Here is a 57,671-nt window from a genome sequence, read left to right as displayed (position 1 = left end):
GCATAAAATAGTCGGTATAAAATAGCCTGAAGCCCAGATCAGGGCCAGATCACGGGCGGTATTTTTCCAGTTCAGCCGTGGCGATGGCGCAGCCTTTGAGCACCTCATCGCCGATGGTCGCTTCGGCGGTCAGCGGGTATTTGCGGTCGCTCATGCCGTCCGAGCAGGGCTCGTCTGACAGAATAAGGGTCAGTTCATTGGTCAGAAGTTCGGCGCGTTCGCTGCCGTCCTCATAATTCTCGCTGATCAGGAAAATATGCCGGGGCCAGGTCGTTGGCTCCTTATCGGGGCCTTCGAGCGTCACCTGACCGTCCGTGAGGGTTAGAGCCCAGAACGGCTCCGTGCCAATCACGCTCAGGTTGGCGTTAAGATCGACGCCCGCCAATGTATCGATACGCGGGGCTGGCGGCGTCGGGGTTTTCTTCGGGGTCTGATTACAGGCCGCAAGGGCGGTCGCGGCAAGGCCTACGCAGACAAAGCCAAGAGAGGTACGCATGGGCCTTAGTCCTCCGATTTGTCTTTTTTGGATTTCTTTTTCTTTTTGTCGTCATCGTCATCATCGCCGTCAGGGATGGCGGCGCCTACGACCTTACCGGTTGTGCCAACAACGGCACCTGTGACGCCGACAGCGGTGCCGACCACTACGCCGGTGGCGGCTGCGGCGAGACAGCCTTGCAGCAATAAGGGCAGGCCCAGTAGGGAAATTACAAGGCATGAACGGCGCAGGTGTGGGGAGTGGATCATGTGCAGGGCCTGACAAAATGAAGTCTCAGGCTGAAACCGGATAACGGCTTTTTTCAGACTGTTGGCTCATGTGTAGCGGAGATTCCCTCCGGCATAAATACCGGAGGGAAATAATCCACTTTGCTGGAGGGCGTCGTTTTAGTGCGCGTCCAGAAGCAGAATTTCCGAGTCCTCAAGCGCTTCGAGGCTTATCAGGTCTTCGTCGGTAATGGCGGCCCCGTCACGGGCCTTAAGTTCAATACCATTGAGCCTGACACGACCGGCAGCCAGTACCAGATAGACATACCGGCCTTTTTCGGGCGCATAGGTTTCCGTTTGCCCTTTAAGGAGCGTGGCCCCCAGAAGACGGGCAGGGGTATGGATCAGAAGCGCACCGTTTTCGATGTCATCTTCAAAACCGGAAGCCAGAGCAACGAACTTGCCCGCCCGATCGGTCTTGGGGAAGGGCTTGGCCCCCCAACGCGGGGTGTGGCCACGGGCGTCCGGATAGACCCATATCTGGAACAGGGTCGTCTTGACGTCTTCGGCATTATATTCGGCGTGTCGGATGCCTGTGCCAGCCGACATGACCTGAACGTCACCGGCTTCGGTGCGGCCCTGATTGCCAAGGCTGTCCTGATGGGTGATCGCGCCTTCGCGGACATAGGTGATGATTTCCATGTCGGAATGGGGGTGCGGCGGGAAACCGGCACCGGCGGCGATTTCATCATCGTTCCAGACGCGGATCGACCCCCAGCCCATGCGCTTATCGTCATGGTAATCGGCAAAGGAAAAATGGTGGCGGGCATTCAGCCAGCCATGATTGGCATTATAAAGGCTTTCAAACGGGCGCGGATCAATCATGTTGATCTCCTTTCACGTATCTGTGTGGTGTTGACCGTGAATATAAGGATAAACGTCGTTGCGAATAGATGTAACCGCGCGCACTCGGTGTTGCGAAATTCGGAACGCTATTCCGGCTTGAAAACCCCGCCGCCGGTCTGGCCGCGATGGCGCAGGAAGGCATCAAGCAAGGTACAGGCCATCATGGCTTCGGCCACGGGTACGGCGCGGATGCCGACGCAGGGGTCGTGACGGCCCTTGGTGCGGATATCGACTTCGTGACCCGTTATATCAATTGATTGACGCTCGGTCAGGATAGAGGAGGTTGGCTTGAGGGCCAGACGGGCGATTACGGTCTGGCCGGTCGAAATGCCGCCCAGAATGCCACCGGCGTGATTGGACAGGAATTCCGGTTCGCCGTTTTGACCGGCGCGGATTTCGTCGGCGTTTTCTTCGCCCGACAGGGTGGCGGCGTTGAAGCCTTCGCCGATTTCCACGCCCTTGACGGCATTGATCGACATCAGGTTCATGGCCAGATCGGAGTCAAGCTTGCCATAGATCGGTGCGCCCCAACCAGCAGGGACGCCTTCGGCCTGTACCTCAACGACGGCACCAATGGAGGAACCGGCCTTGCGGATGCTGTCGAGATATTCTTCGAACAGCTTAAGGCTTGAGGGATCGGGGGAAAAGAAAGGATTCTGGTCGACCTGCGCCCAGTCCCACTGATCTCGGTTGATGGGGTGAATCCCAAGCTGCACAAGCGCCGCACGTACCTTAAGGGCAGGGAACAGGGTTTGCAGCACCTTGAGGGCCACGCCACCGGCGGCAACGCGGGCAGCGGTTTCACGCGCGCTGGAGCGGCCACCGCCGCGATAGTCACGTATGCCGTATTTGGCAAAATAGGTGTAATCGGCATGGCCCGGACGGAATTGGCGGGCGATTTCGCCATAGTCTTTTGAGCGCTGATCGGTGTTTTCGATCATGATGGAAATCGGCGTGCCGGTGGTCTTGCCTTCAAACACGCCGGACAGGATTTTGGCTTCGTCGGCTTCGCGGCGCTGGGTGACAAAGCGTGAGCCGCCCGGCTTGCGGCGATCAAGCGCCCCTTGCAGATCGGCCTCGGTCAGGTCGATATTCGGCGGACAGCCATCAATGACGCAGCCAAGCGCCGGGCCGTGGCTTTCGCCCCAGGTGGTGACGCGGAAAAGGTGACCAAAGCTGTTATGCGACATGATATCCGAACGGGCAGGCTTAAAAGAAATAAGGCTCTGGATTAGACCAGTTTAAAACAGGGCGCAAATTTTAACTTAGGCGCTGATCCGATAGGTTGGATCAACGCTGTCCGTTTTTGTCTTGTCGCGCATTTTGATCCAAAAACCGCTGCACACTTTTTGGAATGCGCTTGGCTACGCCCAGCGCTTCTGAAAATCGCTCAACAGGTCGGACGCAGGGCGCATCGGGGCCGCAACGGCCTCAAGGCGGATATAGAGATGACCCTGTGGGCGGATATCGGTGGCAGGCAGGCCTTTGTGTTTCAGGCACAGGCAGGCACCGGAAGGGGTGCCACGCAGTATAGGCACGGATTGCGGGCCATGCGGGGTATCTATGTCGATGAGCCCCCCGAAACGCAATGCTGAGGGATCAAGCCTGTGGTGCATCCAAAGATCATCGCCGTTGACGCTAAGTACGTCATGAGGGGTGATTTCTATGGTGAAGCTGTGGCGCGCCAGACCGGTCTGGGCGGCGAGAAGCTGTGCCGTTTCGCCATGCCGTAAACCGGCGGGGAGGCTCAAGGTCAGATTTTGCTGGTGCATCAGGCTCTGGCCTGATTGGCGATCATCAATCAGTTCGAGCGGCATCGGGACGGTCAGAGTCAGTTCCCCCCCCTGCAGGGCCTGAAGGGGGGTAAGGGCAAGGATTTTTGTTTCGTAAGAAATAACAATGTCTTTGGGGTGGCTGTTTACACTGTTTGTGAGGATTTCACGGGCGGCAATAAGCTGACGCAGCCTGTCCTGACTAACGCCCTGCTTATGGGCGGCCATAGCGTGCTGGCGGAAAGCCGTGCGAATGTCTGCCGCAGTGGCTTCGTCTGTCAGGCCCAGCAGGGCAAAGGCGTCAGATACATGCATTCAGGAAAATTAGTGCAGCAATGAGAAAGCGGCACTATGACGCGGACATGGTCAATAACTGGTTAAGGCGACAGATGGTGATTCTCTGTTACAATAGGGTTCGTTTGACGCGTTATGTTCCTGAGGTGCCATGTCCCGTTCCGATCTGATCCCGCCTAGTCCTGACTATGCCGACGCCCATGCCGCGCATGAAGCTGAGATTGACGCGTCCGAGCCCTTTGCCCTGTTCGGTCAATGGTTGAATGATGCGCGGGCAAAGGAGCCCAATGATCCTAACGCCATGGCCGTGGCGACGGTCGATGAAAATGGACTGCCGGACGTGCGCATGGTTCTGCTTAAGGATTTCGATGCGCAGGGGTTTGTATTCTATACCAACACGCAAAGCGCCAAGGGCCAGCAGATACTGGCCAATCCGCAAGTGGCCTTATTGTTTCACTGGAAGTCCCTGCACCGTCAGGTGCGCATCCGGGGAGCGGCTGAGCCGGTCAGTGCGGCTGAGGCGGATGAATATTTCGCATCACGTGCGCGCAATTCGCAGATCGGGGCCTGGGCGTCGGAACAGTCACGTCCGCTTGAGAGCCGGTTTGCACTGGAAAAGCGTATTGCCGAATATGGCCTGAAGTTCGGACTGGGCAAGGTGGAACGTCCGCCGCATTGGACGGGGTTTCGCATTGTGCCGCAATTTATCGAATTCTGGCGCGACAAGCCGTTCAGACTGCATGATCGGGTGAAATTCGAGCGTGCTGGTGAGGGATGGCGACAGTCAAAGCTTTATCCATAAGCTACCAAAGCGACGGGTCGGGACTATAGAAGGGACGGATGTCGGTCACGCTGAGGCCTGCGGCATGGGCGGCCTCAAGCCCTTCGTCTGTGTCTTCGTAGGCATGGGCGTCAGCGGGGGCGATCTTAAGGTTTTCACAGGCCCTGAGATAAAGGTCCGGGGCGGGTTTGCCGATGCCGGTGTCTTCGAAAGTCACCACGGTGTCGAACATAGGGTAAAGGTCTATGGCTTTCAGGGTGGCGGTGACAATGGCGGCTTGACCGCCAGAGGCGACCCCGAGTTTCAGGTGACCCTGATAGTGACGGACAAGGGCTTCGATGGGGGCAATGGCCTTGACGGCCCCGATATGCTCAACAAACAGGGCCGTATTGTTTTCGCTTATGGCTGAAACGTCAAATGGGGTGGTGGAGTGCAGACGGAAGGCCTCAAGCAGTTTGCTGCGCGACAGACCCAGTCGGGCGGCATAAAAGGCCGCGGGAAAATCTATGCCATAGGGGGCGAAGGCGGATTTAAAAGCGCGGTAATGCGCCGGAAACGTATCGGCCAATGTGCCGTCACAGTCGAAAATCAGCGCTTTTTTATGTGCAGGCGGTAGAAGATCAGCAATTAAGGTCATAGAGAAGCTATCGGGTTTTGCAGGGTAAAGGTCAAGGATGACAGATAGGGCTTTGGATCGGGTGCTGACCCTTCTGACCGAGGGGGCCGATGAGGTGATTGAAACCTCTTGCGCGACCGTAGTCCTTAAAGGGGACGAGGCCTTTAAGGTCAAGAAGCCGGTTGATTTCGGTTTTCTCGATTTCACTACGGCTGATAAGCGTCGTGAGGCTTTGGGGAAGGAGTTGCACCTTAACCGGCGGACGGCAGCGGATATCTATCGCCGTCTGGAAGAGGTGAACGGGGAGCCGGTGCTGGTTATGCGGCGCTTTGATCATTCCATGGTTCTGGCCGAGCAGGGGCAGGCCGAAGGATGGGAGCCTGAGCCTGAACTGATGGAGGCTCTGGGGCGCGAGGTGGCTTCATTTCATGCGCAGGCCGAGCGTAGCAAGGATAGACTCCATGCGAAGAATTCCGAATATGTTATTGGTTCCAATCAGAAACATATAGAATCGTTTTCGGAGTATCTGGGGCCTGGGGCGGTGAAAGCCTATCGCCGGCGATTGCATGCGGTCTATCAAAAGCATGAGGCGCAGGTGCTGGCGCGCTTTGACAGCGGGCATATTCGTCGCTGTCATGGCGACCTGCATTTGGGTAACATTCTGATCGAAAATAATGCGCCGGTTTTGTTTGACTGTATCGAGTTCAACGAACGGCTGATGCAGATCGATGTGCTGTATGACATCGGCTTTCTGCTGATGGATCTGGAGGTGAGGGGCCATCACGCCGCCGCCAGCCGCGTATTCAATGCCTATCTGGAGACGGTTGCGCGGCATGAAGGTGAGGTGGGGCTGTATGAAGCCTTAAGCCTTTTGCCGCTTTATATGTCGATCCGGGCTGGCGTCCGCTGTCATGTGTCGGCCCATGCCGGGGATATGGATCAGGCGAAACGCTATCTTGGGGCGGCGCACCGGTTTCTTGAGAGGGCAAGGCCTGAGCTGATCTGCGTCGGTGGCTTATCAGGATCGGGCAAGAGCTGGTATGCGCGGGCTTTGGCGGCATCACAGGGCCATGCCGCCGGAACAGTCATCCTGCGCAGTGACGAGATACGCAAACGTTTGTGGCAAACGCCGTCGCTTGAGCGGTTGCCGCCTGAGGCCTATGGGGCAGATCAGACGGAACGCGTGTACCGGCATATGCTTGATCAGGCGGAGGTTCTCCTGAAAAGCGGGGTGTCGGTGATTCTCGATGCCACGTTCCGCGATGACCGCTATGTGCGTAAGGCAAAGGCTCTGGCCGGTGAGTTTGCGTTTCGCGCCATCTTGATGGATGTGCCGACCGAGGTGCGCCTGAAGCGGGTGGCGGCACGCGAAAACGATGTGTCTGATGCGGATATGCGCGTAGCGGAGCGGCAGTCAGAACCAGAGATTGATCCGACACTGTGGGTGCGGCACTCAAACCTTTAATCCGGTTTTTGGTGGCCGTGCCGGTTGAAATTTGTCGGGGAATGTTCTCTAAATTTCGCCTTTAGTAAGTATGACCGTGACGCAGCCCCCTGTATGCCTGAGTATTGGGGGGAAGTCACGACAGGGAGCAGGTCGGGTGACGGAGACTATACCGGAAACAGAACAGCCGCGTCGTAAGGCAAAGCGGGGGCTGGCCCCTTGGGTGCTGGGCTTGAGTTTTGTAGCACCTGTGGCCCTGGTTGCGACCATGATGGCCACCAATGTCGGCGTGTTCAGCTATGAACTGGGATTTCGGACGATCACGCTTGGGGTCATTCCGAAATTTGCCACGGTGGTGGCGATTGTCTCGGTCTTATCGCTTCTGATTTCGCTTTTTCTTAATCCGAAAAAATACGGGCCGTGGGCACTGGGGGCCGTGTTTGTTTCGGGGCTGGTGCTGGCGGGCTATTATGCCTATGAGCAGCGGCTGAGAGCCTATCCGCCCATATATGACGTTTCGACCAACTGGGAGCGTCCGGTAACGTTTTCGGCGAAACTGATTGAGGCGCGCGGGGCGGATGCCCACCCGGTTATGGATAATCCGGTGGTGCCGAAGGGGATGTCCTATGAATGGGCAGGTCGGCGTGTGGCCGATATCAATGCGCAGACCTGTGCCGGTGCGGTAACCGTTGCCGGACGGGCACCGGTCGAAAGGGTCGTCGAAATTCTCAAAGGCGAAGGCTATGTCGTGTTCGGCCGTTCCGACTGGCGGGTAGAGGCGTTTTACGAAGACCCTTATTTTGGCTTTAAGTCCGATGTCGTGGTGCGTATGGAACCTAACGGGACCGATGTGCGTTCGGTCAGCCGTCATGAGCCGGTTGATCTGGGGGGCAATTGTCGTCGGGTCACGAAGCTGGTGAAGCTTATTTCAGCGATATAGGCTCATACGCCCCATCAGAGGGGGCTTTGTGGGAAGCGAAACAAGAAACCCCCTCCGACATGTTCGCTTCGCTCCATGCCACCTCCCCCTGCAAGCTAGGGGAGTATTCAGGAGGTGCCAGCTACAGGAGAGGATGGAAAGGGTTATCTGCCTCGGGACTAACGGGTGAAGGGCCTGAGGCCCTTCACAGGCTTAATAATTGCTTAACCCTTGTCGCAATCCGGCGATGGGGACGATTATGTGGCTTGGGCTGATCCATTTTGTGTCAAGACGTGCGCTTTATGTGGCGACGGCGTGGTTGTGTCTGTTTATGGCACATCTGATTGCGGCCGGATGCACGCCAGAGCCGGTGATGGGCTATGCCGTAAGGGTTCCGGTGACGTCGCAGGCCGTGGCGCAGGATATGCCCGCAGGCCCTAGTACGGCTGTGGGGCCAGTACGTTAGCGCCTTCTTCCTGCATACGGGCGCGTTTGACGTCACGCATCACCGCTTCGGCCTGAGGGTCACTCATGGCCCAGCCGAAGAAGGACAGGGCCTTAAGGCCATTGGTGGCCGAATCTGCGGCAGCCCCAAACGCGGCGAAGGGCGAGTTGTGGTTCGGGTAATTGACCAGCTTGACCTTGGTATTGTCACTGATCTTGGCCAGTTTTTTCGCCTCATCCACAGCGGTGTAAAAACCGCCCAGCTTATCAACGAGACCGATTTTTTGCGCCTGAGCGCCGGTCCAGACGCGACCCTTGGCAATGTCGCGCACTTTTTCGGGGGCGAGATTGCGGCCTTTGGCGACCTTCTGGATAAAGGCTTCGTAGACCTGATCGATCCAGCCGGAAATAGAGGCCTTCTGGGCCGGGGTAAATTCTTTGCCTGCCGCATAGGCTCCTGCATAGTCGCCCCCGACACCGATCTGGCGCATATCAAGACCAAAACGGCTTAAGGCGTCGCCGATAGCCAGCTTGCCGCCATAGACGCCAATCGAGCCCGTCAGGGTTGACGGGTTGGCGACGATGGCGGAGGCATCCGCAGAAATCCAGTAACCGCCGGACGCGGCATAATCGCCCATAGAGACAATGACCGGCTTGCCGGCGTCTTTGGCTGCCTTGACGGCCTGGGCAATCTGTTCGGAGGCGGTGTCGGTGCCGCCCGGTGACGACACGCGGAAGATGATGGCTTTTACGGCGTCATTATCAATGGCGTCATAAAAGGCTTTGGAGGTGTCGTCAGACAGGATCTGCGCGTCGCCACCAAAGGCTTGTGGCACGCCTTTGCCGGTCATGATCGGGCCTTCGGCGTTGATGACGGCGATGGTCACCGAGCCGCTGGAGGTCGACATGCGATTATAGTCGCGTACATCCAGAAGGGCGGTGTTGGCGTCGCCCTTGGAGAGGGCTTCGCGTTCGGCCTCATGTACCTGACCGAGCTTGGTAATCAGACCCAGTTCGAGTGCTTTTTCGGCACTATAGGGGCCAGCCTCAAGCACGGCCCTGAGGGCGGCCGCATCGCGCTTTTTTTCCGGGCGATCCTGAGCCACAGCAGAGGTAAGGGACTCGTAGATGCCCCCTAGCATGGAGAGGGTGGCTTCGCGGTGTTCAGGCGTAAAATCGCTATAGAGGTAGGGGTTGACCGCGTTCTTGTATTCGTAGCGCTGCTCCATTTCGGGCGAGATGCCGTACTTGTCGAAGGCGCGCTTATAGAACAGGCTTTCGGTGGCAATACCTGTGACATGGAAAGCCGAGCGCGGCTGCATCCAAAGCTCTGAGGCCGAGGCCCCGACCGCATAGCTGGCCATGACCAGTGTATCGGGATAGAGGCCCTGAGAGTGCGCAATGACGGTTTTGTTGGCTTTGCGGACGTGCAGGACAGCGGCGCGGATTTCTTCGGCAGCGGCAGGCATCATGCCGCCTTCGGGCAGACGAATCAGGACGGATTTAACCTTGGGATCGCTGGCGGCATTGTGCAGGGCCTGCACGACGTCCATGGTCGACAGTGACTTGCCGGTAATGAAATCAAACGGCGTGGGGCGGCTCTGGTCCGTCAGACCTTCGCGCAGATCGACCAGCAAGGTGACCGACGAGGGCGCCACCGGCTTTGATGCGGCAGCGATTGAAACAATCAGTATAAACGGGAGAGCGATGAAGAAGAGAAAAAACGCCGTCAGAACCGCGCCAACCGTAATCAGAAACTGTTTCATATATCTTCCTGTCGCCCCCAAATCAGGGGCCACAATAAAGGTTTGTCGGATGGCGTCAAATGAAGACGGTGTAATAATTACCCACAGGCCTGAGGGGGCGGGTCAGAACCTTATGCGGCCTCTGGCCGGTTTATCGGTTGGCGGCCGGTCGTGCTGATATCTGGGGTCGCCGTGGCAATGAGGGCAGGAGACGCCCTTGACGTAGAGCGGGCTTGCCTGATCTTCTGCGGTCAGGGCGTGGTCACAATAGAGGCACAGCGCGGCATTATCCGAAGGTTTCAGGTTGTGATCCACGGCAATGCGTTCATCAAAGACGAAACATTCGCCTTCCCAGAGAGACTCTTCGGCGGGCACTTCTTCGAAATATTGCAGGATGCCGCCTTTGAGGTGGTAAACGTCCTCAAAGCCGTTATCGAGCATCCAGGCGGTATATTTCTCACAGCGGATGCCGCCGGTGCAGAAGGTGGCAATCTTCTTGCCCTTAAGTTGGTCAGCGTTCTGGCGCGTCCATTCAGGCAGGAATTTGAAAGTCGGAATTTGCGGGTCAAGGGCGTTTTTGAAGGTGCCGAGATTGACCTCATAATCATTGCGCGTATCGACAATCACCACGTCATTGCGGCGGATCAGATCGTTCCAGTCCTTTGGATCGACATACTGACCGCGTTTTTCGAGGCTTACCGGTTCGCCCAGCGAAATGGTTTCTTTTTTGAGTCGCACACGGGCCTTACCGAAGGGCTGGTAATCCGCGTAGGATTCCTTCCACTCGATCTTCTCACCGATCAGTTCGTCCTGAAGGTAGGTCAGGAAGCTGTTGATGGCTTCGCGCGTACCGGCTATGGTCGAATTGACCCCTTCGCGCGTGATCAGCAGCGATCCCTTGATGGACAGGGATTGCAGACGCTCAAGCAGCGGGGCCTGCATCGCTTCGAAGTTTTTGAAATCGAAGAAATGGTAGTAGGCGGCGATGACGAAGGGTTTGTCGGATTCTGTGTGTGACATAGGGCGTGCGCGTATCACAAAGCGGCGCTATGGAAAAGCCCTAGAGGGGGTCCCAGCGACCTATTAACGCAGCCTGCCCGTGCAGGGTGCCATCAGGTGCGCTCACGTTCCACAGCACAGTGTCCCTGATGCGGAAGCGTTTGCCGGTCGCCGATATGCGGATGCCACTGTAATCGTTGATAGCGCCTTTTTCGAGCGCAGAGGCCAGCAGCGCTTTACGGTCAGACTGAATTGATGGGTCTGTTTCCGCAGACAGGCGCGAGGGCAGGCGGGTGAAACTATCCCAGTCCATGCCCCACAGTTCAAGGGCTCTTGCATTGGCGTAACGAAATACGGGGTCTGGTTCTGTGCCGTGAGACACAATGGCCTCAGGGGCATAGAATAGCGCTTCGGCCAGTTGCGCGTCCGTTAATGTGTCGGTGGTGGCATCGGCTAATATGGCGCGCGCATTCAGTCGGTGAAAGCTATCTGACATCAGACGGTTATAGGTTTGAACCGGTTTTAAATGATAGGGATGCGCTGTCACTGGCGATAAAGTCTCAAAAGGTTGGGGAAAATTTTTTCAGGGGGATTGCATGTCACAAAAGCTTGGGGTAGTGAAGCGCCTCCTTCGCTGATATGCACTACGAGATCGGTAAGGACATTCCTGCTGGGGAATGGTGTAATGGTAACACTCCGGTTTTTGGTACCGTCATTCTAGGTTCGAGTCCTAGTTCCCCAGCCACTTTCTTTTTCCTGCATCATCAGTGAATTCAAAGAATCCCGCATGTTAGTCGCGCGGTTAAAGGTCTCTTGACGCACGGTCCCCATAATGTCCGAGATGTGCTGGCAACTCACATCTTGAAACAGGCGGGTTAGTACGAGCAAGCGAGCTACGCGATCCAAGATACGCCAGTGATGGTGGCCCAGCATTCCGGTCGGTTCTTACCCCAGGACAAGGCAGCGCTCGCCGTGCAGATCCTTAATCGGGTTTGGGAAGCCGTCTGATTGGGGTGACCGGAGGAGGCGCTCGCTGGAAGCGCGCCTCACTTGTCCAAGGTAACGCCCTCGTTTTTAGTTTAGCTTAAGTAAGCTGTCGTGCTGTTGCCGGTTGCTTTCAAACCAGCATCGACTGTTGAGCAAAGATACCCGCCATTGCGCCTTGCCACATGGTTGTGGTGACGGAGGGTATACCCGGATTGGCGAGGTCACCGGCGGCGTAGATGCCGGACATGTTGTCGGCGCGAGCATTGATAATCTTCGACGGTGGAAAGACTTGGGACTAGCGGATAATTTTCCCAATCTGTCAGATTACATTGTTCGCGGCCAGATGCGTCCTGCATTCCAGCGGGCTTTCGTTAGGCAGGTATCGCAATCCTCTGATTTGAAGCCCGTTTGAACAGGCAAGAAAGCGTCCACGGTTTGCTAATCCGTCAGACATGAATTCATAGGCCGGTGGCGCTTGAACTCAGACTCTATGTCTTGATTAATTAAATTTGATGTATTTAATGCCTTGAGGCTGTACGCGGCGATCAGGCCCCAGACCATGGATAGGTTTTATGGGGTGATCATTCATAAAAATCGCAGCCATAAAAATGAGGACAGGGAAACTATGAACAGACGTCAGCTTTTACTCGCTGGCGGCGCCAGTTTAGCGCTGTCGGCCAGCATCGCGGGGGCCGGGTGGGCCGCGCAATCTCACGCACCACTTCTGGCAACGGGATTTGACGACGGTATAGATCCGGCGATACGTTCACGCCAGCGTCTGGATAAGGACTGGTATTTTGCTCTTGGGCATGCAACCGATGCCGACAAGGATTTCGGGCATGGTCTGCGCCCGTTCTTTTTTGCCAAGGCCGGATATGGTGACGGCCCCGCCAGTAGCGAATTCAGCCATGCCGCCTGGCGTCAGGTTAATGTACCGCATGACTGGGCGGTCGAACTGCCCTTCGATGCGCGAGCGAATACGAACCATGGTTCCAAGGCAATCGGGCGAAACTTCCCCGAAAACAGTGTGGGCTGGTATCGCAAGACTTTTGCGTTGACCGCCAGTGACAAGGGGCGGCGAATTTCCCTCGAATTCGATGGTGTGTACCGTAACAGCGTTGTCTGGGTAAACGGTCATTATATGGGCACCGAACCCAGCGGTTATTCGGGTTTTCGCTATGACATCACCGATTATGTCAATTTCGATGGCCAAAACCTGATCGCGGTGCGGGTTGATGCCACGGTTGAAGAAGGGTGGTTCTACGAGGGGGCCGGTATATATCGCCATGTCTGGCTGACCAAAACCGCACCGTTGCATGTGGCTCAGTGGGGGACCTTCGTCAAATCAACCGTGACGGCGACGCAAGCCGATCTGGATATTGACGTGACGGTTGATAATTCTGCTGAGACAAGTGAAACTTTTATTCTGCGTCATGAAGCCTATGGTCCTGACGGACGAAAGGTGGCTGAGGGTGAAGCGCATGGTCTGACGGTTGAGGCCCATAGCTCTGGTCAGTTTACCGCAAAACTTGCCATTGCCGATGCGGCCTTATGGTCGCTTGAGGCGCCCAATCTCTATCACCTGCGCACGACCCTGATCAAAGGCGGTGCCGTCGTTGATGCCTATAATACGCGCTTCGGTATTCGGACGATTGTTTTTGATCCGGAAAAGGGCTTTTTCCTGAATGGCAAGAACCTCAAGCTACAGGGAACCAATAACCATCAGGATCACGCGGGCGTTGGCGTGGCCTTGCCCGATGGTCTGCAGACCTGGCGCCTCAACCAACTCAAATCCTTTGGTGTCAACGCCTACCGAACCGCGCATCATCCGCCGACGCCTGAACTTCTGGCGGCGGCGGATCAACTGGGCATGCTTGTGGTCAACGAGCATCGCATGATGGGAACAAGTCCGGAAATAAAGGGGCAGCTTGAACGCCTTGTTCGCCGGGATCGCAATCACCCCAGCGTTATTATCTGGTCAGTGGGTAACGAAGAATGGGCGCTTGAGAACAATCCATTGGGCACACATCTGGCAGTCGAAATGCAGGCCTATGTTAAACGGCTTGATCCGACGCGACGCACAACTGTGGCGACCAGTTCTTCGGGCAGGGGCGTGTCACTGGGGGCGGACGTCATCGGCTTCAACTATGGCGCGCAACACGATGTGGACGCCTTCCACCGCGCTCACCCTGACAAACCGGCCATGATGTCGGAGGAGGGGTCGACCCTGACCACGCGCGGCATCTATTTTGATGATCGATCCAATTCGCACCTTAACGCCTATGACCGTCAGGGGCGTCCGGGCAATTCCCTGAGCATCGAAGAAGGCTGGCGGCGGGTTATTGAACGTCCCTGGATGTCGGGCATGTTCATCTGGACGGGCTTTGACTACCGCGGTGAAACCACGCCCTTTGGCTGGCCCGCCATTTCGTCCCAGTTCGGTATGATCGATACGACCGGCGTGCTTAAGGACACGGCCTACTACCTGAAATCTGTGTGGCGGCCTGAGCCTATGGTTCACATCCTGCCGCACTGGAACTGGGCGGGGCGAGAAGGCGAGGCGATGGATGTACGTGTCTATTCCAATGCCGAGGCAGTGGAACTGTTTCTCAATGGCCGCTCATTGGGTCGCAAGACGATAGTTGCCGCCTCGCATCTCAAGTGGGAGGTACCTTATGTGCCCGGAAAGCTGAAGGCGCGCGCCTATACGGGCGGCAAGGCGGTTGCACGCGCCGAGGTCGCCACGACCGGCAGTGCGGCTCAGATCAGGCTGACCCCCGATAAGACTGCTCTGAAAGCCGATGGCGATGATATTGCTGTCATCTGGGTCAATGTGACGGATAAGGCTGGTCAGATTGTCCCGACGGCCTCGGATATGATCCAGTTTGACGCCACGGGGCCTATCCGCATTCTGGGGATGGGCAATGGTAATCCCGGATCACACGAAGCCGATTGTCCGGCAGAGCGTCATACCTATCATAATGTAGGTTCATGGCGGTCACTGGCTGTGGATACGATTGAAGGGCGACCGGAATGGGTTGGCGGGTCAGTCGATACTTCAGACTGGCGCGACCCCATGAAATGGTTGCCCCCCGAACAACAACCCGCATTAACAAAAGGCGTGGTTCTGCAAGGGCGCTTTGATCGTCCGGTGACAGGGCCGGAAGATAAGATCGCCCTGTATATTGATCTGCTTCAGCCCGATCAAAAAGTCTACGTTAATGGCGAACGGGTAACCGCCAAATCGGCGGATGGCGCGCTGTGGATTGAACTGGAGAGGGGGCACCTAAAAGCGGTCAACACTCTGACCTATGTCCTGTCAACCCCCGAAGGGGGCATACCGGGCATGATGGATCGCTCAGTCGGCGGCACCAGATGGGGTGTAATGCGTGTGACGCAACCCGCTGCCCCATGGCAGAGACAGGCGTTTAATGGCTGGGCGCAGATCATTGTCCAATCGACCGGCACGTCCGGCACGGCCACGGTCAAAGCGTCAGGACAGACTCTAAAGGCCAGCGTTGCGACCTTCCGGGTGGGATAGGCAGGCCTTACAGGTGGGCGGCTTGCGCGTAGCTGATGCAGGCCCAGGCCGCTTTCATACCCATGCCTAGTACGGTTTCTGGCCATACACATTGCCTGGGCGTCGATAGCGACAAACGAGAATGTCCTGCGTTTTGCCGGTGGCTTTGGCGCAGCCGAGTTCGGTCGTGGTTGACCAGATCATCTGGGTATAGTGGCCGACATTGGCCCAGTTGCCATCTGTGCTTATGTCCGGAAAGGCGGCGTACCTGAATTTGGCTTTTTCGTCGGCCCAGAGTTGGGCCATCTGTCTATAGCTATAAGCCCCTGCAGTCCCCATCCAGAGGTTTTCGCCATCAGCGCTGGTTGAATGCTGGAACAGGCCGTGGCTTGCCAGATGATTGGCCCAGACCTGAGCATCCTGAGCGAGTTGCGCATTCCATTTGAGAGGGGGCGCACCGACCAGCTGTCGTTCAGTATTGTGCACTGAAAGCATCTGATCGGTAAGGTCTGTGGCGCTGGCGGGGAAGGCGCAAGCCAGCAGGGCAATGATGAGGGTGAATTTCACTATGATCTCCGATGATGTAACCGGATGACCTTATCGGAGATCATAGACTGGGCCATCCCCCGAACAGGGGGGGCGCCTCAGCCCCACCCATTACCTTCGGGGGCCGTGTCGTGAGGGCGTAAGGCTTTGGTGAGAAAGACAATATCCAGCCAGCGATCCTGTTTATAGCCAGCGGCGGGCAGGCTGCCGGTCTCAGTGAAGCCCTGAGACTTATGCAGGTTCAAAGAGGCGACATTATCGCGGTCGCCAATAACCGCATAGAGATTGTAAAAGCCCTGATCCGTGCAGGCGGTAATCAGAGCCTCAAGCAGGGCGCGGCCTGCGCCCTTACCCTTATGATCGGGGTGGACATAGAGGGCGTTTTCGACCCCGTAGCGAAAGGCCGGACGCAGGCGGAACGGGCCGGCATAGGTGAAGCCAATCACCCGTTTATCTTCGACGGCCACCAGATAGGGCAGGTTTTTTGCCCGCAATTCATACCATTGCGACATCATCATCTGAGGCGTCGGTGGCACGGTTTCGTAGGTGGCGGTGGTGTTTAGCACCGCATCACCATAGATATCTGAAACGGACTGAAAGTCTGTGACCTGAACTTTGCGAATAGTTAGGGTCATGATGGGTTTTCCCAGCCCTTTTCGAGCGCCCATATGGCGAAGGCGTAATCAAACGCTACTTCTTTGAGGTAATCGAAGCGCCCTGAGGCCCCGCCGTGACCGGCTTCCATATTGATCTTCAGCAATTGCGGTGCGCCTGAGGTCGAGTAGTCGCGCAGTTTGGCAATCCACTTCATCGGTTCCCAATAGGTGACGCGTGGGTCACTTAAGCCGCCTGTGGCCAGAATTGGCGGATAGGCCTGAGCGGTAATATTGTCATAGGGGCTATAGGACGCGATATAGTCATAGGCGGCCTTGTCCTCGAGCGGATTGCCCCATTCCGGCCATTCCGGCGGTGTCAGGGGTAAGGTGGTGTCGCTCATGGTGTTTAGGACATCGACAAACGGCACCGCCCCGATCAGGCCGCCCCACAGGTCAGGGCGCATATTGGCCACGGCCCCGATCAGCATGCCGCCCGCCGAACCGCCATAGCCGACAATGCGGCCTTTTGAGCCGTAGCCATTGGCAGTCAGATGCTCTGCACAGGCAATAAAGTCGGTAAAGGTATTGGTTTTATTGAATTTTCGACCATCAAGGAACCAGCCATAGCCTTTTTCGGCCCCGCCGCGAATATGGGCAATGGCGTAGATCCAGCCGCGATTGACAAGGCTTAAGGAGCGCACCGAGAAGGTTGGGTCTATGGTGATGCCATAAGAGCCATAGCCATAAAGCAGCAGCGGCGCGGAACCATCAAGCGGCGTGTCACGCTTCATCAGTACCGTGATCGGCACGTCTTCGCCGTCTGAGGCTTTGGCATAGAGACGTTTGGCGACATAGGCTGAGGCATCATGACCTGATGGGATAACCTGTGTTTTGCGCAACACTTTTTCGCGGGTTTCTACATCGTAATCGAAGGTCTGGGACGGGGTGGTTGGTGAGGTATAGACATAGCGGATGACGGTGGTGTCAAACTCAAGCGAGCCGCCTTCGCCGAGGGCATAGGCTTCTTCGCTGACCTCTATGTTGTGTTCGCTGAGGTCGGATTTGCGCACGACCACGAGGCGCGAATTGGCGTTTTCACGCTCAGAACGCACCAGATGGTTCTTATACAGGCTGACGCCGGTAATATAGATGCCCGGACGGTGGGGCGTCAGGGTTTGCCAGGTGTCGCGCGACGGAATGGCCGCATCTGAGGTCATCAGCTTGAAATCAATCGCCTCATCGGCATTGGTCAGGATGACAAAGCGGTGGCCCCAGTGATCGAGGCTGTATTGCAGGCCTTCTTGGCGCGGTTGTACGACAAAGGGAGCGGATGTCAGGGCGTCAGAGGGGGTAAGGCGCACTTCGGAGGTTTCATGGTTGCCGCTGGAGACCACAATATAGGCGTCAGACGAAGTGAGGCCGACCGATGCGAAGAAGCCGGGATCTTTTTCCTCAAAGACGAGCGTGTCTTCGGAGCCGGTGACGGCGCGGCGGAAAATTTTGGACGGACGGCCATTGTCATCGCGATAGACCCAGAAAATCCATTGCGAGTCAGGTGAAAAGACAAATGAGCCTGCCGTGCTTTCGACCGGTGTGCCGATCAGTTGTCCGGTAGAGATATCCTTGATGAAGATGCGATAGACCTCAGAGCCTTGTGTGTCTTCAGCCCAGGCATAGAGTTTGTGGTCGGGGCTGTGGCTTGAGGCGCCGGTCTGGTAATAGTCATGCGCCTTGGCGGCGGCGTCTTCGTCGAGCAGTATCTGTTCATCGGCAGGCACGGAGGCGAACGGCACGGTTTCACGGCTGATATGCGTCTTGGTGCGGGGCTTGCGGGCGTGAATCGGGTGCTGGGCCCCTATGGCGTAACGACTGTAATATTCCCACGGCCCGTCAGGGGCAGGAACGGAGGAATCGTCTTCCTTTACGCGGGCCTTTATTTCCTCGAAGATGGTTTTTTGCAGCGCTTCGGTCGGTTCAAGCAGGGCCTTGGTATAGCTGTTTTCCAGCGTCAGGTGCGATTTGACATCCGCCTTGATGAGTGCGGGGTCGCGCAGCACCGCCTGCCAGTTGTCGTCCTTCATCCATTGATAGTCGTCGGTGCGGCTAACGCCCAGTTGCTCGGTGGTGACGGGGATCTTGGCGGGCTTTGGGGCAGGGGTTTTCGACATTAAACTTTCCGGAGATAAGATGGGCTGGGCGCGCAGGGCTGAGGTGCCTGAGGTGAGCCATACGGCGGCAGAAAGACCGCTGAGGACAAGACGCCGACGATCGGGTTGGGCAGGCATAGGCAGGTCACCTTTGGCCGAGACTTAGACAGAGCTTTGACAGGACTGTGATACGATTTGCTTTGGGGCGTCAATCGGATGTGAACCCTGTCTGTGTTTTAGATATGGCTATTATTTGCGGTATCAAGCTAAGCTTTTGCCGTATTTAGGCAGTAGGGTGCGTTTATGGATGCCGATTTGACACTGACCCTGATCGAAGCCACTGTGCAGATCGATCAGCCCATTGCCGAAGGCCGCCGCATGGTCGGCACCGGCTTTCTGGTTTCAATCCCCAAACGCGATGGCACGCCGGAAATTGTACTGGTTACGGCTGCCCACGTGTTCGAGAAAATGCCCGGTGCCGAGGTGCGTATCGGCTGGCGCATTCAGGGTGACAATGGCGGCTGGCAATATGCGCCGACCCGTATCCCTATAAGGAACACCAAGGGGCCGTTGTGGTATCAGAACCCTGAGCAGGATGTGGCCGTTATTCCCATTGAAGTGCCGCCTGAATATGAAGATGCAGCCATTCCCATGGACTGGCTGGCGGACGAAAACACATTCGGACAGTATAATATCAAGCCGGGCGATGAAATGATGACGCTTGGCTATCCGCATGGCTTATCGGCCAATAAGGTTGGTTTTCCGATATTGCGGGCGGGGCGGGTGTCGTCCTATCCACTGGGGCCGCTGGATGTCTATCCGACCTTTCTTATCGACTTGACGGCTATTCCCGGTAATTCCGGCGGGCCGGTATTTATGACCGATAAACTTAGTCGCGCACCGGACACGGAAGTGCCCTCCATGACCTTTATTTCGGGCATACTGACCAAACAGGTTGAACTGGATAATCAGCGGCTTGAGCTTGGGCTTGTGACCCACGCCGTCTTTGTGCGTCATACCATTACTTTGATGCAGAACACGCGCGCCAGAGCGCCGCTGGTCGTCAGGGCCAGTCCGGCCGCACCGGCACCTATTCGCACACCTGAAAGCACCGGGGCGATAAAAGATGTCGAGCCGGTTGGCCCGCCGCCGGCGCTGATTACCGATCCGGCACCGGTGGAGGTAGAATAGATCAGGCAAAGCCCGTAAGGGGGGGCGCACCCATTTGAATGGCCATGAGGCGAGACGGTGCGGCAGACAGGATGTGTGCTGTATAGACCTTCAGCAGGGCAATTTTGCTGTTCAGCCAGTCCGTGTCGCTGTCACCGTCACTCAGGCGCTGATGTGCGGCCAAAGATCCCTTGAGAAGGAAATAGCCCCCTAACATATCTCCGGTGAGCGTCAGATAGGCGCTGGCACCGGCGGCGACATCGGCGGGAGCCTCGGTTTTTCGCTCGATTAGCCACAGGCTGGCGGCTTCGAAACTGGCCATGGCCGCTTTCAAAGTCGTAATAGCAGGGGCCAGATCATCAGGTATGGCTGTGTCACGCAAAAAAGCCTCAATGTCTGCGGCCAGTTCAAGCGCAGCGGTGGCGTCATTACCCAGCTTGCGACCGGTCAGATCAGCGGCCTGAATGCCGTTGGTGCCTTCATATATCGGGGCAATGCGCGCATCACGGTAATACTGAGCCGCGCCGGTTTCCTCAATAAAGCCCATACCGCCATGCACCTGAAGGCCAAGTGAGGCGACTTCGACACCGATATCGGTCGACCAGGCCTTGGCTATGGGCACAAGGAAGTCCTCACGCCGTTTCAGGCGGGCTTTTTTATCCGGGTCGTCTTCAATCTGCTGGGCGTCGATGTGGAAAGCGGTCTCAAGGCACAGGGCGCGGGCGGCTTCGATCTTCGCTTTTGACAGGGCCAGCATCAGGCGCACATCGGGATGGTCGATGATCGGGGCCTTACGTTCGCCTGTGAGGGGCGAGGTGCCCTGACGGCGTTCCTGAGCATAGGTCAGGGCCTGCTGAAACGCACGTTCGGCAATGCCTACGCCCTGTACGCCGACCATCAGACGGGCGGCGTTCATCATGGTGAACATGGCGGCCAGTCCCTGGTGCGGCTGACCGATCAATTCGGCCTGAGCGCCTTCAAAAGCCATAACGCAGGTGGGCGAAGCGTGGATGCCCAGCTTGTGCTCAAGGCCAACGCACGTGACGGTGTTTCGGGCACCGAGACTACCGTCCGCATTGACCAGATATTTCGGGCAGAGAAACAGCGATATGCCCCGTGTGCCTTCGGGGGCATCGGGCAGGCGCGCCAGTACCAGATGGATGATGTTGTCCCGCGCTTCATGGTCGCCCCAGGTGATAAATATCTTTTGTCCGCTCAGGCTATAGGTGCCGTCAGTATTGGGCGTCGCCTGAGTGGTCAGAAGCCCCAGATCAGAACCGGCCTGCGGCTCGGTCAGGTTCATGGTCGCGCTCCAGTCCCCTGAACTGAGGAAGGGGAGGTAGAGCGCCTTTTGCAGGTCGTCGCCGTGGATGTGAAGGGCTTCGGCGGCCCCCTGTGAAAGGGTTGGGCACAGGCTGAAGGCCATGTTGGCAGCATTGAACAGCTCGTAACAGGCAATCTCAAGGGTCTTGGGCAGGCCCTGACCGCCTTGAGCTGTGTCAGATGACAGGCTGTTCCAGCCGCCTTCGGCGAAGGCGGCTATGGCTTCAGCAAATCCATCAGCGATGATCACCTTATTGTCTTCGAGGCGCGAACCCTGAAGATCGCCTGACCGGTTGAGGGGGGACAATATGTCCTGAGACAAATCGGCGGCGGCATCGAGCACCGCTTCTGACAGATCGGCATCAAATTCAGCAAAAGGGCCTTGTCCATAAAGGCGTCCGATATCCGTGACCGCCTCAAGGGTGAAGCTGATGTCTTTGAGCGGGGCGCGAAAGGTCATACTGATTCCTGAATTATAACGGCTCTGGCTATAGTGATGGCGCAATATGGCGGCTTTGGGGACTCAAGTCTGCGTGAAGTTCCCTTACGTCACAAGGGCTTATATAAAAAGAATATATATGTAACCAATTAAATTACATATCAGGATTGCAATCCTGACTAAGCGTGAGCATACTCAGGTTTAATGAGAAATCACCGAGCGAGTCCCGTTCCATGCAACCTGTGACCTATCACCGTTTCAGCCGTTATCTGCATTGGATTATGGCGGCCTTGCTGTTTTACATGGTCTTTCTCGGCTGGTCGTTTGACAGCGACGACAGCGGGCGTTTTGCGCGTTTTCAGTTGCATAAGTCCGTAGGGATTCTGATCCTGTTTTTAACGGTTTTGCGCATCGGATTGCGGGAGGCCTATAAGGCCCCGCCGGAGTTGCCCGGCCCAAAATGGCAGACGGGAGCGGCTAAAGCCGTTCATATCGGGTTTTATGTGCTGATGATCGGTCTGCCCATAAGCGGGTGGGCGGTGGTGTCAGCCAGCACGCTTAAGATTCCTACGGAGTTGTTTGGGGTTATTCCCTGGCCGCATTTGCCGGTCGATGTCTCCGAAGTCAGCCATGACCGGTTTGCCAATCTGCATGGTTTGCTGGCAAAGCTGTTGATATATCTGTTGATACCCCTGCATGTCGGGGCGGCGCTTATGCACCATTTCATCCACAAGGATGAGGCGATCACCCGCATGTTGCCAGGGTTGGAACCTAAGCCTTCGATTGTGGCGTCGTTACTGAACTGGCGCTGGATCGTGCCTCTGGTTATTGTGGTCGGGGCGTTTGCGGCGGCCTTTGGCCTGTTGCACGGCGCGCCATCGTCACCAGTTGAACCGGCTGTTTCAGAGATCACTGACGCCCCGGGGCAGGCGTCGTCCGAAGGTGAAGCGGAGGCGGTTTCGGCGGTGTCGTCGGTTAGTGTGTCCACTGAGGAGGAGGTGGCGTCATCCACAGCTTCAGAGGCGCGGGTTGAAGTGCCTGTGTGGTCTGTGGATAAGGCCGCGTCGCACATCCGCTTTAAAACCAGTTTTCAGGGGGCTTCCGTCAATGGCGGCTTTAGCGCCTATCAGGCGCGCATCGTTTTTGATCCGCAGCAACTGGATAGGTCATCGGTGAAGGTGACTATTGATCTGACGTCCGTCAGCACCAGCGATGCGGATCGTGACAGCACGCTGAAATCATCGTCATTCTTTGATGTGACGAACCATCCTCAGGCGGTGTTTGAAGCCAGACGCTTCACCGCATCCGGTGGCAATAAATATATCGCCAGAGGCAAGTTGACTCTGCACGGCCAGACGCGTGATTTCGATCTGCCGTTTACACTGGATATCAGCGATAAGACGGCGAATGTCGCGGCAACGGCTACGCTGGATCGTCTGGCCTTTGGGGTCGGCAGTGGGGAGTGGGCTTCAACAAGTGCCATTCCGGCGGATGTGACGCTGGATATCAAGCTGAAAGCTGACACTAAGTAATTTGTGAGGTTGCGCAGCCTGTGCTAAGGCCGCGCCCATGAATGCGACTGTTGCCCAAGCTGTGCTGGCCCTTGAACGGGGCGAACTTATCCACCTGCCGACCGAGACGGTATATGGGCTGGGGGCGCGCGCCGATGATCCGCAGGCGGTCGCCAAAGTCTTTGAGGCCAAGGGCAGACCGCGTTTCAACCCCCTGATCGTGCATGTCGCGGATGTGGCTCAGGCCGAAACGATCGCGGTGTTTGATGCGCGTGCTCAGAAACTGGCCGAAGCCTTCTGGCCGGGGCCTTTGACGCTGGTAATGCCGGTAAAGGACACCGGTCAGGTTTGTGATCTGGCACGGGCGGGCCTTGATAGCGTGGCGGTGCGTGTTCCGGCGCATCCGGTGGCGCAAGAGATATTAAGGGCGTTCGGTGGGGGCGTGGTTGCGCCTTCGGCCAACCGTTCCGGTCGGCCCAGCCCGACGCGGTTTAAGGATGCGGTTGAGGAGACGGGGGCCTTTGTGGCGGCTTCTGTTGATGGCGGTGACTGTCAGATGGGGTTGGAATCAACGGTAGTCAGCCTTATGGGCGAGGCGCGTTATCTAAGAGCAGGGCTTATCACGCGGTCAGATATCGAATCCGTCATTGATGGGCTGGCGGATGATGCGTCTGAGGGGCATCGGTCGCCGGGGCGTCTGACGCGCCATTATGCACCCGATGCGCCGGTGGTAATCAATGTGACTGAGCCGCCTGTGGATTGCGTTTATATGGCTTTCGGGCCGACGGATTTTGACGGGGTGGTAGTTCAGCTTAGTGAGGCCCGTGACCTGCGCGAAGCGGCCGCACGTTTGTTCAGCGCTCTGCGCGAAGCCGATGCGAAGAAGCCGGCGCGGATCTGTGTTGCGCCGGTGCCCGAAGACGGGTTAGGCGAGGCGATCAATGACCGGCTTAAGCGGGCGGCGGGCTTTGTTGGCTGAGATTCAGGTCAATAAGCTTTTCAGTTGGGGCCACCAGATAGTTCAGACTGAAGTCTACGGTTGGCATGAATATGTTGGGTTGGCGGTCATAAAGGCACAGGGGCACGCCCTCGTTCCAGCTCATCCGTCGCGTCAGGCAACTGATAAACAGCCGACGATCAAGGTGAAAGGTCTGATGGTGGTCTTTGGGGCCATGCTGGCTTAGCTCATAGCGGGCGCGACGCGGGCTGGTGATCTTGTTATGCGCATCAAAGCACAAGCGGTCATAGACATCAAACCCCACCCTTTGGCCGATTGTAACGCCATCATGCGCCATCTTGTGGCCATAGGCCTCATAGGCTGACTGGAATAAATCCAAAAGCATGGTGTCATCAATGGCGCTGTCGTCCAGATTATCGAACGGGTAGGGATCAGATCGGTGGGCTGCCACGGATTCCGGTTTGCTCTGTCGCAGGGGACTTAAGGCCGCAAAACGGCTCAGGTCTGTCAGATCGGATCGCCATAACGTCCGGGCACAATGTAGCTGCCGCCCGCCGGAAAGAAATGTTCGGGTTTCAATATATTAATGATGCGCGAGAACCGCGTCAGGCTGAGGTCAATAATGCGTCGGGCCTCGGCATCGCGGTCTATGCCTACAAAGTTTGCGGATAGGCGCTGGCGGCCCCATCCGCCAGGCAGGCAATGTCAAGTGCGCCGAAATGCGTGCTGATAAAGTCTTTGATGTGGGCATAATTATCTAACGAAAGCGGATTATCGACCTGATTAAATAGCGTCTTTCCACCTGCGTGAACCATTATGGACGTATCAAGGTCATAATCAATCTGGTCTTCCAGACCGGCAGAATTGCTGGTCATCTGCGGGACGATCGCCAGTCGCATATCCTGATAGGTGATGATCTCGAATGGCTGACATTCGATAATCTGCGAAACCCCCAGTCTTTCCAAACGACGACGTAAGGTCTGGTTCGCAAAATATTTAATTATAAAAACTTTTTCCGTCAGGTTTGTGGATTGAAGCAGGGCCGGATCAAAATGGTCACTATGCAGGTGAGAAATGTAAACGGCATCACAATCAGCGACATAGGTTTTAAGGTCCTGAGGAGCGTATTCCGGGAAGCTGTGCCAGCCACCGCCACTGGTCGGGCCCGCCCACGGGTGCAGATCAAGCGCGTTTCGGGGCTTTCGATTTTCAGGAATGAGTTGGAAATATGGAAAATGCGCATGGAAAGCCCTCAGGCCGGTTTTCGGGCAATGGCAAAAAGAGATGTCGCGCGGCCTTTCAGCCAGGATGGCGCGTAAGGATTATCGCCGCGAAACGGCAACAGCCAGCGCGCTTTCCAGAAGCGGCTTTTGCCGGTGTAGTACCAGTCGGGCTTGCAGCGTAATCCCGGAAAGATGGAAACCTGTTCAAAGCCGGTCAGGGCAAGAACTTTTTCAAGGGATTGCGGGGTGTAGGGTCTGACGTGTGTAGGGTCGTTATAGAAGTTACGGAAATCCATCTGGAAATTAGGCGTGGACAGAATGATCACGCCGCCCGGTCTGAGCACCCTTAAGGCTTCCTGCAAATAGAGTGTGGCATCAGAAAGGTGTTCAATAACCGCAAGCGAAACATAGATGTCTGCCTGAGCCGTCTCCAGCGGCAGGGATTGGCGTTCAAAATCAACCTCATCTATGTCCAGCCCCAGATAGTCAAAGCCCTGAGCGCGAACCGCCGCTTCTATATATTTATCGCCACATCCGGCATCGAGCAAAAGCGGTGTTGCCTCTGACGGTGACAGAGCCTCCACGTAACCGGCCAGACGCGCCAGACGTAGGAAGGTGTCGACTTCACGCATGCCGAGCCGTTGCCGCGCCGAAAGATGCGCAGCGCCGCGATCAAGGCGGCGATCCTGATAATAGCGGTGCTTTATGTCTGTCGAGGCGGCGCACATGGCAAAAGCAGTGTGATGATTCCGTTCCCGTGGGCAAGTTGGCAGGCATAAAGCGGGAAATTGCCAATGACTGAATAGGTTTGAAATCCCGCCTGTGCCGTTTTTGCCGTTGACCTTGGCCCCGATCATGCCATAAGTGCGCTTCTTTTCGGAACCCGCCCTGTACACAGGCGCGGCTTTTCTTGTCATTAACAGCGGACGGATGATCGGGTCTACGGCCTGAAGGCAGGGTTCGCAAAGGTAATATGGTCTATGCAGGTCGTTGAAAAATCAAGTGAAGGCTTAAGCCGCGTTTTCGAGGTAACCGTCGCGAAAGACGTGCTGGCTTCCAAACTGGACGCCAAGATTAAAGACATGGCGCCCAAGATGAATATCAAGGGCTTCCGTCCGGGCAAGGTGCCTGCAGGTCACGTTCGTAAGCTCTACGGCAAGGAACTGATGAGCGAAGTGTTGCAGGAGCAACTGAACGAGACGTCGCAGGCGACGCTTGATCAGCACAGCATCCGCCCCGCCGGTCAGCCTGAAATCAAGCCTGTCGGTGACATCGAAGCGGTTATCAAGGGTGATGCCGATCTGGCCTATGAACTGGCCGTCGAGCAAATGCCTTCGTTCGAGCCTGTCGATGTGGCGACCCTTGAGCTGAAGCGTCCGGTCTATGAGCCGACCGAAGAAGAAGTGAACGAGCAGCTTGAGAACATCCTCAAGCAAACCAAGCAATATGACGTCAAGGGTGGCAAGGCCCCCAAGGCGGCTGACGGCGACAAGCTGAAGATCGACTTCCTCGGCAAGATCGATGGCGTAGCCTTTGACGGCGGCGCGGCAGAAGGTGCGGAACTGGTTATCGGTTCCAAGCAGTTCATTCCGGGCTTTGAAGAGCAACTGATCGGCGCCAAAAAGGGCGAAGAGCGCACTATCGAAGTGAACTTCCCCGAAGATTACGGTGCCGCCAATCTGGCTGGTAAGGCCGCGACCTTTGACATCACCGTGCATGAAATCTCGGCACCCAAGGACGCAGTGGCCGACGACGAGTGGGCCAAGGGCCTCGGTCTTGAAGGCCTTGACGCCCTCAAGGGTCTGCTGAAAGGCCAGCTTGAGCAGCAGTATACGACGGCTGCGCGTTTCAAACTGAAGCGCAAACTGCTTGATATTCTTGATGAAAAGCACTCTTTCGAGCTGCCTGCGCGTATGCTTGAGGCCGAGTTTAACGGCATCTGGCAGCAGGTTGAGCAGGACAAGGCCCAAGGCCAGCTGTCCGAAGAAGATGCCGCTAAGTCGGAAGACGAACTGAAGGCTGAGTACCGCAAGATCGCCGAGCGTCGCGTGCGCCTCGGTCTGGTTCTGGCTGAAATCGGTACCCGCGCCAATGTACAGGTCTCCGAGCAGGAAGTGGCTCAGGCCATTGCTCAGGAAGCCCGCAACTTTCCCGGTCAGGAACGTCAGGTATTTGACTTCTATCGTTCGAACCCTGCGGCAGCCGCCCAGATTCGTGCGCCGATCTATGAAGAGAAGGTCGTTGACCACATCTTCACTCTGGCGAAGATCGAAGACGAGCCGATCTCCAAGGAAGAACTTCTGGCTGACGACGAAGACTAGCAGGGACGCGGTCCCTGCACCCATTATAGGGCGCTATTTGTCGGGCCGGTGTTAATCTGAAAAACGTAAAGCGCAGGGAGCCACGTTCCCTGCGCTTTTTCGTGTATGGCTTATAGGGGCTGTTAAAGCTGGGGGAACGACAGAAAGTCTCTTGAAAAGACGCAGCCGAATTGCCAAGTTGAACAAGACGGGATGCCCTTACACCTTGGCTTAAAGATTCTGTGTCAGGACTGTCTCATAACGAATATTTTTTTAGGAACTTTCATGCGCGATCCAGTCGAAAATCTGACCAGCTACCTTATCCCGACGGTCATCGAGCAATCGAGCCGCGGTGAGCGGGCCTACGACATCTATTCGCGGATGCTCAAGGAACGTATCATCTTCCTGACCGGCCCGTTTGAGGATGGCATGGCCACGTCAATCTGCGCCCAGCTTCTGTTTCTTGAATCGGAAAACCCGAAAAAGGAAATCTCGATGTATATCAATAGCCCCGGCGGTCAGGTGACCTCGGCGCTGGCAATCTATGACACCATGCAATATATCAAGTCGCCGGTGACAACGGTTTGTATGGGCATGGCGGCATCGGCAGGTTCGCTGATCCTTCAGGCCGGTGAGGCCGGTCAGCGTATCTCTCTGCCCAATTCAAAGATCATGGTGCACCAGCCTTCGGGTGGCGCGCGCGGCATGGCGTCTGATATCGAAATTCAGGCCGAAGACATCCGTAAGACCAAGAAACTACTTAACGAAATCTACGTCAAGCACACCGGTCAGTCCTATGAGACTATTGAAAAGACCCTTGATCGTGACCGCTATATGACGGCGGCCGAAGCCAAGGAATTCGGCCTGATTGACCACGTTTACGAAAAGCGTGCCGATCTGGTCGGCGCTTAAGGCTTCGCCTTAAATACACGATAGTGACCTTCACGGGCGGCTTTGAGCATCTCAAAGTCGCCCGATGTGTCTCCGAAGGCGCTTTGAATCACGACCTCATCGCCAAAGGTGGCTTTCAGGCGGGTGACCTTTTCTGCGCCGCGGCAATTGGGTGAGGCTAGGTCGAGGGTCAGGCGATCGTCCGCGTCAAAGCCAAGCTCAGTGCCGATAGTCAGGTCAGCGCCGATCAAGTGCCCGAATTTGCCGACCAGCAGGGCGGGAGAGGCGGTGACAATAACGCGCTTGCTGTCTGCAAGTGATTGCCATTTGTCCATCGCGTCGGGACGAAACAGGTCATGGCCGGTGGCGGTGACAAAGGCGTCGAAACGGGCCTCAAGTTCTTTGCGCTCAATCGGCCCCATCAGATGAAACAGCAGGTGCGATTTCAGTGCGCCGCGATCTTTTGTTTTCAGGTAATCCGTCAGCATATAGGGGTGACGCAGGAATGCTAACGCCAGCGCTGCATAGCCTTTCTCCCAGACCAGATAGGCCGTAAAGCTGTCCTTATAGGTCAGGGTGCCATCGAAATCGAAGGCATGAAGGGAAACGGGCGCGGAGGACAAATCGGAACGCATGGGCTTTTGGGGCTTCGGTCGGTTAAACGGGTGGCTTTAATTTTGCCGGAAATGACCCATATAGACTTAAGGGCGGTTTCCAAAGCGCTTTTGCACCGATCGGTCAGCCTTAATGGCACAGACGGTTGAGGCGTGGTGTAATCTGTGCATAGATGCCCGTATGCAGGAATAATAGTCCCGATTTGGTTCCAAAATAGCCTTTTCTTAAGGCGCAAAGGTGCCTAGTATCGGTTTGAAGCGTTCGGTTTTCGTCCGTAAGGGGATTAAAGCGACGCGATTAGGTGAGAAGCGAGAATGACCAAAGCCGCCAGTGGCGATAGCAAAAGCACCCTTTACTGCTCGTTCTGCGGAAAGAGCCAGCATGAGGTGCGTAAACTGATTGCGGGGCCGACCGTATTCATCTGTGATGAATGCGTGGAACTGTGCATGGACATCATCCGCGAAGAGCACAAGATCGCCTTCGTTAAATCCAAGGACGGTGTGCCGACGCCTAAGGAAATCCGCGAAGTGCTGGATGATTATGTCATCGGGCAAAATCAGGCCAAAAAGGTTCTGTCGGTCGCGGTGCATAACCACTATAAGCGCCTGAACCATGCCGCAAAGGGCAATGATGTTGAACTGGCGAAGTCCAACATCATGCTGATCGGGCCGACGGGTTCGGGTAAGACGCTTCTGGCGCAGACTCTGGCGCGCATCATTGATGTGCCGTTCACCATGGCTGATGCCACGACATTAACCGAAGCCGGTTATGTCGGTGAGGACGTTGAAAACATCATTCTGAAACTGCTTCAGGCCGCCGACTACAATGTCGAACGCGCTCAGCGCGGCATTGTCTATATCGACGAAGTGGACAAGATTTCGCGCAAGTCCGATAACCCGTCGATCACCCGCGACGTGTCGGGCGAAGGCGTGCAGCAGGCGCTTCTGAAGATCATGGAAGGCACGGTTGCTTCTGTACCGCCGCAAGGTGGCCGCAAGCATCCGCAGCAGGAGTTCCTGCAAGTGGACACGACCAATATCCTGTTCATCTGTGGCGGGGCCTTTGCGGGCCTTGAGAAAATCATTTCAGGCCGCGGTAAGGGCACATCCATCGGCTTTGGCGCGACGGTGAAAGATCCCGAAGAGCGTCGTCTGGGCGAAGTGCTGCATCAGGTCGAGCCTGATGACCTGATGAAGTTTGGTCTGATTCCAGAATTTATTGGTCGTCTGCCGGTTCTGGCGACGCTTGAAGACCTTGATGAACATACGCTCGTCAAGATCCTGTCCGAGCCTAAGAATGCTCTGGTAAAGCAGTATCAACGGCTGTTCGAGATGGAAAATGTGACGCTGACCTTCACCGAAGAAGCGCTCTATGCCATCGCCAAGAAAGCTATTGTCCGTAAAACCGGTGCGCGGGGTCTGCGATCTATCCTTGAGGCGATTTTGCTCGATACCATGTACGAACTGCCGACTATGCAGGGCGTGGAAGAAGTCGTCATCAATGGTGAAGTCGTCGAAGAGCGGGCGCAACCGCTTCTGATCTACGCCGAAAAGCGTAGCGGTGGCGGCGCGGCCTAGGCAGGGCCTCAGGCCCGGTTTGGCGATACGATATTAAAGACGGCTGTGGCTGCCACAGCCGTCTTTTTTATGTCTGGTGTGTTTGTTGCAGACACGATGTCTGATACGCCTGATTGGCGAAAAACGGGACAGTGCGGATATGGATCAGTCTAAGGCGCGTGTGCATTTCATGGATTCCGGCAGGGCCTTGTTCATGCTGCTGGGGATTCCCTATCACGCGGCCATGATCTGTCTGGTCAATGCCGGACGCGGGCCTTATGCGCCGGTGTCGTTTGAAGTCATCAGTCTGATGGCGGCGGTGATTAATGCGTTTCGTATGCCGGCCTTCTTTATTATTGCGGGTTTCTTCTCGGCCCTGATCCTGATGCGCAAGGCACCGGCGGCGTGGCTGAAGTCGCGGTTTTTCCGGCTGGGTGTGCCGTTCATTTGCGCGACCATAGTGATCAACCCGTTCCAGATGTATCTGAGCCTGATCTCGGGGCATTATGCGGGAATGTCGGGCAACTGGGGCGACTGGTGGACGTTAATGACTACCTCCGGCCAGCACTGGGTGCGGCATCTTTGGTTCCTGCCCAGCCTGTTGATTATGTCGGCTCTGATTGCCCTGATCTGGAAGCCTGTGTTTGTCCGTCATGCGGATCGGGTGACGGCGCTTTTGAAGTTGTGCCATCGCTGGTATGCTGTGGCGGCCTTGACCGGGATCGCGGTTGTCTGGGCGATAGGGGTTAAGGCCGTGCCTGCGGTTATCGGGCATGACCTGACGTTCTTTTCAACCATCATCAATCTCCCGATGACGGCAACCTATCTGCCCTATTTCCTGCTGGGGGTGGCGCTGTGCTATGAACGCAGGCTGTTTACCGCCTTCCTGAACTTCAGTCTGCCGTCGCTGATCATTGCCAGTATATCGCTGGCGGTGTTTATCATGTTCTGGGGCGGTACGGATGATCTGACGACCTTCCAGAAGCTGACCAAGACCTTGTCGGGGGCCTTGACGGGGCTTTATGTCAGTCAGTGCCTGTTCGTATTGTTATCGCGACACATGAACGGTCATAGTCGCCTGACGGAGTGGATGGTCTATTTCTCATTTTCCATCTACCTGTTCCACCAGCCGGTACTTGAGGCCATGGGATACGGCTTTATCTTCGTGCCGTGGAATCCGCTGGTTGAATTTGTGATTATGAATGTCGTGGGCTTAGTAGTGTCATTGGGCATTGCTTGGGTAATCCACAAAAGCGTGGCCTTGAGCCTGATGTTCAATGGCGCAAGGCCAAAGCAAATCTGATAAATTGTTCTTGATTTGTTCTGGTGTTGGCGTATCGTCGGGATATGGTTATTCCGACGCTCAGAACCGAACCGATTACGGATGAGAACGCCCTGCCAGATCAGAAGCGCAAGGGCAGGGGATCGGTGTCTAATCGCCTGAGCGGGCGATTTGATGCGCCGGATCGCTATGACACCGACGACGGCTGGGAAACGGAAGAGCGACCGAAACTGAAGACCGTTCTCGGTGTGGATACGGCGCGGAAGATCATCACATTTAACGACTCACCGGATATCGGGTTTGACCGTTCAATCAATCCCTACAAAGGGTGCGAGCATGGCTGCATCTATTGTTTCGCGCGACCGAGCCATGCTTACCTTGATCTGTCGCCGGGTATTGATTTCGAGACGCGGATATTTTGCAAGCCGGATGCGCCGGCGTTATTGCGTAAGGAATTAGCCCATCCTCGTTACAAACCGGCGCCGCTTATGCTGGGGATTAACACAGACGCCTATCAGCCGACGGAACGCACTGAAGGTCTGACGCGCCGGTTGTTGGAGGTGCTGTATGAATTTCGCCATCCTGTGCATCTGATTACCAAATCGGCGCTCATTCAGCGCGATATTGATATTCTGGGGCCGATGGCCGCTGAAAAGTTAGTCACGGCAACCCTGTCGATTACGACGCTCGATCGGCATCTGGCGCGCATTATGGAACCTCGTGCGGCCACCCCTCAAAGGCGGTTTGATACGATTGCCGCCTTGAGCCGTGCCGGTATTCCGACAGGTATGATGATCGGGCCGGTCATTCCGGGGCTGACCTGCCATGAGATCGAGGCGCTGGTCAGGTCAGCGGCTGAGGCCGGAGCGGTGCGGGCGGGCTATAATCTCATTCGTCTGCCGTATGAGGTGAAAATCCTGTTCGACGAATGGCTGACGCATAATTTTCCAGACCGGCGTAATAAGGTGCTGAACCTGATCCGGCAGTGCCGTGATGGTAAGTTGAATGACGCGAATTTTGGCAGCCGCATGTCGGGCGAGGGTGTTTATGCGGAACTGATTCACCAGAGGTTTCACCTTGCGGTCAAAAAGCATGGTCTGGGGCGATTAAGCCGTGATCTGAATATCATGGCATTCCGCGGAGGTGACCGGCAGATGCGCCTGTTCTGATTATGGACATTGCCACACACCTCGGGGCAATTGGGTGCAGGGACTTTTGAGTTGCGCTACCGCTACGCTGCTTGAGCGCGACCCTGCCTGCCTTGAAACTGTAATAATTTATCCCACATTCATTACAGGTTCAGCCGAGGAATCGTCTAAGGTAGGTAGGAACCTGAAAAAAATGGGCGTAAGGTGATCGTTTGATACCCGCCCTTTGGAGCGTATGAATGTTTGATGTCCTGACCATACCCGTATTGCCTTTAAGGGATATTGTGGTGTTTCCGCACATGGTCGTGCCTTTGTTTGTTGGGCGTGAGAAGTCGGTTCAGGCCCTTGATGAGGTCATGAAGGGCGATAAGCAAATTCTTCTGGTGACGCAGAAAAACTCGGATGATGACGATCCGGCGGGCGATGCCATCTATGATATCGGCGTGCTGGCCAATGTCTTGCAGCTTCTGAAACTGCCGGATGGCACTGTAAAGGTGCTCGTTGAGGGCAAGACGCGCGCCAAGGTTCAACGCTTCACTGAGCGTAAGGAATATTACGAAGCTGAGGCTGTTCAGCTTGAGGCCGCGCATACGGCGGGGCCTGACGAAGAAGCGTTGGTGCGTGCCGTCACTGAGCAGTTCGACAACTATATCAAGCTGAACAAGAAAATCCCGCCTGAAGCGCTTCAGGCCCTGGCAGAGGTGTCTGAGGCCGAAATTCTCGCCGACTCCATTGCCGCGCATCTGGTGGTCAAGATTGCTGAAAAGCAGGCCTTGCTTGAGGAACTGTCGGTTTCCAAGCGGCTTGAGAAAATCTATGCCCTGATGGAAGGCGAGATTTCCGTCCTTCAGGTCGAGAAGAAAATCCGCTCACGCGTCAAGCGTCAGATGGAAAAGACCCAACGCGAATATTACCTGAATGAGCAGATGAAAGCCATTCAGCGCGAATTGGGTGAGCAGGACGACACCAAGGATGAAATCCTTGAGCTTGAAAAGAAGATCAAGGCGACCAAGCTGTCGAAAGAGGCCCGCGCCAAGGCCATGTCAGAGCTAAACAAGCTCCGGAACATGTCGCCGATGTCGGCGGAATCGACTGTGGTGCGCAACTATCTCGACTGGTTGCTGGCTATTCCCTGGGGGGTAACCAAGCCGAAGCCGATCCAGCTGGATAAGGCCGAGGATATTCTTGATGCCGATCACTATGGCCTTGAGAAGGTCAAGGCGCGTATCCTTGAGCATCTGGCGGTACAGGCGCGCATGGGTACGCTCAAGGGGCCGATCCTGTGTCTGGTGGGGCCTCCGGGGGTCGGTAAGACCTCGCTGGGTAAGTCGATTGCCAAGGCGACGGCGCGTGAATTCGTGCGCATTTCCTTAGGCGGGGTGCGTGACGAATCGGAAATCCGTGGTCACCGTCGTACCTATATCGGCTCGATGCCCGGCAAGATCATTCAGAATATGAAGAAGGTCAAATCGACCAATGCCTTCTTCCTGCTGGATGAAATTGACAAGATGGGGGCCGACTGGCGCGGTGATCCGGCCTCGGCCCTGCTTGAGGTGCTTGATCCGGCGCAGAATTCGACCTTCAACGACCATTATCTTGAGGTCGATTATGACCTGTCGAAGATCATGTTTGTCACAACGGCTAACAGCCTGAATATGCCGCAGCCGCTGCTTGACCGTATGGAGATCATCCGTATCTCGGGCTATACCGAAGACGAGAAGGTCGAGATTGCCAAGCGCCACATTCTGCCGGTGCTGGCCAAGGATCACGGCCTGAGCGAACAGGAATGGATCGTGCCGGAAGCGGCTATTCGCGATCTGATACGTTACTATACGCGTGAAGCCGGTGTGCGTTCGCTTGAGCGGGAATTGGGCAATCTGGCGCGGAAGACCATTCGTGATCTGGCTAAGGAAAAGGTGAGGTCGATCACCATCGATGACGCGCGTCTGGCGAAATATGCCGGCGTGAAGAAGTATCACTATGGTGAAACCGATGAGGTCGATCAGGTCGGTATTGTCACCGGTCTGGCCTGGACAGAGTTCGGTGGCGATATTCTGACCATCGAAGCCATCAAGATGCCCGGCAAGGGCAATATGAAGGTCACGGGTAATCTTAAAGAGGTCATGAAAGAGTCCGTTTCGGCAGCCAATTCCTATGTGCGGGCGCTGGCACCGAAATTCGGCATCCTGCCGCCGGTCTTTGAACGCACGGACGTTCACGTCCACGTGCCGGAAGGGGCAACGCCTAAGGATGGCCCGTCTGCCGGTGTAGCTATGGTGACGGCCATGGTATCGGTGCTGACCGGTATTCCGGTGCGCAAGGATATCGCCATGACCGGTGAGATCACCCTGCGCGGTCGTGTGCTGGCCATTGGTGGTTTAAAGGAAAAGCTGCTGGCGGCGCTGCGCTCCGGCATCAAAACGGTTCTGATCCCACATGAGAATGAAAAGGATCTGACCGATCTGCCGGAAAATGTGAAGGCAGGCCTTGAGATCATTCCGGTGAAACATGTCGAGGAGGTGCTTAAGCACGCCCTGACCGAAGAACTGGAAGCTGTGGACTGGGTGGAGCCGGTGATACCGCCTCAGGCCGCTATTGAGGAAAAGGACAGCCGTACCGCGCATTAAGCGCAACGGATGCCAATTCATTTATAAAAAATCCGTGTGCCGGATTGATACAGAAGGGCAAGATTCAGGGATTTGATCTCTGGATTTTGCTCTTTTTTTTATAAACCCTTAAAAAAACTGAGTTTGCAGTGCAAAAAGTATGATTTGGCTTTTGACGCGACAGTTTTTTTGTTGTCAGTATCTGTTTCCCCTGTGCGGCGACTCGGAATCGCTCGAAGCGCCTTGGGGCGTTGCCAACATATTGCCCGCTGCGACGGGCTGGGAGAGAGAATATGACGACAAAAGCTGAACTCGTTGCAGCCATTGCCGAACAGGCCGGTCTGACCAAAGAACAAGCCAAGAAGGCCGTTGACGCCTTCACCGACAGTGTTGTGGATGCCCTGAAAAAGGGTGAAGAAGTGCGTCTGGTGGGTTTTGGTACCTTCCTGGCCGTTAAGCGCGAAGCCGGCACGGCCCGTAATCCGCGCACCGGTGAAACCGTTGCCCGTCCGGCCAGCGTCACCGCACGCTTCCGCGTTGGTGAAGGCCTGAAAAACGCTCTGAACGGCTAAGTTCGGGCCTTAGCTGCATTAGCTAACAGGTTTTACAGGCCCTTTGACGATTTCGTGTCAGAAAGGCTTGACTTATATTCCGAGGCTTGGCATTTCCTCGCCTCGGAACTACTTTCCAGACCCTTTTAAATAAGGGACCCTGTCATGGGGGCGATTAGCTCAGCTGGGAGAGCGGCTCGTTTACACCGAGTAGGTCGGCGGTTCGATCCCGTCATCGCCCACCATACAATTTAATTTTCAAAAATAGATATTATCAACATTGCCCACGGGATATGCTCTGACGCGCCACCAGGGGGGGGCAAGTGAGGCGTGAGCTTGCCGCCTCAGTGGCCCAGCACCTTCCTGATCGCATCCGGCCGGTTATGCTCAGCGAACCTGTCCATAATCGTGGCGCTGGCGTCATTCAGGCCTATTACCTCGACTTCGGCACCTGCCTGACGGAATTTAAGTACCGCCCTGTCGATGGCATTGACACCGGACAGATCCCATATATGGGCCTGACTGACATCGATCGTCACCTTGGTAAGAGGCTCGGTGAAATTGAAGCCATTGATGAAATCTTCGGCTGATGCGAAGAATATCTGGCCTTCGATCCGGTAATGACGTTCTTTTTCATCATCCGAAAGTGTTGAGGTGACACGGAGAATCTGCGCGACTTTCCAGGCAAAGAATATGCCCGACAAGAGTACGCCAACCCCAACCCCAAGCGCCAGATTATGCGTCCCGATCACCGTCAGAACCGTCGCCAGCATAACAAGGCTTGAGCGTCGCGGATGATGCCTCAGGTCGGTCAGTGACGACCAGCTAAAGGTGCCGACTGAGACCATGATCATAATGGCTACAAGCGCGGGCATGGGAATAAGGCCTACCATTTCCCCCAGAACCATCAATAAAAACAGAAGCATCACGCCCGCTGTCAGGGTCGAAAGCCGCGTGCGCCCGCCAGACTTAACATTGATGACAGACTGGCCGATCATAGCACAACCGGCCATGCCGCCAAAGAAGCCGCTGGCGATGTTGGCGATACCCTGACCGATGCTTTCACGGTTTTTATCGCTGCCGGTATCGGTCATCTGATCGACAATAGAGGCGGTCAGCAGGCTTTCCAGAAGCCCGACAGCGGCGACAGCAATTGAGGTCGGCAGAATGATCCGGAGCGTTTCCAGATTAAGCGGGATGTCAGGGAACAGCAGCACAGGCAGTGCATTCGGCAATTCCCCAAGATCACTGACGGTACGGATGTCGATGCCGAACGCCAGGGTGAGGCCGGTCAGAACAATGATGCAAACCAGAGGCGAGGGCACGGCTTTGGTCAGGCGTGGGAACAGATAGATGATTGCCAATCCGGCGGCGATCAGCACATAGGTTTCCCATGTCACGCCGATCAACTCAGGTAATTGCGCCATGAAGATCAGGATGGCCAGCGCATTGACGAAGCCGGTCATGACCGAACGGGACACAAAGCGCATGACATATCCGACACGCAGCCAGCCAGCGGCAATCTGTATGATGCCAGCCAGAATAGTGGCGGCCAGCAGGTACTGAAGCCCATGCTCGCGCACAAGCGCCCCAAACAGCACAGCCGTGGCCGCCGTTGCTGCCGAAATCATTGCCGGACGCCCGCCGGTGAAGGATATAACGATAGCAATAACCACCGAGGCATAAAGCCCGACGCGCGGGTCAACGCCTGCGATAATGGAAAAGCCGATGGCCTCAGGGATGAGAGCCAGAGCCACGACGATACCGGCCAGCAGATCAGCACGGATATTGGAAAACCAGTTACGGCGAATTGTTTCTGAGGAGATCATTATATCACGCAATAAAGGACATCATCGGGCCACGGAGCGCGAGCCGGTTTACGGATGATGCGTTTATCTGAGTGTCCGGCGGATCGGCGGCCGGAAGAGCCACCCGGAATTTCACCGGGTCCAGAGCGAATGCCGATGCCTCTGCCATAGGCAGGTCAATCAGGCAAGTAGTTGATATGTTTATGAGCCATGATTTAAAAGTTCAGGAGATACTATTCATCATTGAACATATCTGGTTGTTCCTCCACTTCAATAGGAGTGAATGTGCCCAAAATAGCGTCTAATGCACGATCATCCCGGGGTATTGGTTTTAGCGAAACTCCACTTTTTCCTATTCAACGTGCAGACTTCATTCGACTACAGGTTCCGATCGCGCCAAAGGAAGATGAACCGGAACCTTGGAATGCAGGCCTGACCATTTTAAAAGTGACATCTCCAAACTGGAACGGTGGCTGTCGCAGCAACATGCTCCACATCCTCGCCACCTGTTCGGCTTGGCGAGGATTCAGAATAAAGACATTCGCATCTGTGACGATGACATCGAATTCCCTATCCAAGTGCAATACATCTTCTTGAATTAGCACAAGAGTATCATCGATGAGCCGCATTAACCTATTCCGGGCATTTAGCGTACCCTTGAGTTTGGTAGCTTTTCGAATTCCGACCACACGCCGATTCTGATCGTCCCTGAACTCAGAAAAATAAAAATCTACGTCGCCTGCATGGTCGTGAATGTTGGTGAGATCGCTAAGTGCCCCCGCATCATAAACCGCCGACAGCTCACTCATAAACTCACTGGTGCGCGGCGCATAAACTCTCCTTCGATCCCCATAGTCTTCCGATATATCATGCAACTCCCAATCCGTAGGTAGCCCGTAAAAAATAGCCCGTGTTGTCCTCAGGGTCCCCTTCAACGCTTCCTTGGTAGCACCATCGGTTGGTATGAAATGCATATCCCCGCTGCTTCTGAGGGCCACACCAAAATTCACCGACGCTATGTTTTGAAAAATTGAACTCCTGATCAATCATCGTCTTTATCCACCAGAACGTTTCCACCCAACCTATAGCCTGTCAGTGCCTCCCCTTCGGGCAGGTAATGCCGCCGTGATATAACAGCAAAGGTCACTAGCCGAGGCCTCTCCCTGTCTCGCTCCTTGGTACCGATTTTTGCTTCAACCGTATAAATCTTGTACCCCCAAATTGCGAATATAAGATTCATATAGTCTCTGGTCGCGAGAGCTCACCACATCTATTGTCTTGACGTTTTCACTTGTCCGAGCGCGATGGAAAATAAAATATAGAATCGCCGTAGGCAAGACGAACAGGAATAAGCACACCGGCACCCAAATGGTGTCGTCAACAGCATCGACGCCCCGGATTGACCAGAGCAGGAAAACTGGGCTCAGGCTGGACCAGACTAAAATAAGTCTAACAAACCCGAGGCCTTCGTTCACTTTTCTGATAACCATGCCTCCCCCATTTCTACGATCAAACCCGCAACATTTTTCCCCTATTCGAAGAAGTCCTCGTCGACCTTCTTGACGTGTAAATTTCCTCGATCCGGCAGCCTACGTTGTGTCGGATCATTAATCGGGTCAGTTGCCCTCCATCGATCAACACGATGCGTTTGCTCAGATATTCGGCTGTGTCCCGGGCGCTAGCGGTGAAGGAGGATGTAGTGACGAACAGCCCTTTGGCAGCTTTGTGTCGATCAAGACTGCCAAAGAAGTCGCGTATCGCACCTGAGCTTACGCTGTTGCCCGCCGCATAACGCTTGGCCTGAATGTAAACACGATCAAGCCCCAACTCGTCCTGATCGATTACGCCATCGACACCATCGTCGCCGCTTCGACCAAGGGCGCGCCCAGCCTCGACGGCTGAGCCACCATAGCCCATGGCAAGCAGCAGATTGACGATCAGCCGCTCGAAAAAATCCGGTGGCGCAGCGCGCACGCGGTCGAGCAAATCTTCGGCCAGCGCAGCCTCGATCCGACGATGAGCGGCGCGCATGATTTCGTCAGGCGTCGCTTCTGTCGCATCAGCAACTATCTCGACCCGATCAGGTGCCTCCGTGACAGGGGATATCCCCCGGTCGGTGAAGGCACGAAACTCATCAAAGCGGGCGAGAAAGCGATTATCAATCCGATCAGGTGCCGTCGCCAGCACCTCTTCGCCGCGTGCGGTGATACGGAAGTGACCGCGCCGCGTAGCTTCAACAAGCCCTGCCTTCGCAAGATAGGTCTTTGCCCAATGCACTCGGTTGGCGAAAACGGTTTGCCGTCCCGAAGCGAGCAGCACGGTCCGTGCGGCTTCGCTCAAGCCAAGGATACTCGCCAGTTTCACGATGAGATCGCCGATCCGAATCTCGCCTTCTTCAGCTGCGCGCAATACTGGCAGCATCAGACTCTGATAGTCAGGAACCTGATCGGCAGGCGCTGTGGTTTCCGTTGTCTCGTTCATGTCAGCCCAAAATATCGTTCGAAGAAGGCGGCCAGTTTGTCGAGTACCGTCTGCTTCTTGGTGGCATGGCCGTTGCTCTTTGAAAATCTCGACACGGGCGGCAGGATTTTGGTGATTGTAGTGCCAGTGGTGGGAACGCTGCCATCGCGGAAGGCCTTGTCGATGAAGCTGCGGGTGGCTTCTGCATTGAGATTTTCATCTGCGATTATGCGATCCAGTTCCTCGACCTTCTTCGCTGCCATAAAGGCCTGCCATTGTGCATCGACCTTTGCCTTTGCGGAGACGGAATCGACGAATTGCTCGATGAGGTCTCTCTTGTTGCGCAGGGACGGACTGGAGTTGATTGCGCGCTCGATAGTTGCGCGGATTTGCTTATCCTCGCCTGTCCCTTTGGCTCCAATGTACCGCTCGACGAGCATCAAGATGTAATCGACGTTGATTTCGACCTGTTTGATCAGCTCGATCTCAAACACCACATCGTCGTTGATTGTTTCCTTCTCGGCGTCCGACACGCTGCGAAACTGAGCGTGCAGATTCAGATAGAGGCTTTGATAGTCTTGGAAGTCGCGTTCGCTGAGAATTTCGTTGCCAGCAAAATCGTCGAATGCCGTCAGAATATTCTTCAGCCGCAGGATCGATCCGAACAGCTTGATGAACGACTTCTGCGCAGTCTCGCCGACGATTGGGGCTCCTAAGGGGAACAGCCTCACCAGTTCGGCGATCTTCTTTTCATATTCTGCGTAGTAATCGGCATAGGGTTTGAGCAGAACGATGCCCTTGGCGTCCTTGTTGCCGAACAGCGCCAGCGCATCATTGGTCGCCTGCTCCATATCGCGGAAGGAGACAATGTTGCCGTAGGTCTTAACTGAATTAAGAATGCGGTTGGTGCGCGAATAGGCTTGGATCAACCCGTGCGCGCGCAGGTTCTTATCCACCCAGAGCGTGTTAAGCGTGGTGGCATCAAAGCCGGTCAGGAACATGTTGACCACGATCACGAGATCAAGCTCGCGGTTCTTCAACCGCTGCGACAAATCCTTGTAGTAGTTCTGGAAATTGTCGGCGGAGGTATCGTAGCTGGTGCCGAACTGGGCGTTATAGTCGCGGATGGCGGCGTCGAGAAAATCGCGTGACCCCTGATCCAGTCCTTCAGTCTCGAACTCTTCCTCGCTCAACAGACCGTCCGCCTCGTCCTCGTTGGCAGCGAAGCTGTAGATCAGGCCGATCTTCAGCCGCTGAGCGAGAGGCATTTCTTTCTGCTGGTTAGAGAATTCCGTGTAATAGCGTTTGGCCGCGTCGATGGACGCTGTGGCAAAGATGGAATTAAAGCCGCTCAGGCGTTTTCCGCCGTGCCGGTAGCTGGCGCTGCGTTTCGTCTTCTGGTCGAAATGCTCGCGGATATAATTGGTGACCTGGGTGATACGCTCAGGCGCAAGCAGCGCCCGCTCAGTATCGATGGCCGATACCTGCTTGTCGCGCACGTTCGGCGCAGTCTTGATGGTATTGATGTAGTCGATGCGGAACGGCAGCACATTCCTGTCGTTGATGGCATCGACGATGGTATAGGTATGCAGCTTGTCACCGAATGCCTGTTGCGTCGTTCGCAGGCGCGGATTACCGCCTGTACCGGAGTTTTCGGCAAAGATCGGCGTGCCGGTGAAGCCGAACAAGTGATAGCGCTTGAAGGATCGGGTGATCTCCGTGTGCATGTCGCCGAACTGGCTGCGGTGGCATTCATCAAAAATGACCACGACATGCGCATCGTAGACGGGGTGCTTTTTGTTTCGGGCAACGAAGCGGCTGAGCTTCTGGATCGTCGTGATGATGATGCGGGCGTTGGGGTCTTCCAACTGTCGTTGCAGCACGGCGGTCGAGGTGTTTGAATTGGCCGCGCCCTTCTCGAATCGTTCGTATTCCCGCATGGTCTGATAGTCGAGATCCTTGCGATCCACGACGAACAGCACCTTATCGATTGCGGGTAGCGCGCGTGCCAGTTGCGCGGCCTTGAAGCTGGTCAGGGTCTTGCCGCTGCCTGTCGTATGCCAGACATAGCCGCCTGCCGCCAAAGTGCCCAGTTGCCGGTGATTGGGGGCTGTGCCGATGCGGAGCAATATCCCCTCTGCGGCCACGATCTGGTAGGGACGCATTACCAGCAATTTCCGGTCCACATCGAACACGCAGTAGCGCGTCAGGATGTTCAGCAGCGTATGCTTGGCAAAGAAGGTTTTGGTGAAGCCGACCAGATCGGTAATGGGCTGGTTCTTCGCATCGGCCCACCAGCTGGTGAAAGCAAAGCTGTTGGAGTTTCTCTGGCGGCTTCTTTTGCCGCGTTGCTCCGCCAGATGCCCGTCACGCACGGTGTTGCTGTAATATTTGGTCAGCGTACCATTGCTGATGACGAACAATTGGACATATTCGAACAGCCAGACCCAGACCAGAAGCTGTCTCGGCTGTAGCGATTGATCTGGTTGAAAGCCTCACGAATATCAACGCCCCGGCGCTTCAATTCGATGTGCACCATCGGCAGGCCGTTCACCAGCACCGTAACATCATACCGATTGGCCCGTGCGCCCTCTATTTCATACTGGTTGAGGACCTGAACGCTGTTGTTGTGGATGTTGGCCTTGTCGATCAGGTAGATGTTCTTTGAGGTGCCATCATCGCGCTTCAACACCTGCACATGGGCTTCCTGAATGCGCGCGGTTTTCTCGATGATGCCGTCATTGGTGCTGGCGATACAGGTGGAAAAAAACCGCTCCCATTCCGCATCCGACAGCGTGACCTTGTTCAGCTTTTCCAGTTGGCGGCGCAGATTGGCGACCAGTCCAGCCTCTGACGTGACTGGCAAGTATTCATAGGCCTGAGCCTGCAATTGCCGGATGAAGGCCCTTTCCAGCTCGTTTTCCGATTGATAGCCGCTTTCGTGGGGCGAGGAAGGATCGGGCAGATACTCCGAAACAACTGTGCTTTCGGCCGACAGCGCGATGACGTCATAACGGGAGGGTGACGGCGCTTCCTTCATGCCGCCTCGCGGAAGGTCAGCAGGCGGTCGCGATAATGCTCATATTGCTGGCGGCGCGCCCTGATCTCGGCAGGCAGGCCGCTGGAAAGATCGTTCACCAGTGCGTCGAACTTGTCGAGTATGGAGACGATGCGCTCCTGTTCTTCGAGCGGCGGGATGGGAACCTTGATCTGCGACATGACGTTGCTCATCAGTTTCGGGTTACCCATACCGCTACTGACGTAGTCCACGATCTGATCGAGGAAGGCCGCAAGTCGTTGGCCGTCTATCTCGAAATGTGCCGGGAGAAGGGCATCGAGCCGCGCCGGAAGTTCTCCGGCAAGTTCAATGTCCGCCTAACCCCTGACGACCACGCCGCAGCAGTCATTGCCGCAGCAGCATCGGGCAAGAGCCTGAATGAATGGATTGTCGGGACGATCAGGGAGGCCGCTGAATAGCGGCCTCGTTCGATACGACCGGGTTTGAAAGGAGACATCGCCATGACCGCTTCCACCGTGTCGCTACGCGCCGCCCTTTACCTGCGCGTCTCAACGGCGCGGCAGGCCGAGCATGACGTGTCGATCCCCGACCAGAAGCGGCAGGGCGAAGCCTATTGCGAGTCACGCGGCCTGCAACTGGTCGAAACCTTCATCGAGCCCGGCGCATCCGCGACCAATGACCGCCGTCCCGAGTTCCAGCGCATGATCGAGGCGGGCACATCCAAACCCGCGCCGTTCGATGTTGTCGTGGTCCATTCGTTCAGCCGCTTCTTCCGCGATCACTTCGAGCTTGAGTTCTATGTCCGCAAGCTGGCGAAGAACGGCGTGAAGCTGGTTTCGATCACGCAGGAGATGGGGGGCGACCCGATGCACGTCATGATGCGGCAGATCATGGCGCTGTTCGATGAATACCAGTCCAAGGAAAACGCCAAGCACGTCATGCGAGCTTTGAAAGAGAATGCGCGGCAAGGCAACGGCTCGCTTCCCCCTATCGGCTATCGCACCGTCGCCGCCGAGCAGCGCGGAGCCAAGACCAAGAAGAAGCTCGAAATCGACCCGCTGCACGCCGACACGGTGCGGCTGATCTATCGCCTTGCGCTAGAAGGCGACGGCACCACCGGCCAGATGGGCGTCAAGAACATCGTCTCCTATCTCAACAACCGCCGCATCTTCACCCGCGACGGCGGACGCTGGGGCATTGGTCAGGTTCACCGCATCCTGACACGCCGCACCTATATGGGCGAGCATGAGTTCAACAAACGCAGCAAGACCAAGGAATTGAAGCCGGTCAGCGAGATTGTCACCGTTCCCGTGCCGCCGATCATCGACCGCGAGACCTTCGACGCGGTTCAGAAGCTGCTCAAGGCCCGCAATCCCAAGGTCATGCCCGCCCGCGTCATCAGCGGCCCGACCATGCTGACGGGGCTGATCCATTGCGCCAAGTGCGGCGGTGCCATGACCATTCGCACCGGCAAGGGCGGGCTCTATCGCTATTATGCTTGCTCCATGAAGGCGCGGCAGGGGTCGACCGCCTGCGAGGGCATGGCCGTGCCGATGGAGAAGCTGGACGATCTGGTCGTCAATCACCTTGAAAAGCAGCTTCTACACCCCGGGCGGCTGGAAACCGTTCTTGCCGCAGCACTCGACCGCAGGGAAGAACACGCCGAGCGCCGCCGCGAGCATATCGCCGAGTTGAACAAGCGCTCAGCCGAATCGGAATTGCGTCTCAAGCGGCTCTATGACGCTATCGAGGCGGGCGTGGCCGATCTGGACGACCCGGCGCTGAAAGATCGTATCGACGGCCTCAAGGCCATCCGCGATCATGCCAAGGCCGATGCAGAGCGGGCGCAGGCCATGCTCCAGAACTCGGGGCAGAAGGCGGTCACGCCGCAGATGCTGCGCAAGTTCGCCACGACCGCCCGCCAGCGTATCCGGCTGGAAGGCGGCGGCTATCGCCGCGACCACCTTCGCGCGCTAGCGCAGCGCGTCGAGGTTGCTGAGGGCGAGGTGCGCATCATGGGATCGAAGTCCCGGCTGCTACAGACGCTTGTGGCGGGAAGTGGCGTAAACTCAGTGCCCACTCAGGGACTGAAGTGGCGGACAGAGAGGGATTCGAACCCTCGGTACGCTTGCACGTACACACGCTTTCCAAGCGTGCGCGATCGACCACTCCGCCACCTGTCCGCATTTGGTCACCAAAGGCAATGCCTTGGGAAGGCGGCGGTTATAGCTGTCCTCTGAGAATGCGCAAGACCTGAAATCACGAAAAAACGCATCTTTTTGACTCGTATGGTCAGCAGCTGCGCTTATATTGAGGATAAGTGTCAAAAGGAGACTCTTATGTTTGGTAAAACGCCTGTGCTCATTACCGCTGATCAGGCTCTGGCCGGACGTCCGGAGGCCGTACCTACCGAAACCCAGCATGTGGTTCTTGAAACCCCGCTAAAAGGGCCATTTCCGGAACATCTGGAAAGTGTCGTCGTGGCGCTGGGCTGTTTCTGGGGGGCAGAGCGGTTATTCTGGCGGCAGGCAGGCGTTTATACAACGGCGGTCGGTTATATCGGTGGCTACACGCCTAATCCGGCCTATCGTGAAGTATGCAGCGGCCTGACCGGACATACCGAAGGGGTTCTGGTGGTCTATGATCCGGCGGTCTTTTCGTTCGAGGCGCTCCTTAAGCTGTTCTGGGAGGAACACAATCCGACTCAGGGCAATCGACAGGGAAATGATGTCGGTACGCAATACCGGTCGGCTATATTCGCTACCACAGAGGCACAATATAAGACGGCACTGGCTTCAAGGGATAAGTATCAGGCAGCCCTTACCGCCAAGGGGCTTGGGGCGATCACCACTGAAATAAATGCGCCCGACGCCGGTTTCCCGTTCTATTATGCCGAGGGTTATCATCAGGGCTATCTGGAGAAAAATCCTGATGGCTATTGCGGGCTTAAAGGCACCGGCGTTGCTTGTGTCGCTTAAAGGCGATCTTTGAGTATAGCCGGTATCTGTTCGCTCAGGTCTTCGGCGATCAGGCCGGGGCCAAAGCGGCGCGCGGCCTCACTGTGGAACCAGACGGCAGCGCAGGCGGCATCAAAAGCTTTCATCCCTTGTGCCATCAGGCCGGTGATAAGTCCGGCCAGCACATCGCCGGAACCGGCAGTCGCCAGCCATGACGGGGCGTGTCGGTTGGCCACAAGACGACCGTCAGGATGGGCAATCAGGGTCTCGGGGCCTTTGAGGAGGACGATGGCGCCGCTGACGGCGGCGGCGTCGCAAACGGCGCGTTTACGGTCTTTGATCTGGCCAAAAAGGCGTTCAAATTCCCCATCATGCGGTGTCAGGACGACCGGAGAATTTATTGCTTCAAACAGGGTTTTCGGATCGTCCTTGAAAACGGTCAGGGCGTCGGCATCAAGAACAGCGGGCTTTTGCGCCTTAAGGGTGGTTATAACGAGATCGCGTGTGCGTTCATTGATGCCAGCGGCGGGGCCAAGCATGACGGCGGTCACACGCCGGTCAGAGATCAGGCCGGAAAATTCGGCGACATCCCTTATGGGCTTGGTCATTACGGCTTCAAGTGCGGTGGCATAAACGATCAGTGCAGACGGATCGCAGGCTATGCTGACGAGACCGGAACCGATCCTCAGGGCGGCGCGTGCCGATAATCGCGCGGCACCTGTGGAGGCCAGAGGGCCACCGAGAATAATGCTGTAACCCCGGTCGTATTTGTTACCTTTCAGGTCGGGGGAGGGAAAGTGCTCAGCCCAGTAATCGGGCGAATTGTCTCCGGCGACGGGAAGGGCGGTCATGGGTATCTTTCCTCAGGAAAACCGTATGACAAGTGTCAGTTTCGATAGTGTGACGGGCGTTTCGGCCCATCGGGGCGGCAGGCCGTGGCCCAGCCTCACCATATCTTCGACCATAGCGGCCTGCTGTTCATAACCATAGGCCCGAAACGGTTTATCGGCAACAAGACTGTAGCGGTAGCGACCGCGTTCACGCCACAGATATTTCCAAAGGGTCATGCCGGTTTCATATTGCCAGACATGGGTCAGTTCATGGGCCAGAAGCGCCAGTTGCTCCGGTCGTTTTGACAGATCATCCGGCAGACGCGGCCAGAAAATTTGTCGGCCTCTGGCGACGATCAGCGGGTCTTTATTTATAAGTCTGGCCAGTCGGCAGAGGATATGTGGTGCATCAATCAGTCGGATATGATCGACGGGCAGGGCGTGGATAAGGGCCTGCGGCAGGGCGTTACGTTCTGTATCGCTTAACCGGCGCAAAATCAGATCAGACCTCGTCCTTGCCTGAAGCGAAGATACATATCAGCGTGATGACAGAAGCCAGCAACAGATAATAACCGACATAGGCCAGACCGAAGTTGCTCTGGAGCCAGGTGGCGGCATAAGGGGCCAGAGACGCACCGACAATACCTGCGAAATTGAAGGTCAGCGAGGCCCCTGTGTAGCGCACATTGGCGGGGAAGGGGGCGGCAAGTGCCGTTCCGATCAGGGCGTAAGTCATTCCCATCAGAGCCATGGCAGACATGGAGAAAATAAAGACGTTCAGGTCGCTGCCGCCCATCAGGGAAGGCAGGATGAAGGAGAAGGCGCCGATCAGAACCGTTGTAACGATCAGGATTTCCCGACGGCCGAATTTTTGCGCCAGAAGAGCCGAAAGCGGAATGAAAATACCAAAGGCAATAGAGCCGAATATCTGTATTTCCAAGGCACTGATGAAGTTCATTTCCCTGATTTTGACGTTATAGGACAGCAGGTAAGCACTGCCGATATAGAACAGAACGAAGGTGACCAGAGCGACGAAAGTGCCGAGAAAAAGGCTGCGTTTATGGCGGGCAAAGATGTGTTTCAGAGGGACTTTTACGCGTTCTTCCTTGTCGATAGCCTTTTGAAACTCAGGGGTTTCCGTGATCGACAAACGCACCCAGAGGCCGATGGCGATAAGGACAATCGAGGCGATGAATGGTACACGCCAGCCCCAGCTCAAAAGGTCGTCCTGAGACATGAAGTGCAGCAGGATCCAGAAGGCACCGGACGACAGCAGGAGGCCGATCGGGGCCCCAAGCTGGGGGAACATACCGTACCATGACCGTTTGCCCGGAGGGGCGTTTTCGGTGGCCAGCAGTACGGCTCCGCCCCATTCGCCGCCAAGGCCGAAGCCCTGACCGAAGCGGCAGACGGCCAGCAGCAGCGGGGCCAGAATGCCGATCTGGTGATAAGAGGGCAGGCAACCGATGATAACGGTCGAAATACCCATGGTCAGAAGGGCCGCGACCAGGGTGGTCTTACGGCCGATACGGTCACCAAAGTGGCCGAAGACTATGGCCCCGATGGGCCTCGCGAAGAAGGCAATCGAGAAGGTGGCAAAGGATTGCAGCAGCGCCGAGGTCGGGTCGCTGTCGGGGAAAAAGAGTGCGGGGAAAACCAGCACCGCCGCCGTGGCATAAACGTAAAAATCGAAAAATTCGATAGTCGTGCCGATAAGGCTGGCGAGGAGCACCTGAGCCGGTGAATTTACGGGCTTCGAGGCGGGGGCGGCTGCGGTTGACATGAAGGCGGCAATCCTGAGAGCACCCGTTTTTCGGGCTTATCTCTCTGCCGTAGCGGATTTTCAGGAGTCTGAAAAGAGGGGGCACGTAACGGCGTTGCCTGAGGCGCAAATGGCATCAGTAGAGCATGCAGGGCCAGCAAATCGTCATCATTAAAGATTTCGCCCGCTGTGGGGGCTTTTGCAGGGACCGCTGCCGCAGAGCTTAAGGCCCGAACGGGTTTCAGTTCAGGCGTTCTTTTGAGCACGGTGCGCACATAGTGTTTGTCTTCCTGAAGCTTAAGGCGGTTCATCAGGTGCTCACCGGCGAGAGCGGGTGCCCTGACTTCGGTAAGGTGAACACGCGCATAGATGCGTTCAATGAGGGTCGCGACGCGCACGGCGCGTTCAAGCTCAAGCATGTCTTCGGGAGGGGCCATGTTCTCGGCACAGATGAGCATCCGGTCGGCAAAGGCGCACAGGCGCGCTCTGCGGTCTTCGGGAGTCATCTGTTCCTGTGTGGGATTTGTAGCCATGGGATTATCATAGGGTGAAATGCGAAAACGGGGGTAAAACGGGTGGGAAAATGCGAAAAAAGAGCCACCCACGGCAGGCCGGTTTTGCCCCCACCCCATGAAGGGTGAGACAGTAAGATGCCCCACCACCCCGCCGGCAAACCGGCGCGGTCCCCCTCCCCAATGAATTGGGGAGGTATGATTTTGCCTTAAAGATCTAAGCGCACGGTAACATATACGTTTTTTGACCTTAAGGCTTAGCTGTGCAATTTACGCAGCGTGAATAAGATCAAAAATAAATTTCAGTTTGTCATCAACCCGCCGGTATTTTTTGGCTCGGTAGGTATCATTGCCCTTTTTCTGGCTGTCGGCGCTTTTGCCTCTGAGCAGGCCGAGTTTGTGTTCTCAAGTCTGCATAGCCACATACTTGCCAATTTCGGATGGCTTTACCTGCTGGCGGTCGGGATTTTTCTGCTGTCGGTTATCATCCTGTGTTTCAGCCGCTATGGTGATCTTAAGCTGGGGCCGGATGATTCCGAACCGGATTTCCGCTACGCCTCATGGATCGCCATGCTATTCGCCGCCGGTATGGGCATCGGGCTGATGTATTTCGCCGTGGGCGAACCCTTAAGTCATTATATCGCGCCACCGGATGCCGAGCCCATGACGCCCGCCGCCCAGCGCGAAGCGATGAGCGTCACTTTCTTCCACTGGGGTATCCACGCCTGGGCCATCTATGCCGTGGTAGGGTTATCGCTCGGTTATTTCGGCTATCGCTATAATCTGCCCCTGACTATCCGGTCGGGGCTCTATCCGATCTTCAAGCAGCGTATCAATGGCTGGATCGGGCATGTGGTTGATATATTTGCCGTATGCGGCACCATTTTTGGTCTGGCGACCTCGCTTGGGTTCGGGGTTTTACAAATCAATGCCGGTCTGGAATATCTGATCGGCATTCCTGTCAGCACGACCACTCAGGTGTTGCTGATTATCGGCATCAGCGTGGTAGCGACCGGATCGGTTGTGTCTGGACTGAATAAGGGCGTACGCATTCTCAGTGAGATCAATCTGCTTGTGGCGATTGGCCTGATGCTGTTTGTGCTGCTGGTCGGGCCGACGGTCGAGTTGATGCGTGATTTCGTGCAGAATATCGGGCTGTATCTCGATCAGTTTTTGCTCAGGACCTTCAATCTTTATGCCTACGAACCGCGTCCGTGGATCGATGCGTGGACGCTGTTTTACTGGGCCTGGTGGATATCCTGGTCACCCTTTGTCGGCATGTTTATCGCACGGATTTCACGGGGCCGGACGGTGCGTGAATTTATCGTTGCCGTTCTGTTTATCCCGTCGGTCTTTACCTTCTTCTGGATGACGGTCTTCGGGAACACGGCCATGATCCTTGATCAGACCGTTGCCGCCGGACAAATCTCAGGCGCGGTGTCAGCAGATATATCGGTGGGGCTGTTCAAATTCTTTGAGTACCTTCCATTACCGGCGGTGACATCGACTGTTGCCATAATTCTGGTGGCTATTTTCTTTGTGACGTCGTCTGATTCCGGCTCACTGGTGGTAGATACGATATCAGCCGGTGGCAAAACGGAAACGACGACGCTACAGCGCGTCTTTTGGTGTGCACTGGCCGGATTGGTGGCGATCATACTTCTGATGAGCGGCGGGCTTTCGGCGCTTCAGTCGGCGACGATCGCATCGGCCTTACCGTTTGTTGTGGTCATGCTGGTGCTTGTCTATGGTCTGTTCAAGGGGATGCGGGCGGATGTGGCTCAGCTTAAGGCGGCCAATAGCGGGGCATCGCGCGGGCAGGCCTATCCGGCGTCAGGTTTGTCCTGGCAACGCAGGCTGGCTCTGGCTCTGAAAACGCCGGATGAGGACGAGGTTGCAAGATTTATAAACAGCACCGTGTGTACCTCGCTTGAGGCGGTGGCGGCGGAACTTACCCTTAAGGATCGTCCGGCAATGGTCACTTGCGAGAACGGCACTGTGACCCTGATTTCGGCAGCAGAGGGGATGCGCGATTTTGTGTATGGCGTGCAACTGGCGTCACATAAGCTGCCGGCCTTCTCGGCATCCGAGGCAAGCAATATGGGCATGAGATACGAAGCCCGAACCTTCTTCTCGGACGGTAGTAGTGGATATGATGTGATGGGTATGTCGAGAGAGCAGATCATCACGGATGTTCTGGTGCAGTTTGAGCGCTATCTGGCGCTGGTCAGTTCGCATGAAACGACACTGGTTCTGGAAGCGCCTGAGCACAGTCAGTAAAAGGCTGATCGTCGCCGGAAACGCTTGTCAGCCTTTATACGGGCGCTTATATTATACCTGACGTGTGCTGCGTGCGTCAGGGCTTTTCCCCTAATACGGAGAATGGATGAACCTTTTAGATAAGGGAGCGCAGACCCATGTCTTCAGCCCTCACGCCCAATAAGGGCCGTATCAACTCGACCCTTCGCCGGTTTCTCGATAATAATGCCTCGGCCGGTATTGTTCTGATGTTTGTTGCTCTGGCGGCGATCCTTACGGCCAATTCGCCGTTTGCCGACAGCTATTTTTCAGCGCTTAAAACCTATGTCGGCCCTTTAAGTGTTCTGCACTGGATCAATGACGCCCTGATGGCGTTGTTTTTCCTGATGGTTGGTTTGGAAATAAAGCGCGAAATGACAGACGGGCAGCTATCGAGCTGGTCGCGGCGGATACTGCCCGGCATGGCGGCGCTTGGCGGGATGGTTGTGCCTGCCCTGATCTATCTTGCGTTCAATCATGCGGACGCGGCGGCGATACATGGCTGGGCCATTCCATCCGCGACGGACATCGCCTTTGCGCTGGGGGTGCTGTCGTTGCTGGGCTCACGAGTGCCAACCTCGCTGAAGATATTTCTGGCGGCTCTGGCTATCATTGATGATCTGGGGGCGGTGATCATTATTGCGCTGTTCTATACCACCGGCCTGTCTGTGCCGGATTTGCTGGGGGCAGGGGTGGTGGTTGCGGCTCTGTTTGCGCTTAATCGTTTCAGGGTCAATTCGCTTATCCCCTATCTATTGCTCGGGGTCGTATTGTGGATACTGGTCTATCGCTCAGGGGTACATGCCACACTTGCGGGGGTGTTGCTGGCGCTGACCATACCCATCACGCTGACTCCGGCGACGCCTGAGGCCTCACCGGCGGTGTCGCCGCTGCATCGCCTTGAGCAGGCCCTGCATGTGCCCGTGGCATTCCTGATCGTGCCTCTGTTTGGCTTTGCCAATGCGGGTGTGTCTTTTTCAGGGGTATCGCCGGATGTGCTGCTTGAGCCACTGTCACTTGGGGTCGCAGGCGGTTTGGTGCTGGGTAAGCTGATCGGCGTTTTCGGCGCTGTGGCGCTTATGGTGACGCTGAAATGGGCTGACCTGCCGATGGGCGCGAGCTGGGGGCAGGTGTTCGGTGTGTCGCTTTTGTGCGGTATTGGCTTCACCATGAGCCTGTTTATCGGACTGCTTGCCTTTGGTGATCCGATGCTTCAGGACCGCGTCAAGTTCGGGATTCTGGCGGGCTCACTGCTGGCCGGAAGTGCGGGGTATCTGGTGTTGAGATTTGCCAGACGTGAGACATTTACCGCGAATACACCATAGGATTTTTAGACCAGAACCGGCATATATAAGGGATGCAAGTCCCTGATATTACATGGCCAAAAGATGCTGCCGAAGCCATAGCCATACAGCAGTCTTTGCGACAACAGGTCAGGATTGGTGCCGACGATGTCCCGTGGGGACTCATCGCAGGCATTGATGTCAGCTATGATATCACCAACAACCTGACCCGTGCCGTGGTTGTGGTGCTTGATGCGGTGACCCTCACGCCGGTCGTGCCACCTGTGGCAACGCAGATCGACACGCAATTTCCCTATGTCCCCGGCCTGTTGTCCTTTCGGGAAATTCCGGCGATCCTCAAGGCGCTTTCCTATGTTGAGGTCAGGCCGGACATATTGATGGTGGATGGCCATGGCATAGCCCATCCGCGCCGTTTGGGTATCGCCGCCCATCTGGGGGTGCTTATGGACATGCCGAGTATGGGGGTGGCCAAGAAACGTCTGACGGGAAAATATGAAGAACCGGCATTGGAAAAAGGATCGATGAGTCCGCTGATTCACCGCGAAGAACAGGTCGGCATGGTCTTAAGGAGCAAAGACAGGATAAAGCCTCTGTTTGTCTCACCGGGCCATCGCCTGTCGTTGGTACAGTCTGTGGCCGTTGTGAAGGCCTGCCTGACGAAATATAAGTTGCCAGAACCGACCCGACTGGCTGACGCTATTTCCAAAAAGCCGGATGCCTATATGCGTGGATAAAGGTATTATTTGGCGCGTTTCTTGTCGATCAGGACGGCCTGCTGCCATTTGCCTGGCGCTTTGTCGGTGCGGTGAATACATCCCGCCCAGCAGCAGGGCCGCTTTTTGCCCTCCAGCAATTCCTCAAGGGTGCGCGCGATGCGTTTTTGGCGCGTCTTGTCCTGTTTGGCGTCATCGACCCAGCAGATGAACTCGTTGCGGCCCAAGGGGGTCAGTTTTTCCCAGAGCGCCAGTGTTTCAGGATTTGAGCTTATGGCGGTTTGCAGGTCTTCAGCGGCTTCGTGGACCGTACCATGTAAAAATGCGTTCATCGCTGACCTCAGGGCTATGGAGTTGAAAATCAGACTATTATTCGGGCGTGGACAAATGTTTGACGAGAGTGACGAATAGAAAATTTATGGGTGACGTGGGCTGATGGTATTGTGGTTTATTTGAGAATGGTCGGATATCTATGTACCAGAGGGATGGCGCGGATAAGGCATATCTGTTGACCGGTAATAATGAAGAAAGTGCGTCGCATTGGGAAAATAAGTACCGCGATCTCTACAGTGCGTTGGATTCCGGTTTTTGTGTAATCGAAATGCAATTTGATGTCACAGGTCGCCCGTGCGACTATGTGTATAAAGAACTTAACGCCCATTTTGAAGCGCAATCAGGGTTAAAGGATGTTCTTGGGCGCCGGGCTTTGGAGGTGCTTCCGGATCACGGACAGGAATGGTTCGACATCTATGGTCGGATTGCCATGACCGGTGTGTCCGAGCGTTTTGAGAATCGCATTGACGCCATTGGCCGCTGGTACGAAATTCTTGCCTTTCGCATAGGCCAGCCTGAGCAACGGCAGGTGGGGGTTCTCTTCAACGATATCGATACCCGCAAACGTGCCGAACTTGCGTTGCAGGCCAGTGACGCCCGTCAAAGCTTTCTGTTGAAACTGGGGGATGAACTTCGTCCCGTTTCCGATGCCGCCACCATTCAGCAGATTGCCTCTCAGAGGCTGGCGGAATTTCTCAAGGCCGATCGAGTCGGTTATGCCGAGGATGATGGTAATACGGGCGAAGTGGTGGTGACCCATGACCATGCCCGAACCATTGCCAATATCGAAGGGCGGCATCTGTACGAAAGCTTCGGCGCGGATTTGCTGGCAACGCTGAGGGCCGGACGTCCGGTTATCCATAACGATATTTCAGATGATCCCTTGCTTACAGACGTTGAAAAGCAGGCCTATGACCTGCTGGGCATTGGTGCGGTGCTTAATGTGCCGCTGCTGAAGGACGGGGCGCTGGAGGCTATTCTTTTTGTGCATTATCAGCGCCCGCATGTCTTCACCGAGGCTGAAGTGGCGCTGGCATGGGAGGTGGGGGAGCGCACCTGGGCCGAAGTAATGCGGGCACGTACCGAGACGGCCCTGAAGGACAGTAAGGCCAGTCTGGCGGCGGTGTTTGAAAGCCTTCCGGTCGGTGCAGGGCTGTTTGACGCCGCGAGCGGGCGGATGGTGCTGGCCAATGCGGCAATGAAACCCTATCTGCCGACAGGGGCCATGCCTTCGCGCGACGCGGAGCGTGGCTGGCGCTGGGAAGCGTGGGATGCGCAGGGTAATCCGGTGCCACGGGAACAGTTTCCGGGTGCGCGCGCCTTACGCGGCGAGCATGTCGTTCCCGGAATGGAAATGCTTTATACGTCTGATTCCGGCGAGAATATGTGGACGTCGGTATCTGCGGTGCCTGTACGTGATGAGCGCGGGCAGATAACGGGACAGGTCGGCGTCATTATGGATATTGACGCCATAAAGCGAACCGAAGCCTCGCTTCGCGTTGCCGAAGCGCGCTGGCGTATTCTGACGGACGCCATGCCGCATCTTGTGTGGATTGCCGAGGCACGGGAGGCAGGGTCTATTTATGTCAATGACCGGTTTGCCTCCTATACCGGACAGACGTCAGCGCAATTACTCGGGTTTCGCTGGATGAAATCCATCCATCCCGATGATGTGGAAAGCGTAAAATCGGCCTGGTTAAACCTGCCGGATGATGAAGAGGGGTTTGAGGTAGAGTTCAGGCTCCGTCGCCACGATGGGGTTTATCGCTGGTTTTTGGGGCGGGTGGTTCCGGCACCGCTCACGGATGGAAATGGCCAGCAATGGATCGGTGTGTGCGCGGATATTCAATCGCTGATGGAGGCGCGTTTTCAGGCCGAAGCGGCGGATCGGGCCAAGTCGGAGTTCCTCGCCAATATCAGCCATGAAATAAGAACGCCGCTTAATGCCATTGTCGGGCTTACGTCCATTCTGACCTCAGCTCATTCCAATCCGTCCATGTATCCTAAGTATTTCCGGACTATGCAGGACAGTTCTAATGCGTTGCATGAGTTGATCAACGACATTCTCGAGTTCTCGCGGCTTGATGCGGACATGGTAGAACTGAGTGAGACGGAATTTGCCCTGAGTGATCTGCTGGGGGAGGTGGAACGCATATCGGCCGTCAAAGCCGACGCCAAGGGCTTGTCGCTGGGCATTCAGGATTTCACCGGCCAGACGCGGCTTTATGTGGCGGATGGGCACCGTATCAAGCAGATATTGCTTAATCTGATGTCCAATGCGGTGAAGTTTACCCACAAGGGCAGTGTGAACCTTATGGTGAGTGAAGGGGCGTCGATTGATGGCCGCGAAACCCTGACCTTTTGTGTACGTGACACCGGTATTGGTATTGCCTCGGACAAGCTGGAGGCCATTTTTGAGAAGTTCACACAGGTCGATGGCAGCTATTCCCGCAGGTTTGGCGGGACGGGACTAGGGCTGGCGATCAGCAAGCGGCTGGCGCAGACCATGGGGGGCACGCTAAGGGTTGAAAGTGAGCTGGGTGAGGGGGCGGCTTTCCTGCTGACCGTGCCGGTGAGTTATCTGAGCGGCCCGGCGGATGGGGCCTCGTCGGATGGGGTCATGGGCAACGTAAAGGCGGAAACAGCGGCGCTTCAGCACGCCTTGCTGGTCGAAGATAACCCCGTCAATGCCATGGTCGCGGAAACCATGTTGCAGAAACTGGGCTGCACATTCGAGACGGCCAATACCGGATTTGCGGCGATTGAAAAGTGGCGGCAGGGTGATTTCGATATTATCCTGCTTGATTTGCAGATGCCGGATATGGATGGACTGACGGTAGCCCGCCGCATTCGGCAAATGGAGCGTGAGGCAGGGGCAAGGCCTGTGAAAATCGTCGCCCTGACGGCTCATGCTTTTACCAACGACAGGGAAAAAGCGCTGTCGGCGGGTATGGATGGCTATCTGACCAAACCCTATACAATCCATAGCCTGTCACAGGTCTTGTCATAAAAAAAACAGCGGAGGGGCGCTCCGCTGTTTTTTGTATTTCGGGTCTGGCTTGCGCCCTATTGGGCCGGTTCAAGAGACTTTGTCATCTCTTTCAGGGCGGCTTTTTTCAGACTGTCCATTTCCTTTGCCAGTGACTTCGCCTGTTCCGGGCTCAGATACTGTTTTGCCTTTTCGAAGATTTCATTTTCTTCTTCGTGGACATGGTGGGTGACGGCTTGCTTGAATTCACCAAAGGTGAAATGCCACTTGTCAGTATCGACCGGCAGGGTGCTCAGGGTTTGCAGATACTGGTCGATCTCGTCATGCTCATGATCGGCATGATCCATTTTCTCCTCAACGGCTTTGGAGCGCGTTTCCTTGAGGATAGTCTTGTAGAAGGTCTGTTCTTCGGTTTCAGCGTGCAGTGTCAGTTCAAGTTTGATCTGCTCGAACAGTTTCTGGCGCTGGCCTGAATCGCTGGTGGCGATGACCTGATCCATCAGATCGGCCACCTTCTTATGATCTTTTTTAAGATAGCTATAAATATCCATGATCCTCGGTTCCTCTATGTCGTTTCCGCCTTAAGGGCCCGCCCTTAGGAACAGCATAGAAAAGCAGCGATCAGAACGACATATGATCCGGCGATAGCGGTCGTAATGAATCGGCAAAACCAGAGCCATATACGATCGAAACTG

52 protein-coding genes, 3 tRNA genes, 1 pseudogene and 1 other annotated feature (1 of these 57 running past the window's edge) are annotated in these 57,671 nt (G+C 55.9%); of the genes and pseudogenes, 25 read left to right on the top strand and 31 right to left on the bottom strand.

Annotated elements, in window-relative coordinates:
* On the top strand, positions 1-25 hold the 3' portion of the coding sequence (queE, locus tag E5201_RS07230; protein WP_140985393.1) for a 7-carboxy-7-deazaguanine synthase. Its footprint begins 626 nt before the window's first position; the window shows 25 of its 651 coding nt (coding positions 627-651); its start codon lies off the left edge, out of view; it ends in the stop codon at positions 23-25.
* Between the two features lie 24 nt (positions 26-49).
* Here queE and E5201_RS07225 read toward each other — a convergent pair whose 3' ends face one another.
* From E5201_RS07225 to E5201_RS07205, 5 genes are all read right to left on the bottom strand, one after another.
* On the bottom strand, positions 50-496 hold the full coding sequence (locus tag E5201_RS07225) for a COG3650 family protein (protein ID WP_140985392.1): 447 nt from the start codon (positions 494-496) through the stop codon (positions 50-52).
* 5 nt (positions 497-501) lie between these two features.
* Positions 502-744: an NF038104 family lipoprotein gene (locus E5201_RS07220; RefSeq protein WP_140985391.1), complete on the bottom strand. Its 243-nt coding sequence runs from the start codon at positions 742-744 to the stop codon at positions 502-504.
* A 138-nt stretch (positions 745-882) separates the two neighbouring features.
* On the bottom strand, positions 883-1,587 hold the full coding sequence (locus tag E5201_RS07215) for a pirin family protein (RefSeq protein WP_140985390.1): 705 nt from the start codon (positions 1,585-1,587) through the stop codon (positions 883-885).
* 107 nt (positions 1,588-1,694) lie between these two features.
* Positions 1,695-2,798: a chorismate synthase gene (gene aroC / locus E5201_RS07210; protein WP_140985389.1), complete on the bottom strand. Its 1,104-nt coding sequence runs from the start codon at positions 2,796-2,798 to the stop codon at positions 1,695-1,697.
* Positions 2,799-2,972: 174 nt separating this feature from the next.
* Positions 2,973-3,695 (bottom strand): DnaJ C-terminal domain-containing protein, encoded by a 723-nt coding sequence (locus tag E5201_RS07205; protein ID WP_140985388.1) that lies wholly within the window; start codon positions 3,693-3,695, stop codon positions 2,973-2,975.
* A gap of 130 nt (positions 3,696-3,825) precedes the next feature.
* On the opposite strand from E5201_RS07205, the gene pdxH reads away from it, so the two are divergent.
* On the top strand, positions 3,826-4,476 hold the full coding sequence (gene pdxH, locus E5201_RS07200) for a pyridoxamine 5'-phosphate oxidase (RefSeq protein ID WP_140985387.1): 651 nt from the start codon (positions 3,826-3,828) through the stop codon (positions 4,474-4,476).
* Between the two features lies 1 nt (position 4,477).
* Here pdxH and E5201_RS07195 read toward each other — a convergent pair whose 3' ends face one another.
* On the bottom strand, positions 4,478-5,092 hold the full coding sequence (locus E5201_RS07195) for an HAD family hydrolase (protein WP_140985386.1): 615 nt from the start codon (positions 5,090-5,092) through the stop codon (positions 4,478-4,480).
* Between the two features lie 37 nt (positions 5,093-5,129).
* On the opposite strand from E5201_RS07195, the gene E5201_RS07190 reads away from it, so the two are divergent.
* From E5201_RS07190 to E5201_RS07180, 3 genes are all read left to right on the top strand, one after another.
* On the top strand, positions 5,130-6,536 hold the full coding sequence (locus tag E5201_RS07190; protein ID WP_140985385.1) for a bifunctional aminoglycoside phosphotransferase/ATP-binding protein: 1,407 nt from the start codon (positions 5,130-5,132) through the stop codon (positions 6,534-6,536).
* Positions 6,537-6,672: 136 nt separating this feature from the next.
* A complete protein-coding gene (locus E5201_RS07185) occupies positions 6,673-7,455 on the top strand; it encodes a DUF1499 domain-containing protein (protein ID WP_140985384.1) in 783 nt (260 codons plus the stop codon).
* A 199-nt stretch (positions 7,456-7,654) separates the two neighbouring features.
* A complete protein-coding gene (locus tag E5201_RS07180) occupies positions 7,655-7,900 on the top strand; it encodes a hypothetical protein (protein WP_140985383.1) in 246 nt (81 codons plus the stop codon).
* Here the strand turns inward: E5201_RS07180 and sppA are convergent.
* The 3 genes from sppA to E5201_RS07165 all read right to left on the bottom strand — a co-directional run bounded on the left by sppA (position 7,872) and on the right by E5201_RS07165 (position 11,169).
* Positions 7,872-9,644 (bottom strand): signal peptide peptidase SppA, encoded by a 1,773-nt coding sequence (gene sppA, locus E5201_RS07175; RefSeq protein ID WP_140985382.1) that lies wholly within the window; start codon positions 9,642-9,644, stop codon positions 7,872-7,874. The genes E5201_RS07180 and sppA overlap by 29 nt on opposite strands.
* Positions 9,645-9,746: 102 nt before the next feature.
* Positions 9,747-10,643: an oxygen-dependent tRNA uridine(34) hydroxylase TrhO gene (trhO, locus tag E5201_RS07170; protein WP_140985381.1), complete on the bottom strand. Its 897-nt coding sequence runs from the start codon at positions 10,641-10,643 to the stop codon at positions 9,747-9,749.
* A 40-nt stretch (positions 10,644-10,683) separates the two neighbouring features.
* Complete coding sequence (locus E5201_RS07165; RefSeq protein WP_246050462.1) at positions 10,684-11,169, bottom strand: MEKHLA domain-containing protein; 486 nt, start codon at positions 11,167-11,169, stop codon at positions 10,684-10,686.
* 124 nt (positions 11,170-11,293) lie between these two features.
* On the opposite strand from E5201_RS07165, the gene E5201_RS07160 reads away from it, so the two are divergent.
* A tRNA-Gln gene (locus E5201_RS07160) sits at positions 11,294-11,367 on the top strand.
* Between the two features lie 867 nt (positions 11,368-12,234).
* Positions 12,235-15,150 carry a beta-galactosidase GalA gene (galA, locus tag E5201_RS07145; protein WP_140985379.1) on the top strand — a complete coding sequence of 972 codons (2,916 nt, stop codon included), beginning with the start codon at positions 12,235-12,237 and terminating at the stop codon, positions 15,148-15,150.
* 66 nt (positions 15,151-15,216) lie between these two features.
* On the opposite strand, the gene E5201_RS07140 is transcribed toward galA, so the two are convergent.
* The 3 genes from E5201_RS07140 to E5201_RS07130 form a co-directional block, all read right to left on the bottom strand.
* On the bottom strand, positions 15,217-15,696 hold the full coding sequence (locus tag E5201_RS07140) for a CAP family protein (RefSeq protein WP_140985378.1): 480 nt from the start codon (positions 15,694-15,696) through the stop codon (positions 15,217-15,219).
* A 77-nt stretch (positions 15,697-15,773) separates the two neighbouring features.
* A complete protein-coding gene (locus E5201_RS07135; protein WP_140985377.1) occupies positions 15,774-16,310 on the bottom strand; it encodes a GNAT family N-acetyltransferase in 537 nt (178 codons plus the stop codon).
* Positions 16,307-18,556, bottom strand: a complete 2,250-nt coding sequence (locus tag E5201_RS07130; RefSeq protein WP_140985376.1) for a S9 family peptidase — start codon at positions 18,554-18,556, stop codon at positions 16,307-16,309. The genes E5201_RS07135 and E5201_RS07130 overlap by 4 nt, the downstream gene beginning before the upstream one ends.
* 165 nt (positions 18,557-18,721) lie before the next feature.
* Between E5201_RS07130 and E5201_RS07125 the strand changes: the two genes are divergently transcribed.
* Entirely contained in the window at positions 18,722-19,609 is an 888-nt protein-coding gene (locus tag E5201_RS07125; RefSeq protein ID WP_140985375.1) for a S1 family peptidase, read from the top strand.
* Position 19,610: 1 nt separating this feature from the next.
* On the opposite strand, the gene E5201_RS07120 is transcribed toward E5201_RS07125, so the two are convergent.
* Positions 19,611-21,371 (bottom strand): acyl-CoA dehydrogenase family protein, encoded by a 1,761-nt coding sequence (locus E5201_RS07120; RefSeq protein WP_140985374.1) that lies wholly within the window; start codon positions 21,369-21,371, stop codon positions 19,611-19,613.
* Positions 21,372-21,583: 212 nt separating this feature from the next.
* Between E5201_RS07120 and E5201_RS07115 the strand changes: the two genes are divergently transcribed.
* Together E5201_RS07115 and E5201_RS07110 are read left to right on the top strand one after the other, a co-directional pair.
* On the top strand, positions 21,584-22,882 hold the full coding sequence (locus tag E5201_RS07115; protein ID WP_140985373.1) for a YceI family protein: 1,299 nt from the start codon (positions 21,584-21,586) through the stop codon (positions 22,880-22,882).
* Positions 22,883-22,919: 37 nt separating this feature from the next.
* Positions 22,920-23,840 carry an L-threonylcarbamoyladenylate synthase gene (locus tag E5201_RS07110; protein ID WP_140985372.1) on the top strand — a complete coding sequence of 307 codons (921 nt, stop codon included), beginning with the start codon at positions 22,920-22,922 and terminating at the stop codon, positions 23,838-23,840.
* On the opposite strand, the gene E5201_RS07105 is transcribed toward E5201_RS07110, so the two are convergent.
* The 3 genes from E5201_RS07105 to E5201_RS07095 form a co-directional block, all read right to left on the bottom strand.
* On the bottom strand, positions 23,812-24,270 hold the full coding sequence (locus E5201_RS07105) for a hypothetical protein (protein ID WP_140985371.1): 459 nt from the start codon (positions 24,268-24,270) through the stop codon (positions 23,812-23,814). The two genes, E5201_RS07110 and E5201_RS07105, sit on opposite strands and share 29 nt — an antisense overlap.
* Positions 24,271-24,472: 202 nt before the next feature.
* Entirely contained in the window at positions 24,473-24,784 is a 312-nt protein-coding gene (locus E5201_RS07100) for a hypothetical protein (RefSeq protein ID WP_140985370.1), read from the bottom strand.
* 287 nt (positions 24,785-25,071) lie between these two features.
* A complete protein-coding gene (locus E5201_RS07095; protein ID WP_181404562.1) occupies positions 25,072-25,770 on the bottom strand; it encodes a class I SAM-dependent methyltransferase in 699 nt (232 codons plus the stop codon).
* 252 nt (positions 25,771-26,022) lie between these two features.
* Here E5201_RS07095 and tig point away from each other — a divergent pair, with 252 nt between their 5' ends.
* Together tig and E5201_RS07085 are read left to right on the top strand one after the other, a co-directional pair.
* Complete coding sequence (gene tig, locus E5201_RS07090) at positions 26,023-27,363, top strand: trigger factor (protein WP_140985368.1); 1,341 nt, start codon at positions 26,023-26,025, stop codon at positions 27,361-27,363.
* Between the two features lie 264 nt (positions 27,364-27,627).
* On the top strand, positions 27,628-28,254 hold the full coding sequence (locus E5201_RS07085) for an ATP-dependent Clp protease proteolytic subunit (protein WP_140985367.1): 627 nt from the start codon (positions 27,628-27,630) through the stop codon (positions 28,252-28,254).
* Here E5201_RS07085 and E5201_RS07080 read toward each other — a convergent pair.
* Entirely contained in the window at positions 28,251-28,868 is a 618-nt protein-coding gene (locus E5201_RS07080) for an HAD-IB family phosphatase (RefSeq protein WP_140985366.1), read from the bottom strand. The genes E5201_RS07085 and E5201_RS07080 overlap by 4 nt on opposite strands.
* A gap of 294 nt (positions 28,869-29,162) precedes the next feature.
* Between E5201_RS07080 and clpX the strand changes: the two genes are divergently transcribed.
* The 6 genes from clpX (at position 29,163) to E5201_RS07050 (ending at position 36,236) form a co-directional block, all read left to right on the top strand.
* A complete protein-coding gene (gene clpX, locus E5201_RS07075; RefSeq protein ID WP_140985365.1) occupies positions 29,163-30,425 on the top strand; it encodes an ATP-dependent Clp protease ATP-binding subunit ClpX in 1,263 nt (420 codons plus the stop codon).
* 139 nt (positions 30,426-30,564) lie between these two features.
* Positions 30,565-31,707 carry an acyltransferase family protein gene (locus E5201_RS07070; RefSeq protein ID WP_140985364.1) on the top strand — a complete coding sequence of 381 codons (1,143 nt, stop codon included), beginning with the start codon at positions 30,565-30,567 and terminating at the stop codon, positions 31,705-31,707.
* Positions 31,708-31,751: 44 nt separating this feature from the next.
* Positions 31,752-32,855 carry a PA0069 family radical SAM protein gene (locus tag E5201_RS07065; RefSeq protein ID WP_140985363.1) on the top strand — a complete coding sequence of 368 codons (1,104 nt, stop codon included), beginning with the start codon at positions 31,752-31,754 and terminating at the stop codon, positions 32,853-32,855.
* A gap of 218 nt (positions 32,856-33,073) precedes the next feature.
* Complete coding sequence (lon, locus tag E5201_RS07060; protein WP_140985362.1) at positions 33,074-35,461, top strand: endopeptidase La; 2,388 nt, start codon at positions 33,074-33,076, stop codon at positions 35,459-35,461.
* A 272-nt stretch (positions 35,462-35,733) separates the two neighbouring features.
* Complete coding sequence (locus tag E5201_RS07055; RefSeq protein ID WP_140985361.1) at positions 35,734-36,012, top strand: HU family DNA-binding protein; 279 nt, start codon at positions 35,734-35,736, stop codon at positions 36,010-36,012.
* A 148-nt stretch (positions 36,013-36,160) separates the two neighbouring features.
* Positions 36,161-36,236 (top strand) — tRNA-Val (locus tag E5201_RS07050).
* A 99-nt stretch (positions 36,237-36,335) separates the two neighbouring features.
* Here E5201_RS07050 and E5201_RS07045 read toward each other — a convergent pair.
* The 6 genes from E5201_RS07045 to E5201_RS07025 form a co-directional block, all read right to left on the bottom strand.
* Positions 36,336-37,820: a SulP family inorganic anion transporter gene (locus tag E5201_RS07045; protein ID WP_140985360.1), complete on the bottom strand. Its 1,485-nt coding sequence runs from the start codon at positions 37,818-37,820 to the stop codon at positions 36,336-36,338.
* A 69-nt stretch (positions 37,821-37,889) separates the two neighbouring features.
* Positions 37,890-37,945: a sequence feature (sul1 is cis-regulatory element that is thought to sense ions involved in sulfur or methionine metabolism; They are found in Alphaproteobacteria), on the bottom strand.
* A 210-nt stretch (positions 37,946-38,155) separates the two neighbouring features.
* Complete coding sequence (locus E5201_RS07040; protein WP_140985359.1) at positions 38,156-38,773, bottom strand: hypothetical protein; 618 nt, start codon at positions 38,771-38,773, stop codon at positions 38,156-38,158.
* Positions 38,774-39,308: 535 nt separating this feature from the next.
* Complete coding sequence (locus tag E5201_RS07035; protein WP_219993575.1) at positions 39,309-40,280, bottom strand: restriction endonuclease; 972 nt, start codon at positions 40,278-40,280, stop codon at positions 39,309-39,311.
* On the bottom strand, positions 40,277-42,682 hold the full coding sequence (locus tag E5201_RS07030; protein ID WP_219993573.1) for a type I restriction endonuclease subunit R: 2,406 nt from the start codon (positions 42,680-42,682) through the stop codon (positions 40,277-40,279). The genes E5201_RS07035 and E5201_RS07030 overlap by 4 nt, the downstream gene beginning before the upstream one ends.
* Positions 42,655-43,299 (bottom strand): type I restriction endonuclease, encoded by a 645-nt coding sequence (locus E5201_RS14925; RefSeq protein ID WP_219993572.1) that lies wholly within the window; start codon positions 43,297-43,299, stop codon positions 42,655-42,657. The genes E5201_RS07030 and E5201_RS14925 overlap by 28 nt, the downstream gene beginning before the upstream one ends.
* Positions 43,296-43,529, bottom strand: a complete 234-nt coding sequence (locus E5201_RS07025; RefSeq protein WP_342774719.1) for a restriction endonuclease subunit S — start codon at positions 43,527-43,529, stop codon at positions 43,296-43,298. The genes E5201_RS14925 and E5201_RS07025 overlap by 4 nt, the downstream gene beginning before the upstream one ends.
* A gap of 27 nt (positions 43,530-43,556) precedes the next feature.
* Between E5201_RS07025 and E5201_RS07020 the strand changes: the two genes are divergently transcribed.
* Positions 43,557-43,736, top strand: a complete 180-nt coding sequence (locus tag E5201_RS07020) for a type II toxin-antitoxin system HicB family antitoxin (protein WP_246050458.1) — start codon at positions 43,557-43,559, stop codon at positions 43,734-43,736.
* Between the two features lie 42 nt (positions 43,737-43,778).
* Positions 43,779-44,807: pseudogene (locus E5201_RS15120) on the top strand (recombinase family protein); the annotation flags it as partial.
* 174 nt (positions 44,808-44,981) lie between these two features.
* Here the strand turns inward: E5201_RS15120 and E5201_RS14910 are convergent.
* Complete coding sequence (locus E5201_RS14910) at positions 44,982-45,242, bottom strand: hypothetical protein (protein ID WP_219993569.1); 261 nt, start codon at positions 45,240-45,242, stop codon at positions 44,982-44,984.
* Between the two features lie 129 nt (positions 45,243-45,371).
* Positions 45,372-45,461, bottom strand: a tRNA-Ser gene (locus E5201_RS07010).
* A gap of 156 nt (positions 45,462-45,617) precedes the next feature.
* Here E5201_RS07010 and msrA point away from each other — a divergent pair.
* Positions 45,618-46,256 carry a peptide-methionine (S)-S-oxide reductase MsrA gene (gene msrA, locus E5201_RS07005; RefSeq protein WP_140985357.1) on the top strand — a complete coding sequence of 213 codons (639 nt, stop codon included), beginning with the start codon at positions 45,618-45,620 and terminating at the stop codon, positions 46,254-46,256.
* On the opposite strand, the gene E5201_RS07000 is transcribed toward msrA, so the two are convergent.
* From E5201_RS07000 to E5201_RS06985, 4 genes are read right to left on the bottom strand one after another with little or no spacing between them, the layout of a single operon-like run.
* A complete protein-coding gene (locus E5201_RS07000; protein ID WP_140985356.1) occupies positions 46,253-47,086 on the bottom strand; it encodes an NAD(P)H-hydrate dehydratase in 834 nt (277 codons plus the stop codon). The genes msrA and E5201_RS07000 overlap by 4 nt on opposite strands.
* Positions 47,087-47,098: 12 nt before the next feature.
* A complete protein-coding gene (locus tag E5201_RS06995) occupies positions 47,099-47,560 on the bottom strand; it encodes a hypothetical protein (protein WP_246050452.1) in 462 nt (153 codons plus the stop codon).
* A 7-nt stretch (positions 47,561-47,567) separates the two neighbouring features.
* A complete protein-coding gene (locus tag E5201_RS06990) occupies positions 47,568-48,848 on the bottom strand; it encodes an MFS transporter (RefSeq protein WP_140985354.1) in 1,281 nt (426 codons plus the stop codon).
* Positions 48,812-49,360, bottom strand: coding sequence for a hypothetical protein (locus E5201_RS06985; RefSeq protein ID WP_140985353.1), 549 nt, complete (start codon positions 49,358-49,360; stop codon positions 48,812-48,814). Before E5201_RS06985 ends, E5201_RS06990 begins: the two co-directional genes overlap by 37 nt.
* Positions 49,361-49,618: 258 nt before the next feature.
* On the opposite strand from E5201_RS06985, the gene E5201_RS06980 reads away from it, so the two are divergent.
* From E5201_RS06980 to nfi, 3 genes are all read left to right on the top strand, one after another.
* Complete coding sequence (locus E5201_RS06980; RefSeq protein ID WP_246050449.1) at positions 49,619-51,619, top strand: BCCT family transporter; 2,001 nt, start codon at positions 49,619-49,621, stop codon at positions 51,617-51,619.
* Between the two features lie 137 nt (positions 51,620-51,756).
* Positions 51,757-52,962 carry a Na+/H+ antiporter NhaA gene (gene nhaA / locus E5201_RS06975; RefSeq protein WP_140985352.1) on the top strand — a complete coding sequence of 402 codons (1,206 nt, stop codon included), beginning with the start codon at positions 51,757-51,759 and terminating at the stop codon, positions 52,960-52,962.
* A gap of 32 nt (positions 52,963-52,994) precedes the next feature.
* Positions 52,995-53,675: a deoxyribonuclease V gene (gene nfi / locus E5201_RS06970; protein WP_140985351.1), complete on the top strand. Its 681-nt coding sequence runs from the start codon at positions 52,995-52,997 to the stop codon at positions 53,673-53,675.
* A 5-nt stretch (positions 53,676-53,680) separates the two neighbouring features.
* On the opposite strand, the gene E5201_RS06965 is transcribed toward nfi, so the two are convergent.
* Entirely contained in the window at positions 53,681-53,986 is a 306-nt protein-coding gene (locus tag E5201_RS06965; protein WP_140985350.1) for a YdeI/OmpD-associated family protein, read from the bottom strand.
* Positions 53,987-54,162: 176 nt separating this feature from the next.
* On the opposite strand from E5201_RS06965, the gene E5201_RS06960 reads away from it, so the two are divergent.
* Positions 54,163-56,997, top strand: coding sequence for an ATP-binding protein (locus tag E5201_RS06960; RefSeq protein ID WP_181404561.1), 2,835 nt, complete (start codon positions 54,163-54,165; stop codon positions 56,995-56,997).
* 56 nt (positions 56,998-57,053) lie between these two features.
* Here E5201_RS06960 and E5201_RS06955 read toward each other — a convergent pair whose 3' ends face one another.
* A complete protein-coding gene (locus E5201_RS06955; protein ID WP_140985348.1) occupies positions 57,054-57,527 on the bottom strand; it encodes a hemerythrin domain-containing protein in 474 nt (157 codons plus the stop codon).
* Between the last annotated feature and the right edge of the window lie 144 nt (positions 57,528-57,671).

Origin of the sequence: Asticcacaulis tiandongensis (genome assembly GCF_006475605.1) — a bacterium.
Lineage (GTDB): Bacteria > Pseudomonadota > Alphaproteobacteria > Caulobacterales > Caulobacteraceae > Asticcacaulis > Asticcacaulis tiandongensis.
The sequence above is the reverse complement of the archived record's forward strand: the minus strand, read 5'-3'. Positions and strand labels throughout refer to the sequence as shown.

What these genes read in the sequence shown, in the direction of transcription:
- E5201_RS07225 (WP_140985392.1), bottom strand. Translation starts at nt 496, where the DNA reads ATGCGTACCTCTCTTGGCTTTGTCTGCGTAGGCCTTGCCGCGACCGCC.
- E5201_RS07220 (WP_140985391.1), bottom strand. Translation starts at nt 744, where the DNA reads ATGATCCACTCCCCACACCTGCGCCGTTCATGCCTTGTAATTTCCCTA.
- E5201_RS07215 (WP_140985390.1), bottom strand. Translation starts at nt 1,587, where the DNA reads ATGATTGATCCGCGCCCGTTTGAAAGCCTTTATAATGCCAATCATGGC.
- aroC (WP_140985389.1), bottom strand. Translation starts at nt 2,798, where the DNA reads ATGTCGCATAACAGCTTTGGTCACCTTTTCCGCGTCACCACCTGGGGC.
- E5201_RS07205 (WP_140985388.1), bottom strand. Translation starts at nt 3,695, where the DNA reads ATGCATGTATCTGACGCCTTTGCCCTGCTGGGCCTGACAGACGAAGCC.
- pdxH (WP_140985387.1), top strand. Translation starts at nt 3,826, where the DNA reads ATGTCCCGTTCCGATCTGATCCCGCCTAGTCCTGACTATGCCGACGCC.
- E5201_RS07195 (WP_140985386.1), bottom strand. Translation starts at nt 5,092, where the DNA reads ATGACCTTAATTGCTGATCTTCTACCGCCTGCACATAAAAAAGCGCTG.
- E5201_RS07190 (WP_140985385.1), top strand. Translation starts at nt 5,130, where the DNA reads ATGACAGATAGGGCTTTGGATCGGGTGCTGACCCTTCTGACCGAGGGG.
- sppA (WP_140985382.1), bottom strand. Translation starts at nt 9,644, where the DNA reads ATGAAACAGTTTCTGATTACGGTTGGCGCGGTTCTGACGGCGTTTTTT.
- trhO (WP_140985381.1), bottom strand. Translation starts at nt 10,643, where the DNA reads ATGTCACACACAGAATCCGACAAACCCTTCGTCATCGCCGCCTACTAC.
- galA (WP_140985379.1), top strand. Translation starts at nt 12,235, where the DNA reads ATGAACAGACGTCAGCTTTTACTCGCTGGCGGCGCCAGTTTAGCGCTG.
- E5201_RS07135 (WP_140985377.1), bottom strand. Translation starts at nt 16,310, where the DNA reads ATGACCCTAACTATTCGCAAAGTTCAGGTCACAGACTTTCAGTCCGTT.
- E5201_RS07130 (WP_140985376.1), bottom strand. Translation starts at nt 18,556, where the DNA reads ATGCCTGCCCAACCCGATCGTCGGCGTCTTGTCCTCAGCGGTCTTTCT.
- E5201_RS07125 (WP_140985375.1), top strand. Translation starts at nt 18,722, where the DNA reads ATGGATGCCGATTTGACACTGACCCTGATCGAAGCCACTGTGCAGATC.
- E5201_RS07120 (WP_140985374.1), bottom strand. Translation starts at nt 21,371, where the DNA reads ATGACCTTTCGCGCCCCGCTCAAAGACATCAGCTTCACCCTTGAGGCG.
- E5201_RS07115 (WP_140985373.1), top strand. Translation starts at nt 21,584, where the DNA reads ATGCAACCTGTGACCTATCACCGTTTCAGCCGTTATCTGCATTGGATT.
- E5201_RS07110 (WP_140985372.1), top strand. Translation starts at nt 22,920, where the DNA reads ATGAATGCGACTGTTGCCCAAGCTGTGCTGGCCCTTGAACGGGGCGAA.
- E5201_RS07095 (WP_181404562.1), bottom strand. Translation starts at nt 25,770, where the DNA reads ATGTGCGCCGCCTCGACAGACATAAAGCACCGCTATTATCAGGATCGC.
- tig (WP_140985368.1), top strand. Translation starts at nt 26,023, where the DNA reads ATGCAGGTCGTTGAAAAATCAAGTGAAGGCTTAAGCCGCGTTTTCGAG.
- E5201_RS07085 (WP_140985367.1), top strand. Translation starts at nt 27,628, where the DNA reads ATGCGCGATCCAGTCGAAAATCTGACCAGCTACCTTATCCCGACGGTC.
- E5201_RS07080 (WP_140985366.1), bottom strand. Translation starts at nt 28,868, where the DNA reads ATGCGTTCCGATTTGTCCTCCGCGCCCGTTTCCCTTCATGCCTTCGAT.
- clpX (WP_140985365.1), top strand. Translation starts at nt 29,163, where the DNA reads ATGACCAAAGCCGCCAGTGGCGATAGCAAAAGCACCCTTTACTGCTCG.
- E5201_RS07070 (WP_140985364.1), top strand. Translation starts at nt 30,565, where the DNA reads ATGGATCAGTCTAAGGCGCGTGTGCATTTCATGGATTCCGGCAGGGCC.
- E5201_RS07065 (WP_140985363.1), top strand. Translation starts at nt 31,752, where the DNA reads ATGGTTATTCCGACGCTCAGAACCGAACCGATTACGGATGAGAACGCC.
- lon (WP_140985362.1), top strand. Translation starts at nt 33,074, where the DNA reads ATGTTTGATGTCCTGACCATACCCGTATTGCCTTTAAGGGATATTGTG.
- E5201_RS07055 (WP_140985361.1), top strand. Translation starts at nt 35,734, where the DNA reads ATGACGACAAAAGCTGAACTCGTTGCAGCCATTGCCGAACAGGCCGGT.
- E5201_RS07045 (WP_140985360.1), bottom strand. Translation starts at nt 37,820, where the DNA reads ATGATCTCCTCAGAAACAATTCGCCGTAACTGGTTTTCCAATATCCGT.
- E5201_RS07040 (WP_140985359.1), bottom strand. Translation starts at nt 38,773, where the DNA reads ATGCATTTCATACCAACCGATGGTGCTACCAAGGAAGCGTTGAAGGGG.
- E5201_RS07035 (WP_219993575.1), bottom strand. Translation starts at nt 40,280, where the DNA reads ATGAACGAGACAACGGAAACCACAGCGCCTGCCGATCAGGTTCCTGAC.
- E5201_RS14925 (WP_219993572.1), bottom strand. Translation starts at nt 43,299, where the DNA reads ATGAAGGAAGCGCCGTCACCCTCCCGTTATGACGTCATCGCGCTGTCG.
- msrA (WP_140985357.1), top strand. Translation starts at nt 45,618, where the DNA reads ATGTTTGGTAAAACGCCTGTGCTCATTACCGCTGATCAGGCTCTGGCC.
- E5201_RS07000 (WP_140985356.1), bottom strand. Translation starts at nt 47,086, where the DNA reads ATGACCGCCCTTCCCGTCGCCGGAGACAATTCGCCCGATTACTGGGCT.
- E5201_RS06990 (WP_140985354.1), bottom strand. Translation starts at nt 48,848, where the DNA reads ATGTCAACCGCAGCCGCCCCCGCCTCGAAGCCCGTAAATTCACCGGCT.
- E5201_RS06985 (WP_140985353.1), bottom strand. Translation starts at nt 49,360, where the DNA reads ATGGCTACAAATCCCACACAGGAACAGATGACTCCCGAAGACCGCAGA.
- nhaA (WP_140985352.1), top strand. Translation starts at nt 51,757, where the DNA reads ATGTCTTCAGCCCTCACGCCCAATAAGGGCCGTATCAACTCGACCCTT.
- nfi (WP_140985351.1), top strand. Translation starts at nt 52,995, where the DNA reads ATGCAAGTCCCTGATATTACATGGCCAAAAGATGCTGCCGAAGCCATA.
- E5201_RS06965 (WP_140985350.1), bottom strand. Translation starts at nt 53,986, where the DNA reads ATGAACGCATTTTTACATGGTACGGTCCACGAAGCCGCTGAAGACCTG.
- E5201_RS06955 (WP_140985348.1), bottom strand. Translation starts at nt 57,527, where the DNA reads ATGGATATTTATAGCTATCTTAAAAAAGATCATAAGAAGGTGGCCGAT.